This window comes from Pseudomonas sp. CCC3.1 (assembly GCF_034347405.1).
GTDB lineage: Bacteria > Pseudomonadota > Gammaproteobacteria > Pseudomonadales > Pseudomonadaceae > Aquipseudomonas.
The window spans coordinates 5,239,826-5,297,156 of record NZ_CP133778.1 but is presented as its reverse complement, the minus strand read 5'-3'; the positions used below and the strand labels follow the sequence as shown (position 1 = coordinate 5,297,156).

Annotated in this window: 54 protein-coding genes and 1 pseudogene (2 of these 55 cut by a window edge); 42 read left to right on the top strand and 13 right to left on the bottom strand. The window is 57.3% G+C overall.

The window, feature by feature from the left end; translation table 11 throughout:
• The 4 genes in view from gyrB to dnaA are tightly spaced (at most 38 nt apart) and all read right to left on the bottom strand, a layout consistent with a single transcriptional unit that may run on beyond the window.
• Positions 1 to 1,416, bottom strand: partial view of a DNA topoisomerase (ATP-hydrolyzing) subunit B gene (gene gyrB, locus RHM56_RS23155; protein ID WP_322236410.1) — the 5' portion only. It extends 1,002 nt beyond the left edge of the window; the window shows 1,416 of its 2,418 coding nt (coding positions 1-1,416); it begins with the start codon at positions 1,414 to 1,416; its stop codon lies off the left edge, out of view.
• 5 nt (positions 1,417 to 1,421) lie between these two features.
• Positions 1,422 to 2,525, bottom strand: a complete 1,104-nt coding sequence (gene recF, locus RHM56_RS23150; protein WP_322236408.1) for a DNA replication/repair protein RecF — start codon at positions 2,523 to 2,525, stop codon at positions 1,422 to 1,424.
• 21 nt (positions 2,526 to 2,546) lie between these two features.
• Positions 2,547 to 3,650 carry a DNA polymerase III subunit beta gene (dnaN, locus tag RHM56_RS23145; RefSeq protein WP_322236406.1) on the bottom strand — a complete coding sequence of 368 codons (1,104 nt, stop codon included), beginning with the start codon at positions 3,648 to 3,650 and terminating at the stop codon, positions 2,547 to 2,549.
• Positions 3,651 to 3,688: 38 nt separating this feature from the next.
• Positions 3,689 to 5,206, bottom strand: coding sequence for a chromosomal replication initiator protein DnaA (gene dnaA, locus RHM56_RS23140; RefSeq protein WP_322236404.1), 1,518 nt, complete (start codon positions 5,204 to 5,206; stop codon positions 3,689 to 3,691).
• 563 nt (positions 5,207 to 5,769) lie between these two features.
• Here dnaA and rpmH point away from each other — a divergent pair.
• The 22 genes from rpmH (at position 5,770) to RHM56_RS23030 (ending at position 26,825) form a co-directional block, all read left to right on the top strand.
• Positions 5,770 to 5,904, top strand: coding sequence for a 50S ribosomal protein L34 (gene rpmH, locus RHM56_RS23135; protein ID WP_003213577.1), 135 nt, complete (start codon positions 5,770 to 5,772; stop codon positions 5,902 to 5,904).
• Positions 5,905 to 5,920: 16 nt separating this feature from the next.
• Entirely contained in the window at positions 5,921 to 6,322 is a 402-nt protein-coding gene (rnpA, locus tag RHM56_RS23130) for a ribonuclease P protein component (RefSeq protein ID WP_026014053.1), read from the top strand.
• Positions 6,315 to 6,548 (top strand): membrane protein insertion efficiency factor YidD, encoded by a 234-nt coding sequence (gene yidD / locus RHM56_RS23125; protein WP_081498269.1) that lies wholly within the window; start codon positions 6,315 to 6,317, stop codon positions 6,546 to 6,548. The genes rnpA and yidD overlap by 8 nt, the downstream gene beginning before the upstream one ends.
• Before the next feature lie 13 nt (positions 6,549 to 6,561).
• Complete coding sequence (gene yidC, locus RHM56_RS23120) at positions 6,562 to 8,247, top strand: membrane protein insertase YidC (RefSeq protein ID WP_322236401.1); 1,686 nt, start codon at positions 6,562 to 6,564, stop codon at positions 8,245 to 8,247.
• 82 nt (positions 8,248 to 8,329) lie between these two features.
• Entirely contained in the window at positions 8,330 to 9,697 is a 1,368-nt protein-coding gene (gene mnmE / locus RHM56_RS23115) for a tRNA uridine-5-carboxymethylaminomethyl(34) synthesis GTPase MnmE (protein ID WP_322236399.1), read from the top strand.
• A 770-nt stretch (positions 9,698 to 10,467) separates the two neighbouring features.
• Positions 10,468 to 12,360: a tRNA uridine-5-carboxymethylaminomethyl(34) synthesis enzyme MnmG gene (mnmG, locus tag RHM56_RS23110; protein WP_322236398.1), complete on the top strand. Its 1,893-nt coding sequence runs from the start codon at positions 10,468 to 10,470 to the stop codon at positions 12,358 to 12,360.
• Entirely contained in the window at positions 12,357 to 13,001 is a 645-nt protein-coding gene (gene rsmG / locus RHM56_RS23105) for a 16S rRNA (guanine(527)-N(7))-methyltransferase RsmG (protein ID WP_322236396.1), read from the top strand. The genes mnmG and rsmG overlap by 4 nt, the downstream gene beginning before the upstream one ends.
• 18 nt (positions 13,002 to 13,019) lie before the next feature.
• Complete coding sequence (locus RHM56_RS23100) at positions 13,020 to 13,811, top strand: ParA family protein (protein WP_153334523.1); 792 nt, start codon at positions 13,020 to 13,022, stop codon at positions 13,809 to 13,811.
• 9 nt (positions 13,812 to 13,820) lie between these two features.
• Complete coding sequence (locus RHM56_RS23095) at positions 13,821 to 14,693, top strand: ParB/RepB/Spo0J family partition protein (RefSeq protein ID WP_019409123.1); 873 nt, start codon at positions 13,821 to 13,823, stop codon at positions 14,691 to 14,693.
• 147 nt (positions 14,694 to 14,840) lie between these two features.
• Positions 14,841 to 15,248, top strand: a complete 408-nt coding sequence (locus tag RHM56_RS23090; protein ID WP_003437994.1) for a F0F1 ATP synthase subunit I — start codon at positions 14,841 to 14,843, stop codon at positions 15,246 to 15,248.
• 16 nt (positions 15,249 to 15,264) lie between these two features.
• On the top strand, positions 15,265 to 16,134 hold the full coding sequence (atpB, locus tag RHM56_RS23085; RefSeq protein WP_322236391.1) for a F0F1 ATP synthase subunit A: 870 nt from the start codon (positions 15,265 to 15,267) through the stop codon (positions 16,132 to 16,134).
• Positions 16,135 to 16,254: 120 nt separating this feature from the next.
• Positions 16,255 to 16,512 (top strand): F0F1 ATP synthase subunit C, encoded by a 258-nt coding sequence (atpE, locus tag RHM56_RS23080; RefSeq protein ID WP_002555987.1) that lies wholly within the window; start codon positions 16,255 to 16,257, stop codon positions 16,510 to 16,512.
• A 57-nt stretch (positions 16,513 to 16,569) separates the two neighbouring features.
• Positions 16,570 to 17,040, top strand: coding sequence for a F0F1 ATP synthase subunit B (locus RHM56_RS23075; protein WP_019409120.1), 471 nt, complete (start codon positions 16,570 to 16,572; stop codon positions 17,038 to 17,040).
• Between the two features lie 12 nt (positions 17,041 to 17,052).
• Entirely contained in the window at positions 17,053 to 17,589 is a 537-nt protein-coding gene (locus tag RHM56_RS23070) for a F0F1 ATP synthase subunit delta (RefSeq protein WP_322236388.1), read from the top strand.
• Between the two features lie 21 nt (positions 17,590 to 17,610).
• Entirely contained in the window at positions 17,611 to 19,155 is a 1,545-nt protein-coding gene (gene atpA, locus RHM56_RS23065; protein ID WP_322236385.1) for a F0F1 ATP synthase subunit alpha, read from the top strand.
• 50 nt (positions 19,156 to 19,205) lie between these two features.
• Positions 19,206 to 20,066 carry a F0F1 ATP synthase subunit gamma gene (gene atpG / locus RHM56_RS23060; RefSeq protein WP_019409117.1) on the top strand — a complete coding sequence of 287 codons (861 nt, stop codon included), beginning with the start codon at positions 19,206 to 19,208 and terminating at the stop codon, positions 20,064 to 20,066.
• Between the two features lie 27 nt (positions 20,067 to 20,093).
• A complete protein-coding gene (gene atpD / locus RHM56_RS23055; protein WP_019409116.1) occupies positions 20,094 to 21,473 on the top strand; it encodes a F0F1 ATP synthase subunit beta in 1,380 nt (459 codons plus the stop codon).
• Between the two features lie 53 nt (positions 21,474 to 21,526).
• A complete protein-coding gene (locus RHM56_RS23050; protein ID WP_416194928.1) occupies positions 21,527 to 21,946 on the top strand; it encodes a F0F1 ATP synthase subunit epsilon in 420 nt (139 codons plus the stop codon).
• A 115-nt stretch (positions 21,947 to 22,061) separates the two neighbouring features.
• A complete protein-coding gene (glmU, locus tag RHM56_RS23045; protein ID WP_322236381.1) occupies positions 22,062 to 23,429 on the top strand; it encodes a bifunctional UDP-N-acetylglucosamine diphosphorylase/glucosamine-1-phosphate N-acetyltransferase GlmU in 1,368 nt (455 codons plus the stop codon).
• 342 nt (positions 23,430 to 23,771) lie between these two features.
• Positions 23,772 to 24,539: a DeoR/GlpR family DNA-binding transcription regulator gene (locus tag RHM56_RS23040; RefSeq protein ID WP_322236379.1), complete on the top strand. Its 768-nt coding sequence runs from the start codon at positions 23,772 to 23,774 to the stop codon at positions 24,537 to 24,539.
• Between the two features lie 9 nt (positions 24,540 to 24,548).
• Positions 24,549 to 26,384 (top strand): glutamine--fructose-6-phosphate transaminase (isomerizing), encoded by a 1,836-nt coding sequence (gene glmS / locus RHM56_RS23035; RefSeq protein ID WP_322236377.1) that lies wholly within the window; start codon positions 24,549 to 24,551, stop codon positions 26,382 to 26,384.
• 75 nt (positions 26,385 to 26,459) lie between these two features.
• Positions 26,460 to 26,825: a hypothetical protein gene (locus RHM56_RS23030; RefSeq protein WP_322236375.1), complete on the top strand. Its 366-nt coding sequence runs from the start codon at positions 26,460 to 26,462 to the stop codon at positions 26,823 to 26,825.
• 129 nt (positions 26,826 to 26,954) lie between these two features.
• Here the strand turns inward: RHM56_RS23030 and RHM56_RS23025 are convergent, their stop codons facing one another.
• The 4 genes from RHM56_RS23025 to RHM56_RS23010 all read right to left on the bottom strand — a co-directional run bounded on the left by RHM56_RS23025 (position 26,955) and on the right by RHM56_RS23010 (position 30,595).
• Positions 26,955 to 27,341: a RidA family protein gene (locus RHM56_RS23025; protein ID WP_322236374.1), complete on the bottom strand. Its 387-nt coding sequence runs from the start codon at positions 27,339 to 27,341 to the stop codon at positions 26,955 to 26,957.
• 1 nt (position 27,342) lies between these two features.
• A complete protein-coding gene (locus tag RHM56_RS23020; RefSeq protein ID WP_322236372.1) occupies positions 27,343 to 28,662 on the bottom strand; it encodes an MFS transporter in 1,320 nt (439 codons plus the stop codon).
• 132 nt (positions 28,663 to 28,794) lie between these two features.
• A complete protein-coding gene (locus RHM56_RS23015) occupies positions 28,795 to 29,580 on the bottom strand; it encodes a putative hydro-lyase (protein WP_322236370.1) in 786 nt (261 codons plus the stop codon).
• A gap of 157 nt (positions 29,581 to 29,737) precedes the next feature.
• On the bottom strand, positions 29,738 to 30,595 hold the full coding sequence (locus RHM56_RS23010) for a LysR family transcriptional regulator (protein WP_322236368.1): 858 nt from the start codon (positions 30,593 to 30,595) through the stop codon (positions 29,738 to 29,740).
• Between the two features lie 113 nt (positions 30,596 to 30,708).
• Between RHM56_RS23010 and RHM56_RS23005 the strand changes: the two genes are divergently transcribed.
• Together RHM56_RS23005 and RHM56_RS23000 are read left to right on the top strand one after the other, a co-directional pair.
• Positions 30,709 to 31,134, top strand: a complete 426-nt coding sequence (locus RHM56_RS23005; RefSeq protein WP_322236366.1) for a VOC family protein — start codon at positions 30,709 to 30,711, stop codon at positions 31,132 to 31,134.
• 212 nt (positions 31,135 to 31,346) lie between these two features.
• Positions 31,347 to 32,684 carry an MFS transporter gene (locus tag RHM56_RS23000; RefSeq protein ID WP_322236365.1) on the top strand — a complete coding sequence of 446 codons (1,338 nt, stop codon included), beginning with the start codon at positions 31,347 to 31,349 and terminating at the stop codon, positions 32,682 to 32,684.
• Between the two features lie 74 nt (positions 32,685 to 32,758).
• Here the strand turns inward: RHM56_RS23000 and RHM56_RS22995 are convergent, their stop codons facing one another.
• Positions 32,759 to 33,703 (bottom strand): LysR family transcriptional regulator, encoded by a 945-nt coding sequence (locus tag RHM56_RS22995; RefSeq protein ID WP_322236363.1) that lies wholly within the window; start codon positions 33,701 to 33,703, stop codon positions 32,759 to 32,761.
• A 222-nt stretch (positions 33,704 to 33,925) separates the two neighbouring features.
• Here RHM56_RS22995 and RHM56_RS22990 point away from each other — a divergent pair, with 222 nt between their 5' ends.
• The 8 genes from RHM56_RS22990 to RHM56_RS22955 all read left to right on the top strand — a co-directional run bounded on the left by RHM56_RS22990 (position 33,926) and on the right by RHM56_RS22955 (position 42,062).
• The gene (locus RHM56_RS22990; RefSeq protein ID WP_322236361.1) at positions 33,926 to 34,906 is read left to right on the top strand and encodes a threonine/serine dehydratase; all 981 of its coding nucleotides are present in this window, start codon (positions 33,926 to 33,928) and stop codon (positions 34,904 to 34,906) included.
• A 30-nt stretch (positions 34,907 to 34,936) separates the two neighbouring features.
• Positions 34,937 to 35,683: a 5-oxoprolinase subunit PxpB gene (gene pxpB, locus RHM56_RS22985; protein ID WP_322236359.1), complete on the top strand. Its 747-nt coding sequence runs from the start codon at positions 34,937 to 34,939 to the stop codon at positions 35,681 to 35,683.
• Positions 35,680 to 36,624, top strand: coding sequence for a biotin-dependent carboxyltransferase family protein (locus tag RHM56_RS22980; RefSeq protein ID WP_322236357.1), 945 nt, complete (start codon positions 35,680 to 35,682; stop codon positions 36,622 to 36,624). The genes pxpB and RHM56_RS22980 overlap by 4 nt, the downstream gene beginning before the upstream one ends.
• Positions 36,617 to 37,378, top strand: coding sequence for a 5-oxoprolinase subunit PxpA (locus tag RHM56_RS22975; protein ID WP_322236355.1), 762 nt, complete (start codon positions 36,617 to 36,619; stop codon positions 37,376 to 37,378). The genes RHM56_RS22980 and RHM56_RS22975 overlap by 8 nt, the downstream gene beginning before the upstream one ends.
• 38 nt (positions 37,379 to 37,416) lie before the next feature.
• Positions 37,417 to 37,857, top strand: coding sequence for an acetyl-CoA carboxylase biotin carboxyl carrier protein (gene accB / locus RHM56_RS22970; RefSeq protein ID WP_322236353.1), 441 nt, complete (start codon positions 37,417 to 37,419; stop codon positions 37,855 to 37,857).
• Positions 37,858 to 37,874: 17 nt separating this feature from the next.
• A complete protein-coding gene (gene accC / locus RHM56_RS22965) occupies positions 37,875 to 39,221 on the top strand; it encodes an acetyl-CoA carboxylase biotin carboxylase subunit (protein ID WP_322236351.1) in 1,347 nt (448 codons plus the stop codon).
• A 113-nt stretch (positions 39,222 to 39,334) separates the two neighbouring features.
• A complete protein-coding gene (locus tag RHM56_RS22960; protein WP_322236349.1) occupies positions 39,335 to 40,567 on the top strand; it encodes an OprD family porin in 1,233 nt (410 codons plus the stop codon).
• 160 nt (positions 40,568 to 40,727) lie between these two features.
• Entirely contained in the window at positions 40,728 to 42,062 is a 1,335-nt protein-coding gene (locus RHM56_RS22955) for a serine hydrolase (RefSeq protein ID WP_322236347.1), read from the top strand.
• Positions 42,063 to 42,071: 9 nt separating this feature from the next.
• Here the strand turns inward: RHM56_RS22955 and RHM56_RS22950 are convergent, their stop codons facing one another.
• On the bottom strand, positions 42,072 to 42,698 hold the full coding sequence (locus RHM56_RS22950; RefSeq protein WP_322236345.1) for a LysE family translocator: 627 nt from the start codon (positions 42,696 to 42,698) through the stop codon (positions 42,072 to 42,074).
• 140 nt (positions 42,699 to 42,838) lie between these two features.
• On the opposite strand from RHM56_RS22950, the gene RHM56_RS22945 reads away from it, so the two are divergent.
• The 6 genes and pseudogenes from RHM56_RS22945 (at position 42,839) to cfaB (ending at position 50,681) form a co-directional block, all read left to right on the top strand.
• Positions 42,839 to 43,318: an Lrp/AsnC family transcriptional regulator gene (locus RHM56_RS22945; RefSeq protein WP_322241851.1), complete on the top strand. Its 480-nt coding sequence runs from the start codon at positions 42,839 to 42,841 to the stop codon at positions 43,316 to 43,318.
• A gap of 128 nt (positions 43,319 to 43,446) precedes the next feature.
• A pseudogene (hflK, locus tag RHM56_RS22940) lies at positions 43,447 to 45,383 on the top strand (protease modulator HflK).
• A gap of 11 nt (positions 45,384 to 45,394) precedes the next feature.
• Positions 45,395 to 46,414 carry a protease modulator HflC gene (locus RHM56_RS22935; RefSeq protein WP_322236343.1) on the top strand — a complete coding sequence of 340 codons (1,020 nt, stop codon included), beginning with the start codon at positions 45,395 to 45,397 and terminating at the stop codon, positions 46,412 to 46,414.
• Positions 46,411 to 47,469 (top strand): protease modulator HflK, encoded by a 1,059-nt coding sequence (locus RHM56_RS22930; protein WP_322236341.1) that lies wholly within the window; start codon positions 46,411 to 46,413, stop codon positions 47,467 to 47,469. The genes RHM56_RS22935 and RHM56_RS22930 overlap by 4 nt, the downstream gene beginning before the upstream one ends.
• Positions 47,466 to 49,397, top strand: coding sequence for a cation-translocating P-type ATPase (locus RHM56_RS22925; RefSeq protein ID WP_322236339.1), 1,932 nt, complete (start codon positions 47,466 to 47,468; stop codon positions 49,395 to 49,397). Before RHM56_RS22930 ends, RHM56_RS22925 begins: the two co-directional genes overlap by 4 nt.
• A gap of 102 nt (positions 49,398 to 49,499) precedes the next feature.
• Positions 49,500 to 50,681: a C17 cyclopropane fatty acid synthase CfaB gene (cfaB, locus tag RHM56_RS22920; RefSeq protein ID WP_322236337.1), complete on the top strand. Its 1,182-nt coding sequence runs from the start codon at positions 49,500 to 49,502 to the stop codon at positions 50,679 to 50,681.
• A gap of 62 nt (positions 50,682 to 50,743) precedes the next feature.
• Here the strand turns inward: cfaB and cls are convergent, their stop codons facing one another.
• Positions 50,744 to 52,183, bottom strand: a complete 1,440-nt coding sequence (gene cls / locus RHM56_RS22915; protein ID WP_322236335.1) for a cardiolipin synthase — start codon at positions 52,181 to 52,183, stop codon at positions 50,744 to 50,746.
• 136 nt (positions 52,184 to 52,319) lie between these two features.
• On the opposite strand from cls, the gene RHM56_RS22910 reads away from it, so the two are divergent.
• Positions 52,320 to 52,838 carry a DUF3617 domain-containing protein gene (locus RHM56_RS22910; protein WP_322236333.1) on the top strand — a complete coding sequence of 173 codons (519 nt, stop codon included), beginning with the start codon at positions 52,320 to 52,322 and terminating at the stop codon, positions 52,836 to 52,838.
• 49 nt (positions 52,839 to 52,887) lie between these two features.
• Here the strand turns inward: RHM56_RS22910 and folE2 are convergent, their stop codons facing one another.
• Positions 52,888 to 53,784, bottom strand: a complete 897-nt coding sequence (folE2, locus tag RHM56_RS22905; protein ID WP_322236331.1) for a GTP cyclohydrolase FolE2 — start codon at positions 53,782 to 53,784, stop codon at positions 52,888 to 52,890.
• Between the two features lie 152 nt (positions 53,785 to 53,936).
• On the opposite strand from folE2, the gene zigA reads away from it, so the two are divergent.
• The 3 genes from zigA to RHM56_RS22890 are packed head-to-tail and all read left to right on the top strand — an operon-like array spanning position 53,937 to position 56,807.
• The gene (gene zigA, locus RHM56_RS22900; protein ID WP_322236329.1) at positions 53,937 to 55,145 is read left to right on the top strand and encodes a zinc metallochaperone GTPase ZigA; all 1,209 of its coding nucleotides are present in this window, start codon (positions 53,937 to 53,939) and stop codon (positions 55,143 to 55,145) included.
• Positions 55,142 to 55,792 carry a DUF1826 domain-containing protein gene (locus RHM56_RS22895; protein ID WP_322236327.1) on the top strand — a complete coding sequence of 217 codons (651 nt, stop codon included), beginning with the start codon at positions 55,142 to 55,144 and terminating at the stop codon, positions 55,790 to 55,792. Before zigA ends, RHM56_RS22895 begins: the two co-directional genes overlap by 4 nt.
• A gap of 40 nt (positions 55,793 to 55,832) precedes the next feature.
• Complete coding sequence (locus RHM56_RS22890) at positions 55,833 to 56,807, top strand: CobW family GTP-binding protein (protein WP_322241850.1); 975 nt, start codon at positions 55,833 to 55,835, stop codon at positions 56,805 to 56,807.
• 268 nt (positions 56,808 to 57,075) lie between these two features.
• Here RHM56_RS22890 and RHM56_RS22885 read toward each other — a convergent pair whose 3' ends face one another.
• Positions 57,076 to 57,331: the 3' portion of a DUF3301 domain-containing protein gene (locus RHM56_RS22885; RefSeq protein ID WP_322236325.1), read on the bottom strand. The gene runs 152 nt beyond the window's last position; only the last 256 of its 408 coding nucleotides appear in the window; the start codon falls outside the window, past its right edge; the stop codon is at positions 57,076 to 57,078.

Genomic DNA, 57,331 nt, shown 5'->3' with positions numbered 1-57,331 from the left:
GATCAAGGTGCCGACTTCTTGCGAAGAGATCATCTTGTCGAAACGGGCTTTCTCAACGTTGAGAATTTTACCTTTCAACGGCAGGATCGCTTGGGTACGGCGGTTACGTCCCTGCTTGGCGGAGCCGCCAGCAGAGTCACCTTCCACGAGGTACAGTTCGGACAGCGCCGGGTCTTTTTCCTGGCAGTCGGCCAGTTTGCCGGGCAAGCCTGCAATGTCCAGCGCGCCTTTGCGGCGGGTCATCTCGCGGGCTTTACGTGCTGCTTCACGCGCACGGGCTGCATCGATCATCTTGCCGACAATCAGCTTGGCTTCGTTCGGATTTTCCAGCAGGAAGTCGGAGAAGAACTTGCCCATTTCCTGTTCAACAGCGGTCTTCACTTCAGAAGAAACCAGCTTGTCTTTGGTCTGGGAGCTGAACTTCGGATCCGGTACTTTCACCGAGATAATGGCCGTCAGGCCTTCACGGGCGTCATCACCGGTGGTGGCGACTTTGTGCTTCTTGGCCAGGCCTTCAGCTTCGATGTAGGTGTTGAGGTTACGCGTCAGGGCAGAGCGGAAGCCCACCAAGTGCGTGCCGCCATCGCGCTGCGGAATGTTGTTGGTGAAGCACAACAGGTTCTCGTTGAAGCTGTCGTTCCACTGTAAGGCGATTTCTACGCCTATGCCGTCTTCGCGCTGAACATTGAAGTGAAACACCTGGTTGACCGGAGTCTTGTTGGTGTTCAGGTAGTCAACGAACGCACGCAGGCCACCTTCGTACTTGAACAGTTCTTCCTTGCCGCTGCGCTCGTCCTTGAGAACGATGCCCACACCGGAGTTGAGGAAGGACAGTTCACGAATCCGCTTAGCCAGGATGTCCCAGCTGAAATGGATGTTCTTGAAGGTGTCAGCAGACGGTTTGAAGTGAATCTGAGTTCCGGTGGTGTCGCTTTCGCCAACAATCGCCATCGGCGCCTGAGGAACACCGTGGACGTAAGTCTGTTCCCAGATTTTGCCGCTGCGGCGAACCGTCAGTACCAGCAATTCGGACAGGGCGTTTACAACCGAAACACCTACACCGTGCAGGCCGCCGGATACTTTGTAGGAGTTGTCATCGAATTTACCGCCGGCGTGCAGCACGGTCATGATGACCTCGGCTGCCGAAACGCCTTCTTCTTTGTGCACATCAACCGGGATGCCGCGGCCGTTGTCGCGCACGGTGATGGATTCATCCGGGTGGATGGTAATGGTGATGTCGTCGCAATGACCAGCCAGCGCTTCGTCGATGGAGTTGTCGACTACTTCGAACACCATGTGGTGCAGACCGCTGCCATCGTCGGTGTCACCAATGTACATACCGGGACGTTTGCGTACGGCATCCAGGCCTTTCAGCACTTTAATGCTCGTTGAGTCGTACGTATTTTCTTCGCTCAATGCCTTCACTCCCGATGGTCGTGGGTCTGGGTGATACAGCCCTGTTCCACGTGGAACAGGGCAACTGGCGTTTCCGTCTGCCAGCCTTCCCTCAATAATTCGTGATCTACACAGGTAATGAAAACCTGGCAGCGTAAGTCTTCCAACAAGCGACACAGTGCGTTGCGATGCTGCTCATCCAATTCGGACGGCAAGTCATCCACCAGATAAATACATTGGCCACGCCGGGCCTGGCTGACCAAGTGCCCTTGAGCAATGCGCAAGGCACAGACCACTAACTTTTGCTGCCCACGCGACAAGATGTCTGCCGCATTATTGGCACCTATCTTCAGGCGCAAATCAGCACGTTGTGGTCCGGCTTGGGTATGCCCCATTTGCTGGTCCCGGTGGACAGACGCGGCGAGTACAGCACTCAGCTCTCGGTCTTTGTCCCAGCCACGGTAATAACTCAGCGTTAAGCCTTCGAGTTCAAGCAACTCACTTAAGGTCTGCTCAAACACAGGTTTTAAGGCTTTGATGTAAGCGCGGCGGTATTCATCAATGTCAGCACTGGCCAGGCACAGTTCCCGGTCCCAGGCCGCTTGTGAAACGGCGTCGAGTGTACCATGCCGCAGCCATGAGTTCCGCTGCCGCAGGGCCTTCTGTAGCCGCTGCCAGGTCGACATAAAGCGCGGTTCGACGTGGAACACCCCCCAATCGAGAAACTGCCTACGAATCTTGGGAGCACCTTCCAGTAGACGGAAGCTGTCAGGGTTGATCAATTGCAAGGGCAAGATCTCGGCCAGTTGCGCCGCACTGCGCGCATTTTGACCGTCGATCCGAATGTGGAACTCCCCTTGCCGGTCCCGCGAGACACCGAGCGCGCTGTGTCCGCCTTCAGCCAGTTCTACCTGGCCAAAAACTGTACAGCTTGGCTGATCATGCTGGATGACAGGTGTAAGCCGCACACTGCGAAACGAACGTGCCAGCCCCAGCAAGTGAACAGCTTCGAGCACGCTGGTTTTTCCGCTGCCATTGGCGCCGTACAAGATATTGATGCGGGGGGAGGGGGAGAAAGTCACCGGGTGCAGGTTACGCACACCGGTGACAGAGACACGACTAAGGGACATCTAGCTTGGGCTGTGCATAAGTTACAGGCGCATCGGCATAACAACGTAGGCCGAGTCGTCGTTATCCGACTCTTGCACCAGGGCGCTGCTGTTGGAGTCAGACAGGATGAGGCGCACTTGCTCAGTGGTCATCACGCCCAGCACATCCAGCAGGTAGCTCACGTTGAATCCGATTTCAAGCGAGTCGCCGTTGTAGTCAACGCCTACTTCTTCTTCCGCTTCTTCCTGCTCCGGGTTGTTGGCCTGAATTTTCAATTGACCATTAGCCAATTGCAGACGAATACCACGGTACTTCTCGTTGGACAGGATCGCTGTACGGCTGAACGCTTCACGCAGAACCTGACGGTCACCGATCACCACCTTGTCACCACCTTTAGGCAGCACACGCTCGTAATCCGGGAACTTGCCGTCTACCAGCTTGGAGGTGAAGGTGAATTCGCCAGTGGTGGCACGGATGTGGTGTGCGCCCAACACGATGCTCACTTCGCCGTCTGGCTCAGTCAGCAAACGCGCCATTTCGAGAATACCTTTGCGCGGTACGATCACTTGATGACGGTCTGGCTGACCAATGTCGGCCTTCATAGAGCACATGGCCAGGCGGTGACCGTCGGTGGCGACTGCGCGGATGATACCGGCAGACACTTCCAGCAGCATGCCGTTGAGGTAGTAACGAACGTCCTGCTGAGCCATGGCGAAGCTGGTGCGTTCGATCAGGCGACGCAGTTTGCTTTGCTGCAGGCTGCAGGTCAGAGAACCCGGCCCTTCTTCAACCGTCGGGAAATCATTGGCTGGCAAGGTCGACAGGGTAAAGCGGCTACGGCCTGCCTTGACCACCAGTTTCTGGTCATCGAGCTTGATGTCGATCAGTGCATCGTTGGGCAAGCTTTTGCAAATATCCATCAGCTTGCGCGCAGGTACGGTGATCTCGCCGGGCTCAGCCGGTTCTTCGAGCTGGACGCGACCGACCAGTTCGACTTCAAGGTCGGTACCGGTCAGCGACAGTTGCTGGCCTTCGACTACCAACAGCACGTTGGACAATACCGGCAAGGTCTGGCGGCGTTCAACGACGCCTGCGACCAGTTGCAGGGGTTTCAACAGGGCTTCGCGTTGAATGGTGAAATGCATGGTCTAGTCCCTTGCCTTAATAAGCTGCGTTGGTGTCATCAGGTTGTCAGGGTTCGCAGCAGGTTCTTGTAGTCCTCGCGGATGTCCGCGTCGGATTCCTTGAGTTCGTTGATCTTGCGGCATGCGTGCAAGACCGTGGTGTGATCGCGGCCACCAAACACGTCGCCAATTTCCGGCAGGCTGTGGTTGGTCAGCTCTTTGGACAGCGCCATGGCCACCTGGCGTGGTCGTGCTACCGAGCGTGAACGGCGCTTGGAGAGCAGGTCCGAAATTTTAATCTTGTAGTACTCGGCCACTGTGCGCTGGATGTTATCCACAGAGACGAGCTTATCTTGCAACGCCAACAAGTCTTTTAGGGATTCGCGAATCAACTCGATGGTGATGTCGCGGCCCATGAAGTGCGAGTGCGCGATGACCCGCTTGAGTGCACCTTCGAGCTCACGCACGTTGGAGCGAATGCGTTGGGCAATAAAGAAGGCGGCATCGTGGGGCAGGTCAACCTTGGCCTGGTCTGCCTTCTTCATCAAGATCGCGACTCGGGTTTCGAGCTCTGGCGGCTCAACGGCCACCGTCAAGCCCCAGCCGAAGCGGGATTTGAGACGCTCTTCGAGACCTTCGATCTCTTTGGGGTAACGGTCACTGGTCAGAATCACTTGCTGACCGCCTTCAAGCAGGGCGTTGAAGGTGTGGAAGAACTCTTCCTGAGACCGCTCTTTGCGCGCAAAGAATTGAATGTCATCAATGAGCAGGGCGTCGACCGAACGGTAGAAGCGCTTGAACTCGTTGATAGCGTTGAGTTGCAGGGCCTTGACCATGTCGGCTACAAAACGCTCGGAATGCAGGTACACAACCTTGGCATTCGGATTCTTCTTCAATAGGTGGTTACCCACCGCGTGCATCAAGTGCGTTTTACCCAAGCCAACGCCGCCATACAGGAAGAGCGGGTTGTAACCGTGCTTGGGATTGTCCGCTACCTGCCACGCCGCAGCGCGGGCCAGTTGGTTGGACTTGCCCTCTACGAAGTTTTCGAAGGTGAAGGTGCGGTTCAGGTAGCTGGTGTGCTTGAGCGCACCTTCAACCTGGACAGTCCGTTGCTCGGCACGTACAGGCGCTTGCTGCGAGCTGGCACCTGCCATCGGATCAAAGCTGTCACGCGAAGGCTCTTCGCTCGCTTCGGCCGCCTGTTTAGGGGCCGGAGCAGGCGCGGGCGCTGCGCTTGGCTGAGTGCTTGGCGAAGGTGCTGGCGCCGAGGCCTGTTGAGAAGCTGCCGCAGCTAAGGGCGCGTTGGGCGCAGCACGAGGTGCCGAGCTGCGTTTGCTGCCTATTAATAAGGACAGCGCTGGCGCCATGCCATTGCTGTGCTCATTCAGCAGTTCAAGCAAACGGCTCAGATACTTCTCGTTAACCCAGTCGAGAACAAACCGATTGGGTGCATACACGCGCAACTCGTCGCCTTCGGCTTCGACCTGTAGTGGACGGATCCAGGTGTTGAATTGCTGGGCAGGCAGCTCATCGCGCAAAAGCTCTACGCACTGCTGCCAAAGTTCCACTGACACGGATATCCCCTAAGTTGAAAGCCGGTGAGGCAAAAACAGGCGCCATTGTAGCGACCACTCGCCTACTTATCCACACGTAGGTTGCCTGCCTATAAGGAGAGATCAGGCTTTTCGCTGTGAACAAAGCGACAAATGGTATGTGCATAAGGTCTGTGGATAAGCGGGTCTAAGCTCATTGCACAAGTGGGGTCGAAAGTCTGTGCATAACTGGCCTGTGGATAAAGAGGCCTTTCATGCACAGCTTATCCGAGGGTGCAGCACAGGCAGAGCACGGCTTCTCGACAGTGTTGTCATTCTCTGTACACCTTGATTTATAAGGCCTGCTTTGACTTATCCACAGATGATCGCGTCTCTAAGTTTAATAAGCTTTATAAAAGAGCTTTAAATACTTCGTTTCTTTATTTTTATAGTTGGCTGACAAAACGCTTGTGCAAAACCCCTGACATCTATTTAGCGGTTAACGTTGGTTGGAAATTGACCTATTGGCTTGCATTCTCTAGAATCGCCGGTCTCTTAAAACGGGGTCCATTCCGGCCCGTTGTGGACGAACCAGGTAGCACGACATGAAACGTACTTTCCAACCAAGCACTATCAAACGCGCCCGCACTCACGGTTTCCGTGCACGCATGGCTACTAAAAACGGCCGTGCAGTCCTGTCGCGTCGCCGCGCCAAAGGCCGTGCGCGTCTGGCAGTTTGATAATCAGACAATGGTGGTGAGTCAGGACTTCAGTCGGGAAAAGCGGTTACTCACTCCCCGACATTTCAAGGCAGTCTTTGACTCCCCCACCGGCAAGGTTCCGGGGAAAAATCTCCTGCTCCTTGCGCGCAGCAACGATCTTGATCACCCCCGCCTGGGGTTAGTGATCGGGAAAAAGAGCGTGAAGCTCTCCGTTCAGCGCAATCGCCTCAAGCGTTTGATGCGTGAATCGTTTCGTCTCCACCAGGATCAACTGGTCGGTTGGGATATCGTTATCGTCGCGCGCAAAGGTTTGGGTGACGTAGAGAACCCCGAATTGATTCAGCATTTCGGCAAACTCTGGAAACGCCTGGCCCGTAACACGCCAGTTCCAGCGGTTAAAACCGAAACTGTAGGGGTAGGCAGTCCTGATGCGTAAACTGGCGATCCTTCCGATCCAGTTTTATCGTTATGCCATTAGTCCTTTGATGGCCAGCCACTGCCGTTTCTACCCCAGTTGTTCCTGCTACGCGATGGAAGCCATCGAAAATCATGGCGTTCTTCGCGGCGGCTGGCTGACCTTTCGTCGTTTAGGTCGCTGTCACCCGTGGAATCCCGGTGGTTACGACCCGGTTCCACCTATCCCTACCTCCCGTTCTTCTTGATGGCCGAGTAATCATGGATATTAAACGCACGATCCTGATCGTCGCTCTAGCAGTCGTGTCCTACGTTATGGTTCTGAAATGGAACCAGGATTACGGCCAAGCTGCCCTGCCGACTCAGAATGTTGCCGCCAGCAGCACCACTCCACAGGCTTTGCCTGATACGGTGCCAGGTAACAACGCTTCGAACAGTGCCGATGTACCCAGCGCCAATACTGATAGCAGCACGCCAACTGAAGCACCGGTTGCTGCCAGCAAAGACCTCATCCACGTAAAAACGGATGTTCTGGACATCGCGATTGATCCACAGGGTGGTGATATTGCCCAGCTGCGTCTGCCGCTTTATCCACGTCGCCAAGACCACCCGGACGTACCTTTCCAGCTGTTCGATAACGGCGGCGAGCGTACTTATCTGGCTCAAAGTGGCCTGACTGGCGTTGACGGACCGGATGCTCGCACCGCGGGTCGCCCGGTTTTCAGTGCAGACAAAAAGACGTTTGAACTGGCTCCGGGCCAGGATCAGTTGGTCGTTGACCTCAAATTCAGCGAAAACGGCGTTAACTACATCAAGCGTTTCACGCTCAAGCGTGGTCTGTACGATGTTCAAGTCAGCTATTTGATTGATAACGAGAGCGGCAAGCCGTGGACTGGCAACCTGTTCGCGCAATTGAAACGCGACGCCAGCTCTGATCCTTCTTCCAGCACCGCCACCGGCACTGCGACTTACCTGGGCGCTGCCCTGTGGACAAGTGCAGAACCGTACAAAAAAGTGTCGATGAAAGATATCGACAAGGGCCAGCTGAAAGAAACCGTTCAAGGTGGCTGGGTTGCTTGGCTGCAACACTACTTTGTAACGGCGTGGATTCCTCAGAAAGGCGATAACAACGTCGTTCAGACCCGCAAAGACAGCCAAGGCAACTACATCATCGGTTTTACTGGCCCAACCTTGACCGTTGAGCCGGGTAAAACTGCTGAAACCAGCGCTACGCTGTACGCCGGTCCAAAAAGCCAGGGTGTACTCAAAGAGTTATCCCCAGGTCTGGAACTGACCGTCGACTACGGCATTCTGTGGTTCATTGCTCAACCTATTTTCTGGTTGCTGCAACATATCCACAGCTTGGTGGGTAACTGGGGTTGGTCGATTATCTTCCTGACCATGCTGATTAAAGGGATCTTCTTCCCGCTGTCGGCCGCCAGCTACAAATCGATGGCTCGCATGCGCGCTGTGGCACCAAAACTGGCCGCTCTCAAAGAGCAGTTCGGTGATGATCGCCAGAAAATGTCGCAAGCGATGATGGAGCTGTACAAGAAAGAGAAGATCAATCCACTGGGCGGCTGCTTGCCGATTCTGGTGCAGATGCCGGTGTTCCTGTCCTTGTACTGGGTACTTCTGGAAAGTGTTGAAATGCGCCAGGCGCCGTTCATGCTCTGGATTACCGACTTGTCGATCAAAGACCCGTTCTTCATTCTGCCGATCATCATGGGCGCAACCATGTTCATCCAGCAGCGTCTGAACCCGACGCCTCCGGACCCGATGCAGGCCAAGGTGATGAAGCTGATGCCAATCATCTTCACCTTCTTCTTCCTGTGGTTCCCGGCTGGTCTGGTGCTGTACTGGGTTGTGAACAACTGCCTGTCCATCGCTCAACAGTGGTACATCACGCGTAAGATCGAAGCCGCTACCAAAAAAGCAGCTGCTTAACTTACTCTGTTGATCACCACTCAAAACGCCCCCTAGTGGGGCGTTTTGCTATCTGTCACTTTTGTTTTTGAGGCCTGTTTTTATGAGTGTTCCGGCACAAACTATTGCTGCTGTGGCGACTGCCCAAGGCCGAGGCGGTGTGGGGATCGTGCGTATTTCCGGGCCACTCGCCAGTGTCGCCGCGCAAGCCTTCACTGAGCGCGAACTGAAACCGCGCTATGCCCATTACGGGCCGTTTTATGGCGAAAACAGTGAAGTGCTGGACGAAGGCATCGCGCTGTATTTCCCGGGCCCTAACTCATTTACCGGCGAAGACGTGCTGGAACTGCAAGGTCACGGCGGCCCGATCGTTCTCGATATGCTGCTGCAACGCTGCATTGAACTGGGTTGCCGCTTGGCCCGCCCGGGCGAATTCAGTGAACGTGCGTTTTTGAACGACAAACTCGACCTGGCCCAGGCCGAGGCAATTGCCGACCTTATCGAAGCCAGTTCTGCACAAGCTGCACGCAACGCATTGCGCTCCTTGCAGGGCGCTTTCTCACACCGTGTACATAACTTGACCGAGCAACTGATCGGTTTGCGTATCTATGTCGAAGCGGCGATTGACTTCCCCGAGGAAGAAATCGACTTTCTGGCGGATGGCCACGTACTCGGCATGCTCGACAAAGTCCGCGAAGAGTTATCCACCGTTAAACGTGAAGCAGGTCAGGGCGCCTTGCTGCGCGACGGCATGACCGTGGTGATTGCCGGCCGGCCCAACGCCGGTAAATCCAGCCTGCTCAACGCGCTGGCCGGGCGCGAAGCGGCCATCGTCACCGAGATCGCTGGCACAACCCGCGACGTGTTGCGTGAACATATCCATATCGATGGCATGCCGCTGCACGTGGTCGACACGGCTGGCTTGCGCGATACCGACGACCAGGTCGAGAAGATCGGTGTGCAACGGGCACTCAAGGCCATTGGTGAGGCAGATCGGGTGTTACTGGTGGTGGATGCAACCGCTCCCGAAGCAGACGACCCGTTTGCGCTGTGGCCAGAATTTCTGGAGCAGCGCCCGGATCCGGCCAAAGTCACGTTGATCCGCAATAAGGCAGACCTCACCGAGGAAGCCATCGCCCTTGAGGTCAGTGAGGATGGCCATGTGACGATCAGCCTGAGCGCAAGATCAACCGAGGGGCTCGACTTGCTGCGCGAACATCTCAAGGCGTGCATGGGCTACGAGCAAACCTCTGAGAGCAGCTTCAGCGCGCGTCGTCGTCACCTGGAAGCATTAGGGCACGCCAGTGATGCACTTGAGCATGGTCGGGCACAGCTGACCCTGGCGGGGGCTGGCGAGTTGCTGGCGGAAGATTTGCGCATGGCGCAGCAATCGTTGGGCGAGATTACCGGGGCATTCAGCTCGGATGATCTGCTGGGGCGGATCTTCTCCAGCTTCTGTATCGGTAAATAACAATGCACTGTAGCCGCTGAGGAGCGGGCTGCAAAAGGACCGAAGGACCTTCAGATTGCCGGGGCTGCTACGCAACCCATCGCAGCCTCGTACCTCGACAGCGGCTACATAGATAAATCATCCAGCGACAGTTACCCACATCTCTTCCAATACCGGACCCCGGCACCCTGGTCGTGACCTCACACGACGAACGGTCTCTAGACGCGATTGGAATTACCCACAGGCTCTTGGCAACTCCCCACGGGTGGTTGAACGAGCCTGTTTAAGCCTCGCTCGGCATGCCGTTCATCACATTAATCCCTTCCCGATCGGCTGACCGCCTGATGAATGACTCATTCAGGCGGCTTTCGGCTGCCTGTTTATTGATCCGAAAACACTCAAACACAGGAATAAGCCCTGTGCATAACCGTCCTTCAGCTCAGTGGGTAAGTAGGCCTGAAAACTGAAGATAACCAGCCCTGTGGATAAGCCCCTGTTTTACCCACAGGCTTAACCCACTTATTCACGCCCCTTATTGGTACATGACCACAGACTTTTGAATCTCTGTACAGTAGGTAAAATAAGGCTATTAGCAATCTATCCACAGAAAGGTGCCTGCATAGAAATAAACATAAAAACAAAGCTTTATAAATTTCTTCTCTATTTATTTATCTATCTTGCCTTATCCACAAGCTGGTTAAATTTTGTGCAAAGGGTTCTTTAAGAAAGGCGAAGTCCCTATACTTCGCGGTCTATCCAAAAAACCCCTAGTAACAGGCACGAGGTGCGTGGTGAATTTCCCTTCCCGTTTTGCAGTGATCGTCATCGGTGGCGGTCACGCCGGAACCGAGGCTGCACTTGCTTCAGCACGCATGGGCGTAAAAACCCTGCTGTTGACCCACAACGTGGAAACCCTCGGGCAAATGAGCTGCAATCCTGCGATTGGCGGGATTGGTAAAAGCCATCTGGTTAAAGAAATCGACGCCCTCGGCGGCGCGATGGCAATTGCTACCGACAAAGGCGGAATCCAGTTCCGCGTACTCAATGGGCGTAAAGGCCCGGCCGTGCGAGCAACCCGCGCACAGGCTGACCGCATCCTCTACAAGGCGGCCGTACGCGAAATTCTGGAAAACCAGCCCAACCTGTGGATATTTCAACAAGCGGCTGATGACCTGATCGTTGAGCAGGATCAAGTTCGCGGTGTTGTCACCCAAATGGGTCTGCGTTTCCTGGCCGATGCCGTGGTTTTAACCACTGGGACGTTCCTGGGTGGACTTATCCACATTGGTTTGCAGAATTACTCGGGCGGACGGGCCGGCGATCCACCTTCGATTGCCCTGGCACACCGTCTGCGTGAACTGCCTTTACGTGTGGGTCGCCTGAAAACCGGCACTCCACCGCGTATTGATGGCCGTTCGGTTGATTTTTCAGTCATGACTGAACAACCCGGCGACACGCCTATTCCGGTCATGTCGTTCATGGGCAACAAAGAACAGCACCCACAACAAGTGAGCTGCTGGATCACCCATACCAATGCCCGAACTCACGAAATCATTGCTTCAAACCTTGATCGCTCACCGATGTATTCAGGTGTAATTGAAGGGATTGGCCCACGTTACTGCCCATCGATTGAAGACAAGATTCATCGTTTTGCTGACAAGGAAAGCCATCAGGTGTTTATCGAACCGGAAGGTTTGACTACCCATGAGCTGTATCCGAACGGCATTTCGACGTCGTTGCCTTTCGACGTACAAATCCAGATCGTGCAATCGATTCGCGGTATGGAAAACGCCCACATCGTTCGTCCTGGCTATGCCATCGAATACGATTATTTCGACCCGCGAGACCTGAAATACAGCCTCGAAACCAAGGTAATTGGTGGTTTGTTCTTTGCAGGACAAATCAACGGCACCACCGGTTACGAAGAAGCGGGCGCGCAAGGTTTGCTCGCTGGCGCCAACGCGGCCTTGCTCGCACAGGGCAAAGACAGCTGGTGCCCGCGTCGCGATGAGGCGTACATCGGCGTGTTGGTGGATGACCTGATTACGTTGGGGACTCAAGAACCGTACCGGATGTTTACCTCCCGCGCCGAATACCGCTTGATCCTGCGCGAAGACAACGCGGACATGCGCCTGACCGAAAAAGGTCGCGAGCTTGGTTTGGTCGATGACGCCCGTTGGTCAGCGTTCTGCACTAAGCGCGAAAGCATTGCCCTGGAAGAACAGCGCCTGAAAAGCACGTGGGTTCGCCCAGGCACTGAGCAGGGTGAAGCGATTGCGGCCAAATTTGGCACGCCGTTGACCCATGAATACAATTTGCTGAGTTTGTTGACCCGTCCGGAAATTGATTACGCCGGTCTGGTTGAAGTCACCGGGCAGGGCGCAAGCGATCCGCTGGTCGCTGAACAGGTCGAAATCAAGACCAAGTACGCGGGCTACATTGACCGTCAACAGGATGAGATCGCTCGTCTTCGGGCCAGTGAAAATACCAAACTGCCTGTGGATATCGATTACACGAACATTTCCGGGTTGTCGAAAGAGATCCAGAGCAAGCTCGGCGCCACCCGTCCAGAGACACTTGGACAGGCTTCGCGCATCCCCGGCGTTACTCCGGCTGCGATTTCCCTGTTGATGATTCACCTGAAAAAACGCGGCGCTGGCCGCAAGTTGGAGCAAAACGCTTGAGTTCGCTGGTCACTGCACAACACGCCGAAGAGTTATCCACAGGTGCTCGCCAACTGGGCGTCAACTTGACTGAAACCCAGCACCAGCAACTGCTGGGTTATCTGGCGCTGTTGATCAAATGGAACAAGGCCTACAACCTCACGGCTGTGCGTAACCCCGACGAGATGGTGTCGCGTCATCTGCTCGACAGTCTGAGTGTGATGCCCTTCATCGAAAACGGTCGCTGGCTGGATGTGGGCAGTGGCGGCGGGATGCCGGGCATTCCTTTGGCCATCCTGTTTCCTGAGTCACAGGTGACGTGCCTGGACAGCAACGGCAAGAAGACCCGCTTCCTGACTCAGGTCAAACTCGAGCTCAAACTGGACAACTTGCAAGTTATCCACAGTCGCGTCGAAGAGTTTCAGCCAGCGCTGGCGTTTAACGGGATTGTTTCCAGGGCTTTCAGCAGCATGGAAAACTTCAGCAACTGGACGCGCCACCTGGGCAACAACGAAACACGCTGGTTGGCAATGAAGGGCGTCCATCCGGCCGATGAGCTGGTAGCATTGCCGTCTGATTTTCGTCTAGATAGCGAACACGCCTTGACTGTTCCAGGTTGCCAAGGCCAACGCCATCTGCTGATACTGCGCCGAACGGCATGATTGGGAACGCAAGCAAGAATGGCTAAGGTATTCGCAATAGCGAACCAAAAGGGTGGTGTGGGTAAAACCACCACCTGTATCAACCTCGCAGCATCGCTGGTCGCGACCAAGCGCCGCGTACTGCTGATCGACCTTGATCCACAGGGCAACGCCACCATGGGTAGCGGTGTGGATAAACATGGTCTTGAAAATTCGGTTTACGACCTGTTGATCGGTGAATGCGATTTGGCTCAGGCCATGCACGTCTCCGAGCACGGTGGTTACCAGCTGTTGCCCGCTAACCGCGATCTGACGGCAGCTGAAGTTGTGCTGCTCGAAATGCAGATGAAAGAAAGCCGTCTGCGTACGGCGCTGGCGCCGGTTCGTGAAAGCTACGATTACATCCTGATCGATTGCCCGCCGTCTCTGTCGATGCTGACTTTGAACGCACTGGTTGCCGCCGATGGGGTCATTATCCCCATGCAGTGTGAGTACTTTGCACTCGAAGGCTTGAGCGACCTTGTGGATAACATCAAGCGCATCGCCGAGTTGCTGAACCCGAACCTGAAAATCGAAGGCCTGCTGCGGACCATGTACGACCCGCGCCTGAGCCTGATGAACGATGTTTCGGCCCAGCTCAAGGAACACTTCGGCGAGCAGCTTTACGACACAGTGATACCGCGCAACATTCGTCTGGCCGAGGCGCCGAGTTACGGCATGCCTGCACTGGCCTATGATAAAAATTCCCGTGGCGCGATTGCTTACCTTGCCTTGGCCGGCGAGCTGGTTCGTCGTCAGCGTCGTACCTCCCGCACTGCTCAGCCAACTTAAGGATATTCCATGGCCGTCAAGAAACGAGGTCTAGGACGCGGACTGGATGCACTCCTGAGTGGTCCTACAGTCAGCTCGCTGGAAGAGCAGGCAGTCAAGGTCGATCAAAGCGAACTGCAGCATTTGCCACTGGACCTGATTCAGCGCGGCAAATATCAGCCTCGCCGTGACATGGACCCACAAGCGCTCGAAGAACTGGCGAACTCGATCAAGGCCCAGGGCGTAATGCAGCCGATCGTGGTGCGTCCGATCGCGGGTGACCGTTTTGAGATCATCGCCGGTGAGCGCCGTTGGCGCGCCAGCCAACAGGCCGGCAAAGACACCATCCCGGCGATGGTCAAAGATGTACCCGATGAAACCGCCATCGCGATGGCGCTGATCGAAAACATCCAGCGTGAAGACCTCAATCCGATTGAAGAAGCCATTGCCTTGCAGCGCTTGCAGCAAGAGTTTCAGCTGACTCAACAACAAGTGGCCGATGCTGTGGGTAAGTCCCGCGTGTCTGTGGCTAACCTGTTGCGACTTATTTCTTTGCCGGAAGTGATCAAGACCATGCTGTCGCACGGTGACCTGGAAATGGGTCATGCGCGGGCATTGCTCGGTTTACCCGAAAATCAGCAGGTTGAGGGGGCGCGACATGTTGTCGCACGAGGACTGACAGTCCGTCAGACCGAAGCCTTGGTTCGTCAGTGGTTGAGCGGTAAACAAGAGCCTGCTGAACCGGTTAAAGCAGACCCGGATATTACCCGCCTTGAGCAGCGTCTGGCCGAGCGCCTAGGCTCTGCGGTGCAGATCCGCCACGGAAAGAAGGGAAAAGGCCAATTAGTCATTGGTTATAACTCCCTGGATGAGCTCCAAGGAGTGCTTGCTCACATCCGCTGAAACATTTCCTTATGTAGCGCGCAGTCGGAAATCACTACCTGACAGTTGAATAGGGGCTTAAGCGCCCCTATACTCTGCGCGCATTTTGTCGGCACAAATTATGCCAAGTTTTATTTTTTGGCAGCCGACCTTTGAGGAGCAATTGTGATGGAAACACGCACGCCAAACCGCTTGCCGTTCCATCGCTTGGCGGTTTTTCCGGTTTTGCTGGCTCAATTTGTCGTTTTACTGCTGGCTGCTTTGGGGCTCTGGCAATGGCATGGAGTTGTAGCCGGATATTCAGGACTCTGCGGAGGCCTGATTGCTTTGCTACCCAATGTGTATTTTGCTCACAGAGCTTTCCGGTTTTCCGGCGCTCGAGCAGCGCAAGCCATCGTCCGGTCGTTTTACGCCGGTGAGGCAGGCAAATTAATTTTGACGGCAGTGCTGTTCGCGCTGACGTTTGCAGGTGTGAAGCCATTGGCGCCGCTAGCTGTATTCGGCGTCTTCGTGCTGACCCAACTGGTCAGCTGGTTCGCTCCCCTGCTAATGAGAACAACACTTTCGAGACCTTAGGGCGTTTGAGGCAACCATGGCAGAAACAACCGCTTCGGGCTATATCCAGCACCACTTACAGAACCTGACCTTCGGGCAGCTACCTGATGGCGGCTGGGGCTTTGCTCACACCGTTGCAGAAGCTAAAGCAATGGGCTTTTGGGCATTCCACGTCGATACCCTCGGCTGGTCGCTGTTTGTAGGCCTGATCTTTATCCTCATTTTCCGCATGGCGGCCAAGAAGGCGACTTCCGGTCAACCAGGTGCACTGCAGAACTTCGTTGAAGTGCTGGTGGAATTCGTTGATGGCAGCGTAAAAGACAGCTTCCATGGCCGCAGCGCCGTGATTGCTCCTTTGGCACTGACCATTTTCGTCTGGGTGTTCCTGATGAACGCCATCGACTTGGTCCCGGTTGACTGGATTCCTCAGTTGGCCATCCTGATCACAGGCGATGAGCACTTCCCATTCCGTGCCGTACCGACGACCGATCCTAACGCTACCCTGGGCATGGCCCTGTCGGTATTTGCGTTGATCATCTTCTACAGCATCAAAATCAAGGGTATCGGCGGCTTCATCGGCGAACTGACCCTGCACCCGTTCGGCAGCAAGAACATTTTTGTTCAAGCGCTGCTGATTCCGGTGAACTTCTTGCTCGAATTCGTGACGCTGATTGCCAAGCCAATCTCGCTGGCACTGCGTCTGTTCGGCAACATGTACGCTGGCGAACTGGTATTTATCCTGATCGCCGTAATGTTCGGCAGCGGCCTGCTTTGGCTTAGCGGTCTGGGCGTGGTGCTGCAATGGGCGTGGGCTGTATTCCACATCCTGATCATCACCTTGCAAGCGTTCATCTTCATGATGTTGACCATCGTTTACTTGTCGATGGCGCACGAAGAGAACCACTAAGACCCGTCTCGGCGAGTCTGGTGCCCCTCTTGCTTCGGTGAGAGGGTGTCGCAAAATGATTTTGTTTTACCGCTTTAATCTAAAAACCTAAACCATACGACGTAAAAGTCGGGAGGAAAGATGGAAACTGTAGTTGGTCTAACCGCTATCGCTGTTGCACTGTTGATCGGCCTGGGCGCACTGGGTACCGCAATTGGTTTCGGCCTGTTGGGCGGCAAGTTCCTGGAAGGCGCAGCGCGTCAACCAGAAATGGTTCCAATGCTGCAAGTTAAAATGTTCATCGTTGCCGGTCTGCTCGACGCCGTAACCATGATCGGTGTTGGTATCGCACTGTTCTTCACCTTCGCTAATCCCTTCGTTGGTCAACTCGCTGGCTAATCACTCGAATTTTCGAGTTGATTAGAGTGATGGACAACGAACGAGCGAGGTGTTGGCGTGAACATTAATGCAACCCTGATTGGCCAGTCCGTTGCGTTCTTCATTTTTGTACTGTTTTGCATGAAGTTCGTGTGGCCTCCGGTCATCGCGGCATTGCAAGAACGTCAGAAGAAGATTGCGGCTGGATTGGACGCTGCTAACCGAGCAGCTCGTGACCTGGAGTTGGCCCAAGATAAAGCGGGTCAGCAACTGCGCGAAGCTAAGGCTCAAGCAGCTGAAATCATTGAGCAAGCCAAGAAACGCGGTAATCAGATCGTAGACGAGGCCCGTGAACTGGCTCGCGTTGAAGCTGACCGTGTGAAGGCTCAGGCTCAGGCCGAGATCGAACAGGAACTGAACAGCGTCAAAGACGCCCTGCGTGCCCAATTGGGTGGCTTGGCTGTTGAAGGCGCAGAGAAGATCCTGGGTGCCACAATCGATCAAAACGCGCACGCGGAGCTGGTTAATAAACTGGCTGCTGAAATTTAAGCGAGGGCGATCATGGCAGAATTGACCACGTTGGCCCGACCTTACGCTAAGGCAGCCTTCGAGCACGCCCAGGCCCACCAGCAACTGGCCTCTTGGTCAGCCATGCTCGGCCTGGCTGCAGCAGTGTCGCAAGACGACACTATGCAGCGCGTGCTCAAGGCCCCGCGACTGACGAGCGCAGAAAAGGCCGCCACGTTTATTGACGTGTGCGGCGACAAGTTCGATGTAAAAGTACAGAACTTCATTCATGTTGTAGCCGAAAACGACCGTCTCCCGCTGTTGCCGGAGATCGCCGCTCTGTTTGACCTGTACAAGGCCGAACAAGAGAAATCGGTAGACGTTGAAGTGACCAGTGCTTTTGCATTGAACCAAGAACAGCAAGACAAACTCGCCAAGGTTCTCAGTGCACGACTCGACCGGGAAGTGCGCCTGCAAGTTGCGGAGGATGCCAGCCTTATAGGTGGTGTCATCATCCGCGCCGGCGACCTGGTTATCGATGGCTCGGTTCGCGGGAAACTCGCAAACCTTGCCGAAGCATTGAAATCTTGAGTTTGAAGGGGCAGCAGAGCAATGCAGCAACTCAATCCTTCCGAAATAAGTGAAATTATCAAGGGCCGCATCGAAAAGCTCGATGTGACCTCTCAAGCCCGCAACGAAGGCACTGTCGTCAGCGTATCTGACGGCATTGTGCGGATTCACGGTCTGGCCGACGTAATGTACGGCGAAATGATCGAGTTTCCGGGCAGCGTCTTCGGCATGGCTCTCAACCTGGAGCAAGACTCTGTAGGTGCCGTAGTACTGGGCGCATACACGACTCTGGCTGAAGGCATGAGCGCCAAGTGCACTGGCCGCATCCTGGAAGTTCCGGTTGGTAAGGAACTGCTGGGTCGCGTTGTCGACGCACTGGGTAACCCAGTTGATGGCAAAGGTCCACTGGGCAACACCGAGACTGATGCAGTCGAGAAAGTTGCTCCAGGCGTGATCTGGCGTAAGTCGGTAGACCAGCCTGTACAGACTGGCTACAAGGCTGTCGATGCCATGATCCCTGTCGGCCGTGGCCAGCGTGAGCTGATCATCGGTGACCGTCAGATCGGTAAAACCGCTCTGGCGATCGACGCGATCATCAACCAGAAGAACAGCGGCATTTTCTGTGTATACGTAGCGATCGGTCAGAAGCAATCGACTATCGCCAACGTGGTTCGCAAGCTGGAAGAAAACGGCGCGTTGGCTAACACCATCGTCGTTGCTGCCAGTGCTTCCGAATCCGCAGCGCTGCAGTTCCTGGCACCGTACTCCGGTTGCACCATGGGCGAATACTTCCGCGACCGCGGTGAAGACGCGCTGATCGTTTATGACGATCTGTCCAAGCAAGCAGTGGCTTACCGCCAGATTTCCCTGCTGCTGCGCCGTCCACCAGGCCGTGAAGCTTACCCAGGCGACGTGTTCTATCTCCACTCCCGTCTTCTGGAGCGCGCATCCCGTGTATCCGAAGAGTACGTAGAGAAGTTCACCAACGGCGCAGTGACCGGCAAAACCGGTTCCCTGACCGCACTGCCGATCATCGAAACTCAAGCTGGCGACGTTTCCGCGTTCGTTCCGACCAACGTGATTTCCATCACTGACGGTCAGATCTTCCTGGAATCGGCCATGTTCAACTCCGGGATCCGTCCTGCTGTGAACGCCGGTGTTTCGGTATCCCGTGTGGGTGGTGCCGCTCAGACCAAGATCATCAAGAAGCTGTCCGGTGGTATCCGTACCGCTCTGGCTCAGTACCGTGAACTGGCGGCATTCGCCCAGTTCGCTTCTGACCTGGACGAAGCGACCCGTAAGCAACTTGAGCATGGTCAGCGCGTTACTGAGCTGATGAAGCAGAAGCAATACGCACCAATGTCGATCGCTGACATGGCGCTGTCGCTGTATGCCGCTGAGCGTGGGTTCCTGACTGACGTCGAAATCACCAAGATTGGCAGCTTTGAACAAGCGCTGATTGCTTACTTCAACCGCGATCACGCCGAATTGATGGCGAAGATCAACGTTAAAGGTGACTTCAATGACGACATCGATTCTGGCATCAAAGCCGGTATCGAGAAGTTCAAGGCCACCCAAACCTGGTAAGCCGCAGCGGGAGCCGCAAGGCTCCCGCTTGCTAACCTGATAGGTGTTACATGGCAGGCGCAAAAGAGATTCGCAGTAAGATTGCGAGCATCAAAAGCACGCAAAAAATTACCAGCGCCATGGAAAAAGTGGCGGTCAGCAAAATGCGCAAGGCACAAATGCGCATGGCTGCTAGCCGTCCTTATGCGGAGCGTATCCGCCAGGTTATTGGGCATTTGGCCAACGCCAACCCGGAATACCGCCACCCATTCATGATCGACCGCCCAGTTAAGCGTGTTGGTTATGTGGTTGTGAGCAGTGACCGTGGTTTGTGCGGTGGTTTGAATACCAACCTGTTCAAGGCTTTGGTCAAGGACATGGCGGTAAACCGCGAAAACGGCGCCGAGATTGATCTGTGCGTGGTGGGTAGCAAAGGTGCGGCTTTTTTCCGTAACTTCGGCGGTAACGTCGTCGCTGCCATCAGCCATCTGGGTGAAGAACCGTCGATCAATGATTTGATCGGCAGCGTTAAGGTGATGCTGGATGCATACCTGGAAGGCCGTATTGACCGCCTGTCCGTGGTATCCAACAAGTTCATCAACACCATGACGCAACAGCCGACTGTGGAGCAATTGATTCCACTGGTGGCGACCCCGGATCAAGAACTCAAGCACCACTGGGACTACCTCTACGAACCAGATGCCAAAGAGCTGCTTGACGGCTTGATGGTGCGTTACGTGGAGTCGCAGGTGTACCAGGCGGTGGTCGAGAACAGTGCAGCTGAACAAGCTGCGCGGATGATCGCAATGAAGAACGCCACTGATAACGCCGGTGATTTGATCAGCGATTTGCAGCTGATCTACAACAAGGCGCGTCAGGCTGCGATCACCCAAGAGATCTCGGAAATCGTCGGCGGCGCTGCCGCGGTTTAACGGTTCAAATATTCAGAGGATCCAGCTATGAGTAGCGGACGTATCGTTCAAATCATCGGCGCCGTTATCGACGTGGAATTTCCACGCGACAGCGTACCGAGCATCTACAACGCGCTGAAAGTACAAAGCGCGGCCGGAACCACTCTGGAAGTTCAGCAGCAGCTGGGCGACGGCGTGGTTCGTACCATTGCGATGGGTTCCACCGAGGGCTTGAAGCGCGGTCTGGAAGTCACCGACTCTGGCGCAGCCATCTCCGTACCAGTCGGTAAAGCGACTCTGGGCCGGATCATGGACGTTCTGGGCAACCCGATCGACGAAGCTGGCCCGATTGACACCGAAGAGCGTTGGGGCATTCACCGCCCAGCACCGTCCTTCGCTGAGCAAGCAGGCGGCAACGACCTTCTGGAAACTGGCATCAAGGTTATCGACCTGATCTGCCCGTTTGCAAAAGGCGGTAAGGTTGGTCTGTTCGGTGGTGCCGGTGTAGGCAAAACCGTAAACATGATGGAACTGATCCGTAACATCGCCATGGAACACAGCGGTTATTCCGTGTTCGCTGGTGTGGGTGAGCGTACTCGTGAGGGTAACGACTTCTACCACGAGATGAAGGATTCCAGCGTACTGGACAAAGTGGCACTGGTTTACGGTCAGATGAACGAGCCGCCGGGTAACCGTCTGCGCGTAGCACTGACTGGCCTGACCATGGCCGAGAAGTTCCGTGACGAAGGTAACGACGTACTGTTGTTCGTTGACAACATCTACCGTTACACCTTGGCCGGTACTGAAGTATCTGCACTGCTGGGCCGTATGCCTTCGGCAGTAGGTTATCAGCCGACTCTGGCTGAAGAGATGGGTACTCTGCAAGAGCGCATCACTTCGACCAAAAACGGTTCGATCACGTCGATCCAAGCGGTATACGTACCTGCGGATGACTTGACTGACCCGTCGCCTGCGACCACGTTTGCCCACTTGGACGCTACTGTCGTTCTGTCCCGTGACATCGCTTCCCTGGGTATCTACCCAGCAGTAGATCCACTGGATTCGACTTCGCGCCAGCTGGACCCGAACGTAATCGGCCAGGAACACTACGACACCGCTCGTGGCGTTCAGTACGTGTTGCAGCGTTACAAAGAACTGAAGGACATCATTGCGATCCTGGGTATGGACGAGCTGTCGGAAACCGACAAGCAGTTGGTATCCCGCGCTCGTAAGATCCAGCGTTTCTTGTCTCAGCCGTTCTTCGTGGCTGAAGTCTTCACTGGCGCTTCGGGTAAATACGTTTCCCTGAAAGACACCATTGCTGGCTTCAAAGGCATCCTCAACGGTGACTACGACCACCTGCCAGAACAAGCGTTCTACATGGTCGGCGGCATCGAAGAAGCGATCGAGAAAGCCAAGAAACTGTAATTCGGGCGCCCGGAAACGGGCGCTAATCAGGTTGAGGCAATCAGATGGCTAATATGACAGTCCATTGCGATATCGTCAGCGCGGAAGGAGAAATCTTTTCCGGTCTGGTTGAGATGGTGATTGCGCACGGTGCACTGGGTGATCTTGGTATCGCTCTGGGCCACGCTCCGCTGATCACCAGTCTGAACCCAGGTCCGATCCGCCTGATCAAACAGGGTGGCGAAGCCGAGGTGTTTTACATCTCCGGTGGTTTCCTCGAGGTTCAGCCGAACATGGTCAAGGTACTTGCCGACACCGTGCAACGTGCTGACGACCTGGATGAAGCCTCCGCTCAAGCAGCTGTTAAAGCTGCCGAGAAGGCCCTGAGCGAAAAAGGCGCAGATTTCGATTACGGATCTGCTGCTGCACGTCTGGCCGAGGCCGCAGCTCAGCTGCGCACCGTCCAGCAAATCCGCAAGAAGTTCGGCGGTTAAGCGTCCTGCTTCATTGTGCGATTGATTAAAAAGGGTAGCCTCGGCTACCCTTTTTCTTTTTCCGCGATTTACTTTTTGGTCACAGCCGCTGACCACCCAGGATTGGTAGCCAGTCATGTCTCTCGATATCGTTATTCTCGCCGCAGGTCAGGGCACTCGCATGCGTTCGGCCCTGCCCAAGGTTCTGCACCCCGTGGCTGGCAACTCCATGCTCGGGCATGTTATCCACAGCGCCCGCCAGCTTAAGCCGACCGGTATTCACGTGGTCATCGGCCACGGTGCCGAACAGGTCCGCGAACGTCTGGCCGCTGATGACCTGAACTTTGTGCTTCAAGACAAGCAACTCGGAACCGGTCACGCGGTAGCCCAGGCCTTGCCGTTTCTGTCGGCAGAGAACGTATTGATCCTGTATGGCGATGTGCCGCTGATTGAAGTGGATACGTTGCAGCGCTTGCTCAAACAGGTGGCTCCCGAGCAATTGGGCTTGCTGACCGTTAACCTGGCAGACCCGACGGGTTATGGCCGGATCGTGCGTGATGCTGCCGGTAAAGTCAGCGCCATCGTCGAGCATAAAGATGCAACCGATGAGCAACGTGCCATCACCGAAGGCAACACCGGAATTCTGGCCTTGCCGGCTGCGCGTCTGGCTGACTGGATGAGTCGCCTGTCGAACAACAACGCCCAAGGCGAGTACTACCTGACCGACGTGATCGCGATGGCGGTTGACGATGGTTTGGTCGTGGCCACCGAACACGCCCATGACCCAATGGAAGTGCAGGGCGCCAATGACCGTAAACAGCTCAGCGAACTGGAGCGTCATTACCAACTTCGCGAAGGTCGTCGATTGATGGCCTTGGGCGTGACCTTGCGCGATCCGGCGCGTTTCGATGTACGTGGCGAAGTGACCGTCGGTCGCGATGTGCTGATCGACATCAACGTGATTCTTGAAGGTCGCGTGGTGATCGAAGACGACGTGGTGATTGGCCCTAACTGTGTGATCAAAGACAGCACCTTGCGCAAAGGCGTTGTGGTCAAAGCCAACAGCCACCTTGACGGAGCAGTCATGGGCGAGGGCAGCGATGCCGGTCCTTTCGCTCGCTTGCGTCCGGGCAGCGTGCTCGATGCACGTGCCCATGTGGGTAACTTCGTCGAGTTGAAAAATGCCCACCTCGGCGAAGATGCCAAGTGTGGACACCTGACGTATTTGGGTGATGCCGAAGTAGGGCCGCGCACCAACATCGGAGCGGGCACCATCACCTGCAACTACGATGGCGCCAACAAGTGGAAGACCGTGTTGGGCGCAGACGTGTTCATCGGTTCCAACAACTCGTTGGTCGCGCCTGTGGATATCTCCAATGGAGCGACCACCGCCGCCGGTTCGACCATCAACCAAAACGTGGCACCGGAGCAACTGGCCGTGGGCCGGGCGCGCCAACGCAACATCGATGGCTGGAAACGCCCAGTTAAGCTGCCGAAGCCGTAATATCGCCCCCTCTGTAGGAGCAGCCGGTCGACGCTCGATTGCCTCGCGATCTTTTGATCTTAAAAGATCGCGAGCAACAAGTTATCCACAAGCGCGTATCGTGTTTTGTTACGAATTGCAGTCATCCTATAACTGTTTTAAATCAATATGTTACGAACGTCCTTATCCCCTCCCTGTGGATAATCCCCTCTGTTATCGGTCAAAAACAACCGAGCAAAGCCCCGGCAGACGGGGACCAAAGTGAGTTATTCACAAAAATAATCCGCAACAATTTCTTGACGACTATTTCGAGATAGGGTTTCATTGCTTTCGTTATCTTTCGAAACGAAACTTAGAGTCGTTATGTCTAAACGGAACACGCCCCAGCGCAGACACAACATCCTGGCCTTGCTCGCAGAGCTGGGTGAAGTCAGCGTGGATGAATTGGCCAAGCGCTTCGAAACCTCTGAGGTTACGATTCGCAAGGATCTGGCGGCACTCGAAAGTAATGGCTTGTTACTGCGTCGTTACGGCGGCGCCATCACCATGCCGCAAGAACTGGTCAGCGATGTACCTCAGCCGGTTTCTCTCTATAAACAAGCCATTGCCCGTGCGGCAGTCGGTCTGATTAAAGAACATGCGCGCATCATTATCGACAGCGGCAGCACCACCGCTTCGATGATTCCACAACTGGGCCTGCAACCGGGCCTCGTAGTGATGACCAACTCCTTGCACGTCGCCAACGCGCTCAGTGAACTTGAGCATGAGCCTGTGCTGTTGATGACCGGCGGCACGTGGGACCCTCATTCCGAGTCCTTTCAGGGACAGGTTGCCGAACAGGTGCTGCGCTCTTACGACTTCGATCAATTGTTTATCGGCGCTGATGGGATCGACCTGCAGCGGGGCACAACAACGTTTAATGAGTTGTTGGGTCTGAGCCGGGTCATGGCCGAAGTCGCGCGTGAAGTGATTGTGATGGTCGAGTCCGACAAGATCGGACGCAAAATACCCAACCTGGAACTGCCCTGGAGCAGCGTCCATACCCTTATTACAGATGATCGCTTGCCGCTTGAGGCACGCGAACAGATTCAGGCCCGGGGCATAACACTGTTATGCGCCGCCCTTGGTTAGGAGAATTTTATGTGTGGCATCGTTGGCGCAGTCGCTGAACGCAATATCACGGCCATTCTGCTCGAAGGCCTGAAACGTCTTGAATACCGCGGCTATGACAGCGCCGGTGTGGCTGTATTTACCAATAACGGCACACTGGAGCGCGTACGTCGCAACGGCAAAGTCGCTGAGCTGGAACAAGCACTGGCCGGTGAACCATTGGTGGGGCGCCTGGGCATTGCGCATACCCGTTGGGCGACCCACGGCGCGCCGTGCGAGCGTAATGCTCACCCGCATTTTTCGGGTTCTGATCTGGCTGTTGTGCACAACGGCATCATCGAAAACCACGAAGCCTTGCGCGAACAGCTCAAAGGCCTGGGTTATGTGTTTGCCTCGGACACCGACACCGAAGTCATCGCCCATCTGCTGCACCACAAACTCAAAGAGCAAAGCGACCTCACCGAAGCCTTGAAGGCCACGGTTAAAGAACTCCACGGTGCTTACGGTCTGGCTGTTATCAATGCCAAGCAACCGGATCGCCTGATCGCCGCTCGCAGTGGCAGCCCGCTGGTGATTGGTTTGGGCCTGGGCGAAAACTTCCTGGCGTCCGATCAATTGGCATTGCGCCAAGTGACTGACCGCTTCATGTACCTGGAAGAAGGCGACATCGCTGAAATCCGCCGTGACAGCGTGCAAATCTGGGACGTAAACGGCCAAAGCGTTCAGCGTGAAGCCGTGCAATACCGCGATGGTGCCGAAGCGGCCGACAAAGGCGAGTTCCGTCACTACATGCTCAAAGAAATTCACGAGCAACCAAGCGTGGTGCAGCGCACCCTGGAAAACCGTTTGGGGCAGGACCACGTTCTGGTTCAGGCGTTTGGTCCACAGGCGGCTGAACTGTTCGCCAACGTGCGCAATGTTCAGATCGTCGCCTGCGGTACCAGCTATCACGCCGGGATGGTTGCCCGTTACTGGCTTGAAGCGCTGGCCGGTATTCCATGCCAGGTCGAAGTGGCCAGCGAGTTCCGCTATCGAAAAGTAGTAGTCCAGCCAGACACCTTGTTCGTGTCGATTTCACAGTCGGGCGAAACAGCTGACACCTTGGCTGCTCTGCGTAACGCCAAAGAGCTGGGTTTCCTCGCCAGCCTGGCGATTTGTAACGTCGGTATCAGTTCCCTGGTGCGTGAGTCTGACCTGACCCTGCTGACCCAGGCCGGTCGTGAAATTGGCGTGGCATCGACCAAAGCCTTTACCACTCAATTGGTGGGCTTGTTGTTGCTGACCCTGTCCTTGGGCCAGGTTCGCGGCACGCTGGAAGCCGGTGTTGAAGCGCAACTGGTTGAAGAACTGCGTCGTCTGCCAGCACGTCTGGGTGAAGCGCTGGCGATGGACGCCACTGTAGAAAAAGTCGCCGAGCTGTTTGCCGACAAACACCACACTTTGTTCCTGGGCCGTGGTGCTCAGTTCCCGGTGGCGATGGAAGGTGCGCTCAAGCTCAAAGAAATTTCGTACATCCACGCCGAAGCGTACCCCGCCGGTGAGCTGAAACACGGCCCGCTGGCGCTTGTGGATAACGACATGCCGGTAGTGACTGTTGCGCCGAACAATGAACTGTTGGAAAAACTGAAATCCAACCTGCAAGAAGTTCGCGCCCGTGGCGGTGAGTTGATCGTGTTTGCTGACGAGCAAGCCGGCATGAGCAATGGCGAAGGCACCCACGTGATCAACATGCCGCACATCCACGATGTGCTGGCGCCGATCCTCTACACCATCCCGCTGCAACTGCTGTCGTACTACGTGGCTGTGCTTAAAGGCACCGACGTGGACCAGCCGCGTAACCTGGCTAAATCGGTCACCGTGGAATAATTTCTGTCGCGACTCAATGCAGTACCCCATTCGACCCGCGCTGCGGGTCGAATGCTATCGGGAGGTCAATCATTGATGGACAGTACCTTTTCTCAAATCCGCGAGCGCATGAACAATCGGCGCTTTGTGGTCGCGCAAAACGCTCACGGGCTATCCGATGCCAGCACCGTGTTTCACTACCATGTTGAGGGTCATGCGATTTCAGGCACTTACCAAGGTGGTCATATTCACCAGGGGCATATGGTCGGACGCGCGACAGGGCCCGACACCATCGAGCTTCTTTATCAGTGCATCACCACTGAGGGTGAACTGCTCGCGGGCTGGTCCCGTGGCACGGTAGACGTGGATCACGCAGGGCGTACCACGCTGGCGTTCGTCTGGGGCTGGCTGTCTGGCGCGACCGGAGGCGGGGAGTCGAGTTATGTTGAGTTGGCCCATTGACGCGTGCTGTCAGGGTTTCCAACCTTAACGTTGTGCATGATCAGGAGCCGTGAGCGAATTTGCCCACGGCGCCTTGCATGAGCGGGAAGCGCTGATCGAAAAAATAAATTTCAGCGGCGTCATACACGCTCAGGCCAGCGGTCCTCTCACCGGTTCCGAGCCTGTATACGCGACGGCATCAATCTCCACTTTGACCCCGTTGAGCTGGCAACCGAGGGTCGTCCTCACCGGCTTCAGGTCGCCCATCTGCTTCGCGTACTCGGCATTGAAACGTCCCATTTCCTCAAGGTCTGCCAGGTAAACCTGGATTTTGACCACATCCTGCAAGGCGGCCCCCGACTCGGCGAGGATTGCCCTGAGCCGGTCAAACACGGCGGCGGTCTGCTCTTCGATGGTCGTGCCGAGCAGGTTGCGAGCGGCATCGCGCGGCACAATTCCAGCAGTCAGTCGCCAGTCACCGATCTGGCGCCAGGTGGCGTAATGGCCACCCTGGGGTAAGTGGTTGGTTGTCGTCATTTCAGCGGTTCACCCATTTTTTGGGGAGTGTCAGGGCCACCAGTGCGCCGATCACGGCAATGGCGGAAATTGCATAAATACCGTTGTCGGTACTGCCGGTGGCGTCCTTGACCAGCCCAACGATGTAGGGGCTGAGGAATCCGCCCAGGCCGCCAAGGCAATTGATCAGCGCAATCCCCGCCGCCATTCCCACACCCGACAGGAACAATCCCGGGATGGCGAACGACATCGCGGTGGTGGTGTAGGCGCCAGCGGCGGCAATCGACAGGCAAAACAGCGCGATGCCCAGCGAGCTGTTGAAGAAGGTACTGGCCACCAGGCCCAGCGCGACACACAGAAAGGGCACAGCCAAATGCCAGCGGCGTTCGCGGCTGTGGTCGGAGCTGCGCGCCACCAGGTTCATGATCACCAGCGCTACGGTGAACGGGATTGCAGTCAGATAACCGACGCTGCGCATGTCTCCCACATGCAGTTGTTGCACGAGTGTCGGCAGCCAGAACGAAATGCCATACGAGCACACCGCCTGGCAAAAACAGATCAGCACCATGACCCACACGCGCTTGTCCTTGAATGTCGCGAGCACAGAATGGGTCGCTGCGTCGTTCGCCGTGCGTTGGCGTTCGGCGGCCAGCTCATCCACGACCAGCGCACGCTCTGAATCGCTCAACCAGGTGGCATGCTCGGGTTTGTCCACCAGGCACTTGAGGCACAACAGGCCCAGTAGAAGGGAAGGGATGGCTTCGAGAATAAACAGCCACTGCCAGCCGGCCATGCTGCTCATGCCGTGGGTGGACTCCAGGATGGCACCGGACAGCGGTGCGCCGATCATGCCCGACAGCGGCACCGCGCTGACAAATAACGCGATGATTTTGGCGCGATGAGAGGCCGGGAACCAAAGGGTCAGGTACAACATGACGCCGGGGTAGAAACCGGCCTCGGCCGCGCCCAGTAGAAAGCGCATGACATAGAACTGAGTCGGGGTTTCGACAAAGGCAAAACTGGCGGAAATAAGGCTCCACAGAATCATGATGCGACAAATGGTTTTTTTCGCGCCCACCTTCATCATGTACAGGTTGCTGGGTACCTCGAAAATCAGATAACCGATAAAAAAAAGTCCGGCGCCCAGGCCGTAGATCGCGTTGCTGAAACCCAGGTCGTCGAGCATTTGCAGCTTGGCGAAACCGATATTGATGCGGTCCAGATACGCGGCCACATAACACAGCATCAAGAACGGTATGACGCGGATCGCGACCTTGCGGTAAATGGCGTTGCGGTTGGCAGGTGCGTGGACCTGATGCGCGACGATGCTCGGATTGTTCATAACGTGCTCCCCTCGAACGGATGGTGAAACGCTATGGCAGTCGAAAAGGAAAAGCAGATCATGTGCCAGCTGACATGAGCGCGCATGAGATCCCACCCGTTGTTATTTTTATAGGCCGAAATTCGGCGGGTATCAGAGTGCTGCGAGGAAACTGTTGCGGATGTCGGTGACGACCATGTGGCCGGGTTTATGGGTGATGGCGAACGAAGGGCGCGCCGAGCGGATGGCTTGCTGCGGTGTAACGCCGCAGGCCCAGAACACCGGGATTTCACCGGGCTTGATGATCGAGCGGTCGCCGAAGTCTGGCAGGTCCACGTCGCGGATACCAATCAGCGAAGGGTCACCCAGGTGCACCGGGGCGCCGTGAACACTGGGGAAGCGCGAGGTCACCTGCACGGCGCGAATGGCCTGGGCTGGCGTCATCGGGCGCATGCTCACCACCATGTTGCCGCCGAAACGCCCGGCCGGGCGGTTGGCAATATTGGTGACGTACATGGGAACGTTGGTCTGTTGCTCGATATGCCGGATCGGCACGCCTGCATCCACCAGCGGGCCTTCGAAGGAGTAGGAGCAACCAATCACAAAGCCCACCAGATCATCCCGCCAGATGTCGCGCAAGTTGTGCACCTCATCCACTTGCTCGCCATCGCGGAATACACAATAAGCAGGAAAGTCCGCCATCAGGTCCACGCCGCCCAGTTCCGGCACGCGGGTATCGCCCGGCTCGGTCATGCCGATCACAGGGCACGACTTGGGGTTCAGGCGGGCAAAACGCAGAAATTCGTCAGCGTATTCCCGGGGCAGAATCGCCAGGTTGCCTTGGGTAAAGTCCGGGCAAACTCCCGCGGTCGGGGTGGTATAGCGGTCGGCGCGAACAATCTCGCGAAACTCGGCAGGGGTGTTCCAGGTGGCACTCATGGCATCGCTCCAACGGTGTGGACAGGTGATGGAGCCATGGTTGGATAGTGTGCCGTTGGTGTCTATCCAACAATAATCGTCCTGGCTGTTCACCTAATCTGAACACTGTTTGCACGCTGTTTGTGCGCTGGCGGCGCGGGCGCACCAGCGGTGCGCATCAGATGGCCAGGCAGCGGCGGAACAACTGTTGCAGCGGACGGTGGCGCTGGGAGTAGCGTTCGATCAAGACCAGCTCGCGGTAGAACACCCGTTCGTGCAGTTCGATCACCCGTACATTGTCGCGATGTTCCAGCCACAGTCCGGCCAGTGGCACCAGCGAAACCCCCAGACCGTTCTGCACCATCTTGACGATGGCATCCAGCTCATCGAGTTCAAGCACCTGGCGGTTATGGATACGGTGCTCACGCAAGAACTGCGTCACCAGGCGCCCGCCGAAGGAGCCGCGGTCATAACGCACGAAGGGCTGCTGTTCCAGCAAGTGCAGAGGGTCATCGCCTTCCATGCCCAGCGGGGTGATCAGCACGAATGGCTCCCGTGCAATGACTTCGCAATGCAACTCCTTGGGCAAGGCAAACGGCGGGCGAATCAGCACGGCAACGTCCAGTTCGCCCGCGTCCAGCTGGCTGAGCAGGTTGATCGATACGCCCGGCACCAGCTTGGCGTCAATATTCGGAGCCTCCTGGCGCAGTTTTAGCAACGTGGCTGGCAGGATTCCGGTTTGCACCGTGCCGATGGCACCGATGCGCAACTCACCGCGATAGCCGTCGAGGCTGTCCGGGCTGCCCATGGATTGGAACAGTTCCAGAATCTGCTCGGCGATGGGAATGGCCCGGTTGCCAGCGGCGTTCAGGGTGGCCGAGCGGGCGGTGCGGTCGAACAACGCCATGCCCAGAGCATCTTCTAGATTTTTTATTTGCGAGCTGACGGCCGACTGTGTCAGCCCGACTTTTTGACCAGCGGCGGCGAAGGTACCGCGTTTGGCGACGGCGAGGAACGTGCGGATTTCTCGGATCATGGCTTTCTCAGCATCGAAAAAAGTGGTGCTCAGAGCCGAGATTATCCGCTATGCATCGAAAATAAAATGCTCAAGAATAAATCCGCCCCACTTTCCGAACCAAGGAATTCACCGTGAGCCTCTCGCCTTTCCATCTCGCAATCCCCGTTTATGACCTGCCGGCCGCCCGTTTTTTTTATGGTGACGTGTTCGGTCTGGCCGAAGGTCGTTCCAGCGATCACTGGGTCGACTTCGATTTCTACGGTCACCAACTGGTGATCCACGAACACCCTAAAACCGCCTCGCAAGAGTCCGCCCACACCAACGCCGTCGATGGTCACAACGTCCCAGTGCCGCACTTCGGCATCATCCTGGGCTGGGAAGAATGGGAAGCGCTGGCTGACCGCTTGCGGGCTCGGGAAACCCAATTTGTGATCGAACCCTATGTCCGTTTCAAGGGCCAGGTCGGCGAACAGGCCACGATGTTTCTGTTCGACCCGTGCGGCAACGCCCTTGAGTTCAAGGCGTTCAAGGACATGAGTCTGCTCTTCGCCAAGTGATCGCACCCTCGGTGCGCGATCAGCCCGAGCGGCCGCGCACCCCGATAGTTTTGCCAACATAACTAATAAGAAAAAGCCTGATTTCGCCCTGCACCCTGTGTGCACCCCTCTTTGCAACTGCCCATCACAACCGTGTTCGCCTTGGGCGAACGACCGCCAGAGCAGGCTAAACCTGCTGCTGATAATGATTTATGGTCCGTGAATGGTGATTTATGTCTCGCGTGCTCGCTGAACCCCTCCATGCGCCGTCAACGGCCACTGTTGAACCCACCGCAAATGATGCCTCGGCCATTGCCCGTCGCGCGGCGTTTGCCTCTGCAACCGGTACGGCTGTCGAGTATTACGAGTTCGGTGTCTATGGCTATATGGCGACTGTGATCGCCCCGTTGTTTTTCCCCGGTGATAACCCCACCGCGGCGTTGCTGTCGGTACTGGCCGTGTTTGGCAGTGCCTTTCTGATTCGCCCGCTGGGCGGTGTGGTGCTGGGTCGTCTGGGCGACCGCATCGGCCGTCGCACCGTGTTGCTGACCACCGTTATCGGCATGGGCGTGGCCACCGCGTTGATCGGAGCGCTGCCCACGGCGGCCCAGGCGGGCATTCTGGCGCCTATCCTGCTGGTGCTGATTCGTCTGGTGCAGGGCTTTTTCGCCGGTGCCGAAATCATTGGCGCCGCCGCCTTTGTGGCCGAGTCCTCACCCAATGGCCGACGGGGCTTCTTCGGTGCCTTTACTCCCGTGGGCGTGGCCCTGGGCGGCGCGACGGCCGCCACGGTATGTGGCATCACCACCGGGCTGTTGAGTGCTGAACAATTGCAGGACTGGGGCTGGAGAATTCCGTTTTTCCTGGCCATCCCACTGGTGATTTTCTCCTGCCTGATACGCCATAACGTTGAGGAAACTCCGGAGTTCAAGGCGTTTGCCAGCAAGGAAAAACCACCGGCTGCGCCTGTGCGCGAAGTGCTCTCCAACCATTTGCCAGCCGTGTTGCGGGTGGTGGTGCTGACCTTCGGCCAGAATGCCGGTTACTGGATCGGGCTGGTGTTCATGAACATCTACCTGACCACCTACCTGGGGTTCGAGAAGTCCAAGGTGTATTGGGTCATCGCCTGCATCAGCGTGGCCATGGCGGCGATGATGCCCCTGTGGGGTGGTTTGTCTGACCGCATCGGGCGGCGCAAGGCGCTGGCCATCGGGTTTGTCGGCTACACGGTGCTGGTGATTCCGATGATGATGCTGATGAACAACGGCAGCCTGTGGATCGCGGCGCTGGCGATGTTTGTCGCGACCCTGCCGATGCCGATCATTCAGTCGGTGGGCTATCCGACCTACGCCGAGCAATTCCCCACGCGCATCCGCTACACGGCGATGGCCATCAGCATCAATCTGGGCGCCATCCTGGGGGGCGGGATCACGCCGTACATCGTGACGGCGATCATCGGCAAGACCGGCAACCTGCTCGTACCGGGCTTCTTTATGGCCGGGGCAGCCCTGTGCAGCCTGATTTCACTGATGATGCTCAAGGAGACCGCCAAGGGCAGCCTCAAGCGTTGAGTGTTCAGTAAAGATGAACAGCCTCCCTTTTTGCCCCCGCGACGGGAGCCTGAAGGGAGGCGTTGCCACGTGGGTCATGCACTCGGTTGACCCGGGCTGGTGATCCAGTGCTCGCCCTGGCGCTTGCAATAAGCGCGGCACACCTTGTGGGCAATATCGGCCGCCTCCGAGACCACCGATGAGGCGTTCTTCATATGCGACGTGGCGATCTGGAACGAGGGCGGGGCCGGTAGCGGCAGCTCCTGCAATTCGCCCCGCTCCAGGCTGTCCCTGACCAGCACCCCCGGCATGATTGCCACCCCCACGCCTTCACGTACCAGCGACACCAACGCCGCCAGCGAAGGCGAGCCGGAGATGCGCAACTCACTCGCCAACACCCCGTGTTCGGCCGCCAATTGGTGGGCGATGGCCACTGCCGCCTCGTAAGGCGCCGAGCCTCGCATCTGGGTCAGCAACTGTTTGCCCAGCACCTTGCGCACCATGTCCCGGGCCGGTACCGCACGGGGCCTGGCGACCCAATGAATGGGCAGGTCGGCGAGGGTGCGGGTCACCGCAAACGGGTTGTCGCCTTCATCGCCGATCACGCGGATTAGCAGGTCCACTTCCCGACGCATCAACTGCTCCTTGAGGTTGGAACTGAGTTCCACCGTCAGGTCGATGATGACGCCCGGCATCGCCCGGTTCATGGCCTTCATGAATTCCGGCAGGAAGGTATGCACCACCGTTTCGATTACCCCGATGCGGATCCGACCCTGCTCAGTGCCGGGCACGCTGGCCGTGCGCTCGAAGGCTTGGGTGGCTTCGATCAGGCGCTCGGCGTAAGGCAGCAAGCGGGTGCCTTCTTCGGTGATTTGCAGGGTTCTGTGGTCCCAATTGAACAGCACCGTGCCCAGTTCAGCCTCCAGTTTGCGCACCCGCATGGAGATGGCTCCCGGTGTGGAGTGCATCTGTTTGGCGACTTGACGCACACTGCCGACACGGGCCAGCAGGACGAAAGTCTCAACGAATCGAGTGTTCATAATTGCCTCAGTCTGGTGCAGGAAGCCCTGCAATTGCACGGTGTTGCACACCCGGTGGGCATGAGGTGTTCAGTTTAATTGAACAGATGCCGCGATCATTCTTAGATAGACACCCGGCACAGACTATTCAACTATTGAAGCCTGTTTGCAATCGAGCAATCGCGAGTGGCAATGGGGAACGCATGCCCGGCCCCGACGCTCGCCTTATTCAGGAGCTGCACGATGACCCTGCCGTTACCGATTTCGCTCAGTGATATTCAACAGGCCGCCGAACGTCTTGAAGGCCACGCTGTGCGCACGCCATTGCTGGAGTGCGACGCGCTCAACGCGCTGTGCGGCGGACGTGTGCTGATCAAGGCCGAGGTGTTGCAACGCACCGGCTCGTTCAAGTTTCGTGGGGCTTTCAACAAGCTGCTGAGCCTCGACAGCCAGGAGCGCCAGCGCGGCGTTCTGGCCTTCTCATCCGGCAACCATGCCCAGGGCGTGGCCTGCGCCGCCCGGATGCTCGGGGTGCAAGCCACTATCGTTATGCCCGCTGACGCACCGCAGATCAAAATCCTGCGCACACGGGAATATGGCGCCCGCGTGGTGCTGTATGACCGTTATAAAGACGACCGCGAGGCCATCGCCGCGCAATTGGCGAGTGAATCCGGGGCCATTACGGTAAAGCCGTTCGATGACCCGTTGATCATGGCCGGGCAGGGCACCGCCGGTCTGGAAATCACCCAGCAAACTGACGCATCCCTCGACCTGCTGCTGACCCCGTGCGGCGGCGGTGGCCTGATTGCTGGCGTGGGTACGGCGGTCAAAGCGTACCACCCGAGCGTTGAAATTTACGCAGTCGAGCCTTTGGAGTTTGATGACACAGCACGCTCTCTGGCCCTGGGCGAGCGGGTCGAAAACTCGCCGCACGCCCGCTCGATCTGTGATGCACTGCTGAGCCCGACCCCGGGCGAGTTGACCTTCGCGGTCAACCGCCAGCTACTTGCAGGCGCGCTGAGCGTGTCTGACGCCGATGCGCGGCAGGCCATGGCCTTTGCCTTCGAGCATCTCAAACTGGTGGTCGAGCCTGGCGGCGCCGTGGCCCTCGCCGCCCTGTTGGCGGGTAAGGTCAGGCTTGAGGGGCGAACCGCTGCGCTGGTGTTGTCGGGCGGTAATGTCGACCCGCTGGATTTTGCCCGCTACTTGCAACAGCAGCACTGACCTTTTTTGTCCTGGATGCGAACGGAAGCCATGAGTGATCACACCTCAACGTTGCGCTGGCACGCGGCGCCCTCGGGCGACAGTTGCCTGGTGCTGGAATTTGCCTCGGTCCTGAGCCGCGATGCCAATCGGCAAGCGGCATCGGCAGCGGCTCTCTTGAATCTGGCCTGGCAACGCGGGGCGCTGACGGGCATCACCGATATCGTGCCGGGGATGGTCACTGTGGGTGTGCACTACCGTCCTGAATGGATCGATGTGCCCGCAGGGCAGACGTCACCCTTCGAGGCTTTGCTGGCGCGAGTCACTGCGCTGTTGGCGGGTCAGTCGGTGGGCAGCGCGGGCGAGCCCCGGCGCATCGAAATTCCGGTGTGCTACGGCGGCGAACATGGCCCGGACCTGCACGAAGTTGCCGCTACCTGCGGCATGTCCGCCGAGGCCCTGATAGCGCGCCACAGCGGTGACTGGCTGGATGTACTGATGGTCGGTTTCGCCCCGGGCCACCCCTACATAGGCATCCTCGACGCGGACTTGAGCCCGCCCCGGCGCAGCTCGCCGCGCACCCTGGTACCGCGCGGCAGTATCGGCCTGGCCAACCGCCAGACGGTGATTTACCCGGTGGATTCTCCCGGTGGCTGGAGCCTGATCGGACGTACGCCCTGGCGCATGTTCAACAGCGAAAACCCGTCGCCCTGCGTGCTGCAAAGTGGCGACAAGGTGCGCTTCGTTTCAATCGATGCAGCGACATTCGATGCCATGAGCGCGGAGGCTTACCCATGAGCATTCAAGTGATCAGGCCCGGTCTGTGCACCACGATGCAGGACGCGGGCCGCTTGGGGTATCAACACCTGGGCGTGCCGGTCAACGGCCCTATGGATGCCCTGGCCCATGGGGTGGCAAACCTGCTGGTGGGCAATCCGACCGCCACCGCCACCCTTGAAGTCACCCTGCAGGGCCCGACCCTGCGGATCGACAGCGGTTGCCTACTGGCCATCGGCGGTGCCGACCTGGGGGCCGAGATCAATGGCGTGTCGTTAGCGCCCGGCCAGGCAGTCAAGGTCGCGGCGGGTTCGCTGCTGACCTTCGGCAAGCGTATTCACGGCGCCCGCGCTTACATCGCGGTGCATGGTGGTTACCTGCTGGCGGACGTGCTGGGCAGCACCAGCACGTTTCGTCGTGGCGGGTTTGGCGGCGTCGAGGGCCGCGAGCTGAAGGCCGGTGACACCCTGGCCATTCGCTCCAGTTTTCGCAATGTGCCCCGCGTGCTGCTGCCGACGGAGTTGCAGGCAGACCCTGCCAGCGCCAGCGAACGGCGCATCCGGGTGATCCCCGGGCGCGAGTGGCGCTTCTTCAGCGCCGAGGCACAGCAGGCGCTGGTCGAGCAGCCGTACCGCATCAGCAATGATTCCGAACGCATGGGCTACCGCCTCACGGGGGCCGAACTGAAACTCGATGCGGCGCTAGAATTACTGTCTGAAACCGTCACCTTCGGCACCTTGCAGGTTCCGCCCAACGGCCAGCCCATCGTGCTGATGGCTGATCGGCAAACCACCGGCGGCTATCCGAAAATCGCCCACGTGGCGAGCGTCGACCTGCCGTTGCTGGCGCAGCGCCTGCCCGGCGAAGAGGTGCGTTTCGAACTCATCGAACTGGCCGCTGCCCAGGCCCTGGCCGTGCGCCGCGCCCGTCTCATTCAACAGTTGGAGGCCCTGCATGCCTGAACTCGACTTTAACAGCGACCTGGGTGAAAGCTTCGGCCTGTATCACCTGGGCAACGATGAGGCGGTGCTGCCGTTCATCACCTCGGCCAATGTGGCCTGCGGCTTTCACGCAGGGGATGCCCACACCATGCGCAAGACCGTGGCCCTGGCCGCCGAGTTGGGCGTGGCCGTCGGCGCGCATCCCGGCCTGCCGGACCTGCAAGGCTTTGGCCGGCGTGTCATGGCGATTACACCGGACGAGGCCTACGAATTCGTGTTGTATCAGGTCGGCGCCCTCAAGGGCTTTACCGCTGCTGCGGGGGTTGCCCTGCATCACGTTAAGGCCCATGGCGCGTTGTACAACATGGCCGCCACGAACAAACGGCTGGCCGACGCGATTTGTCAGGCGGTCAAGGACATCGACCCGGCCCTTGTGCTGTTCGGCCTGGCCAACAGTGCCCTGACCGATGCCGCGCAAGGGCTTGGTCTGGCGGTGGCCCACGAAGTGTTCGCCGATCGCACCTACCAGCAGGACGGCACGCTCACCCCGCGCAGCCAGCCCGGCGCCATGATCACCGACATCGGCCCGGCCATTGAGCAAGTGCTGAGCATGGTGTGCGAGGGCTATGCCGTGTCGATGCAGGGCACCCGTGTGCCGGTCACCCCCGGCACCTTGTGCATACACGGTGACCAGCCCGGCGCAGCCGGTTTCGCCCGCGCCATTCGCGAGGCCCTGGAACGCGAAGGTGTGACTATTCGTCGCCCCCGGCCCTGACAGAATTTTTTCGCTATTTACCGAGTGAACTCATTGCAATGGAAATCCGCAAAGTCAAAAGCCTGATCGAACTGCTGGAAGCCTCTGGCGTCGACGAACTGGAAATCAAGGAAGGCGAGTCGTCCATCCGCATCAGCCGTCACAGCAAGGCGCCAACTGCACCCGTGTACATGGCGGCGCCAGCACCCGCTGCCGAACCGTCAGCACCAGCGGTCAATGAAGCGCCGGGCGCTCCGCGACTGAACGGCACCGTTGTGCGCTCGCCCATGGTCGGCACGTTTTACCGCCAGGCTTCACCCAGCTCGCCTGCATTCGCCGAGATCGGCCAGCACGTGAAGAAGGGCGACATCCTGTGCATCGTCGAAGCCATGAAAATGATGAACCACATCGAAGCCGAAACCAGCGGCACGATCGAATCCATCCTGGTGGAAGACGGCCAGCCAGTTGAGTTCGATCAACCGCTGTTTACCCTCGTTTGAAGCACGGAGCCTTTGCGATGCTGGAAAAAGTCCTGATCGCCAACCGTGGCGAAATTGCGTTGCGCATCCTGCGGGCGTGCAAGGAGCTGGGCATCAAGACCGTCGCGGTGTACTCCACCGCCGACCGCGATTTGATGCATGTGGGCCTGGCCGATGAGTCGGTGTGTATTGGCCCGCCGCCTGCCGCAAAATCCTATTTACACGTTCCGGCCCTTATCGCCGCCGCTGAAGCAACCGGCGCCACGGCGATCCACCCGGGGTACGGTTTTTTGGCCGAGAACGCCGATTTCGCCGAGCAGGTCGAAAAATCCGGCTTTGCTTTTATCGGGCCGAAGGCCGAGACCATTCGCCTGGTGGGCGACAAGGTCTCGGCCAAGCACGCCATGATCGTGGCGGGCGTGCCGACCGTTCCAGGCTCTGACGGCCCGTTGCCGGAAGACCCCGAGACCGCCCTGCGCATCGGCCGCGAAGTCGGTTACCCGGTGATCATCAAAGCCGCTGGCGGGGGAGGCGGTCGCGGCATGCGCGTGGTCAACCGCGAACAAGATTTGATCGAAGCCGCCAGGCAAACTCGCGAAGAAGCTGGCGCCTGGTTCAGCAACCCAATGGTCTACCTGGAAAAATACCTGACTAACCCGCGTCACGTGGAAGTGCAGGTGCTGTCCGACGGCCAAGGCAATGCGATCCACCTGGGCGACCGCGATTGCTCATTGCAGCGTCGCCATCAAAAAGTCCTTGAAGAAGCCCCGGCCCCAGGCATCGACGAAAACGCCCGCCAGCAGGTGTTTCAGCGTTGCGTGCAGGCGTGCGTCGATATCGGTTATCGCGGTGCGGGCACGTTCGAATTTCTCTACGAGGACGGTCGTTTCTACTTCATCGAGATGAACACCCGCGTGCAGGTCGAGCACCCGGTATCCGAAATGGTCACCGGCATCGACATCGTCAAAGAGATGCTCAGCATTGCGGCGGGCAACCCGCTGTCGTTCAGCCAAGAGGATGTGGTGATTCGGGGGCATGCGCTGGAATGCCGGATCAACGCCGAAGACCCGAAGACCTTCGTCCCAAGCCCGGGCACGGTGAAGCATTTTCATATCCCGGGGGGGAATGGCGTTCGCGTGGATTCGCACCTGTACAGCGGCTACACGGTTCCGTCCAACTACGACTCCCTGATCGGCAAGTTGATTACCTGGGGGGCGACCCGCGACGAGGCCATGGCGCGCATGCGCAATGCGCTGGATGAAATCGTGGTCGACGGGATCAAGACCAATATCTTGCTGCACCGCGAACTGACCCGCGACGAAGGGTTCTGCAGCGGTGGCGTGAATATTCACTACCTTGAAAAAAAGCTCGGCGCGGTGCGCTGATCCCGCTGTTAACGGGCGTCTTCGAGGCGCCCGTCAAATAACAATAAGTGCCAACTTCCACCTTTTTGCTCCTGCCCTCTCATCCTTCCTAGAACGATATGGAGCATCGCTGCATGCGTAATTCAACAACTCTGGACGCTAATAAACTGGCGTTGATCGGTGCGGGCTTACTGTTGTCGCCTTTGGCCCAGGCCGACTTTATTGCCGACAGTAATGCCAGCCTGGAAATGCGAAATTATTATTTCAACCGCGACTTTCGCCAGAGCGATTCCCGGGACAAGGCTGAAGAATGGGCCCAGGGTTTTTTATTACGCCTTGAATCCGGCTACACCGAAGGCACCGTGGGGTTTGGCCTGGATGCCGTGGGCATGCTGGGGTTGAAACTTGATTCCGGGGGCGGCACGGGCGGCACTAACTTGCTGTTGCCTCACAGTGACGGAGGCTCCCACGACAGCTACAGCAAGTTGGCCGTGGCGGCGAAAGTTAAAATATCCAACAGCGTATTGAAAGTGGGCGACTTCACCGTTAAAGACCCGGTGGTTAATACCGGAGATGCGCGATTACTGCTCAGTACGTTTCGCGGTGCGTTATTAACGGTCAAAGAAATACCCGACTGGAACTTCAACTACGGCGAACTCAGCAAACTTAATTACAACGAATCCACGGATTATCAAGACCTGAGCGCCAGTCGTATTGGCGGCACCAGCGACCGATTCCGTTTCGGCGGTTTTGATTACACCGTGTTGCCGACGTTGACTGCCAGCTACCGTCGCGGCCAGTTGGACGGGATTTATCAACAGGATTATTTCGGTGGCCTCTATGTGTTGCCGCTGGGAGAGGGGCAGCGGCTCAAGACCGATCTGCGCTACGCGGTCAGCCGTGAAGACGGCAACTTTCAGTCCCTGGACAACAAGTCCCTGGGCCTTATGACTACCTACACGGTGGGGGGCCACTCGTTTGGAGCGGGCTATCAGAAAATGACGGGCAGTGATCCGTTCCCCTACATCAACCGCGCCGACCCTTACCTGGTCAACTTCGTGATGGTGAATGACTTCGGCAACATCAATGAAAAGTCCTGGCAGGCCCGTTACGATTTCGACTTTGCTGCCGTGGGCGTGCCGGGGTTGAGCTTTATGACGCGTTACGTACACGGTGATGAGGTGCACACAACCGCCACGAGCAATGGTAAGGAATGGGAGCGAAACACTGACATTGCCTACGTGATTCAGAGCGGACCGCTGAAAAACTTCGGCATGAAATGGCGCAACGCTACCATTCGTTCGACGTTCGGCAACGACCTTGACGAGAACCGCATCGTCCTGACCTACAACTTGCCACTCTGGTAACCGGGACACTGTGCAGGAGCGCGGGCAAACCGTGCTCCTGCGGGGTGAAACACCCACGTGAACACAGGCTATAAAACCAATCTTTCACACAAGAGCGGTGGTGTAGCTATTGTTTATCCCGCAAGGTAGGACACGGCCATGAACTGAAAAGGAATTTTCGATGATCAAGCAATTTCTCAAACCCGCCCGCACCGGCGCGTTTTTTTTACTGACTTGCCTGGCGGCTTCCATCGCATGTGCTGCCGATAAAACCACGTACCCCGATGCCGCTGCCAGTGATCCCAAGACGATGGGCTGGATGGTCGGCGCGCCACCGCCACCGGATCGAATCGTACGTTTTGCCGATGGCAGTTATTTTCAATTTCCGGCCATGCGCTGGAGTGTTTCGAACTTCCGCCAATTGATGCCCACCACCAATGTGTCCCGCGGGCTCGGTGCTCCGGTACCGCTGGCGCGCGCCTTGCGCTCAGATATTGACGCCCTGACCTTTATACCGCTGGGCGCCAGCCAACCGATGACGTGGGAACACTCTCTGGCGGCCAACTACACCGACGGCATTGTCGTGCTGCACCGCGGGAAAATTATTTATGAGCGCTATTTTGGCGTGTTGACCCCCGAAGGCCAGCACGCCGCCATGTCGATGACCAAATCGGTGGTGGGCACCCTGGGCGCGATGCTGGTGGCGGATGGCACCTTGGATGCCACTCGAAAAGTGGCCGATTATGTGCCTGAACTAGCCAAGTCTGCGTTTGGCAGTGCAACCCTGCGCCAAGTGCTGGACATGACCACCGGGCTCAAATACAGCGAAGATTATGCCGACCCCAACGCGGAAGTCTGGAAGCATGCGCAGGCGGGTAATCCACTGCCGAAACCCAAGGACTACACCGGGCCGCAAAGTTACATGGAATATTTACAGACCGTTCAGCCCGAGGGTGAGCATGGTCAGGCTTTCGCTTATAAAACGGTGAACACCGATGTGCTGGGCTGGGTGATTGCGCGGGTAACCGGCAAGAATGTGGCGCAGCTGTTGTCGGAAAGAATCTGGCAGCGCCTCGGCACTGAGCAGGATGCGTACTTCAGCGTCGACTCCATCGGCACGCCGTTCGCAGGCGGCGGGTTGAACACCGGGCTGCGGGACATGGCGCGGTTTGGCGAGATGATCCGCAACAACGGTCAGTACCTTGGCGAGCAAATTGTGCCCAAAGCGGTGGTCGATGATATTCGTGCTGGCGGCGATAAAGCTGCGTTTGCCAAGGCCGGTTACGACCTGCTCAAAGGCGGCAGTTATCGCGATATGTGGTGGGTGATGCACAACGCGGATGGCGCATTCATGGCGCGGGGTGTTTACGGCCAGCGTACCTACATCGACCCTAAAGCCGAGATGGTCATCGTGCGCTATGCATCCAATCCGATTGCCAGCAACTCGGCGAACGACCCGGTCACCATCCCGGCATTTGAGGCCTTGGCCAAACAGTTGATCGCGCACCCCGAATAACGCCAACGGTCAGGCCTGTTGAACGAACGCCAGACGCAAGGCGAAACCAATCAGCAGGCTGCCAAATAACCATTGCTGTACACGTTGTGCACGGGGGCTGCTGTTAAGCCACTGGCCCAGCCAGGCCCCGGTCACTGCGTAAAGGCTGTCGAACATCAGGCCCACGGCCACCAACACCACCCCCAACCCCAAAAACTGCGCACCCACGGCGCCTGCCTGGCTGTTGATAAATTGCGGCAGCAATACCGAGCAAAACAACAACGCTTTGGGGTTAAGCAAATTGGTTAACACGCCGCGACGCAGCGCGCTGGTCCAGGTGAGTGCGGGTTCAAGCGTCGGGCCTGTGGATAACTGCAACGTGGTCAGCATTCCGGGTTTAAGCATACGCACGCCCAGCCACAACAAATAAGCGGCGCCGAGCAAACGCACACCATCAAAGGTCCAAGGGGCTGTTTTGAACAATGTCGCCAATCCCACGGCCGCCAAAAGCACATGACATGCCCGGGCAATGCCCAGACCCAAGGCAGTGCTGAGGGCTAAAGCGCGTCCATGTCGGGCTCCGGTTTGCAGCAGCAAAATCATGTCCGGTCCGGGCAGTAAATAAATAACAGCCAGCGCAATCAGAAACATCAACATGGCGATTCATCTCGTTAGCACGTGAGCCACGATTTTAGGGGGGAAGGCTCAAGCAGGTGGTTGCGTAATCTGCTTCAAGAACGGCTAGTCTTGGCAGAAACCACGTTTTGATTAATCAAAAGAATTCAAATATGCCAAAAATAAAATTAGACGCTTTTGATCGCCGCATTCTCGACGCTTTGCAGCGTGATGGACGCTTGAGCAATGTCGAGTTGGCCAACGAAATTGGGCTCTCGGCATCGCCGTGTTTGCGCCGGGTTCGGTTGCTGGAAGAGGCGGGTGTGATTCGCGGGTATCAAGCCAATCTGGATCGCGATGAAGTCGGGTTGGGCCTGACCGTTTTTATCGGGATCAAGGTTGAGCGCCATCACGAAGCTGAGGCCGAAGCGTTCCGGTTAGCCGTGACGGCGCTGCCAGAAGTGATCTCAGCGTTTTTGGTGTCCGGCGAATCTGATTTCTTGCTGCAGGTTGTGGTTCCGGATTTGCGCGGGTATGAACGCTTTTTGACGGGGGTGCTGCTCAAGTTGCCTGGCGTCAGTGACATTCGCAGCAATTTTGCGATCCAGACCGTGAAGGCGCCAACGGTGCTTCCGCTCAACCATTTACCGACCTCGATCTAATGGCCCGATGGCTAGGCGTTACGGTGTCTGGCGCTCTTCACGCGCCAAGATGAAGATCGCGGGCGGCTCGCAGAAGTTTCACATTATTTGTTATATCGTAACTATATATTTCAAACAGTGGAGCTTCCATGCGTGTCGATTTAGATGCCGAGGAGGGTGGCCTTGAGTCTTTGTCTCGCTTTCAAAGCGCCTCCGTTCAGGCCCGGCAACTTTTCCAGTTAGGCGTTGTACTCGCCGCCCTCGCCATCATGGCGTGGACCGTGGCGTTTTTTATCGGTTTGTTTGCCTCCGATTCGCTGTGGCCCGCGTTGCTTGATAACACTGCGGCGGCGTTGTTGGTGCTGGCGGCGGGCGCGCAATCGGCTTTCTGGGTGGCCAGTTGGCGCAAGGCGGCGTTAAACCCGCAAGCCGCTGTGATCATCGAGGCGCAACCCACTGCGCCTTTAAGTGCGTACGAACGCTTGTGCCGAAAGCTGAGCACCGAGTCGTATCGGTTGCTGAGCAATATCGGCGCTCCAGCCTTGTGGCTTGCGGGTGTCGGCGGCCTGGCCGTGTGGTGCGTGCAGCACAATTGGAACCTGTCTTTACCCGGCGCGGCCTTGGGTACATGGGGCCGCATTGCGGCTGGGGTCGCCGTGTTACTGGCGTTCGCGCTGTTGGTGTTTGAGCGTTATCTGGCGCAACAACCCGACGCTAGATGGCCAGAAGCCCGGTTGCTGGCGCCGCTGGTGCGGGTGCCGATCGTCACGTTTCTGCTGAGCGCGCTATGCCTGCTGTTTAGCAGCGACGATTCTGTATGGCCTGCCCGTCTTGCAGTGCTGACGGGCGTGTTGCCAGCAGCCGTGGCGATTGAGTTAATCCTGCGGGCAGTGGCAGCGGTGTTCAGCCCTCGGCGCGACAGGCTTGAACCGCGCATGATTGCGCAGAGTTTTGTCGCGGGGATGTTGCGCTGGCCGCCGCAACCGTTGCTGGCGCTGCAACACGAATTGCACAACCGATTTGGCATCGACCTGCGACAAATCTGGGCGTTCAGTTACATGCGCAAAGCGTTCCTCCCGGTGCTGGCAGTGATCGCGGCTGTGGGTTGGATATTGAGCGGCGTGAATGAAGTCCCGCTGCAAGGCCGTGGTATTTACGAGCGTTTTGGCAAGCCGGTTGACGTCCTCGGCCCGGGTTTGCACGCAGGCTTGCCGTGGCCATTGGGCCGGGTGCTGCCTGTCGAAAACGGCGTGGTGCACGAGCTGGCCACCAGCACGGAATCGGCTGCTGACCCGGTGCTGGCATCTGCTGATGGCCTGCCGCCGCTGACCGCCAACCGGTTGTGGGACGCCACTCATGTGAATGACAAATCCCAGGTCATTGCCAGCGGCATTGGCGACAAGCAGGGCTTTCAGATCGTCAACATGGACGTGCGCTTTGTGTACCGCATAGGCCTGAGCGACCAAGCCGCGATTGCTGCGACCTATCACAGTGCCGATGTGCCGACGCTGATCCGCAGTACCGCAAGTGCATTCTGGTGCATGACTTTGCGTCTCGTACGTTGGATGGCCTGTTGGGCGAACAGCGTACGGCGCTGGCCGATGACATCGGGCAGGCCGTGCAGGCAGATCTGGACGGTCTGGACAGCGGGGTCGAAATTCTCGCCACCGTGGTCGAGGCCATCCATCCGCCAGCCGGTGCGGCGAACGCTTATCACGCAGTGCAAGCCGCGCAAATCAGCGCGCAGGCATTGATCGCACGTGAGCGCGGCGCGGCCAGCGAACAGGCGAACGTTGCTCAATTGCAAGCCAGCATTGCCTTGGACCAGGCCAGCGCGGTGGCGCGTGAAGTGAACGCGACAGCGCAGACCTCCGACCTGCGTTTTGGCGCCGAACAAAAAGCCTATGCCCAGGCCGGTCACGCCTTTGTGCTGGAGCAGTATTTAACTCAGCTCAGCCAAGGCATGAACAACGCCAAACTGTTGATCCTCGACCACCGCCTTGGGGGCAGCAACGCGCCGACCCTCGATCTGCGTTCTTTCACGCTGCCGGCCGATCCTGTCGCGCCGCGTAAAGCTGTTCAGTAAGGAGTCTTGTTTTGAGCAACTCACACGATCATCACGCGCACGGCGGCCATCACCACGGCCACGCGCATCACGGTCACCATCATGGTGATGAGCATGAGCCGAGCCCATTTCCGTGGCGGCGCATGGGCTGGGCCGCCTTGTTGGTACTGTTCGCGGTGGCCGCGGCCAGTCTGGTGCAGGTCCGCTCGGGCGAAGCTACCGTCATCACTCGTTTTGGCAACCCGGCCCGCGTGCTGCTGGAGCCCGGTCTGGGCTGGCGCTGGCCTGCGCCATTTGAAGTCAGCGTGCCGGTGGACTTGCGCCTGCGCACCACCTCAAGCGGTCTGCAAGATGTAGGCACACGCGACGGGCTGCGCATTATTGTGCAGGCCTACGTGGCTTGGCAGGTGCAGGGCGATGCCGAAAACGTGCAACGTTTTATGCGCGCCGTGCAGAACCAGCCTGATGAAGCCGCGCGACAGATCCGCACCTTTGTCGGCTCAGCGCTGGAAACCACAGCGGCCAGTTTTGACCTGTCGAGCCTGGTGAACACCGATGCCAGCCAAGTCAAAATTGCCGATTTTGAAGCGCAACTGCGTCAACAACTCGAACAGCAATTGCTCAGTACCTATGGCGTGCGCGTGCTGCAAGTGGGCATTGAGCGCCTCACACTGCCGTCGGTCACGCTCACCGCCACGGTCGATCGCATGCGCGCCGAGCGTGAAACCATCGCCACGGAACGCACGGCTGTGGGCAAGCGTGAAGCGGCGCAGATTCGTTCGGCGGCCGAGCGCGATGCGCGCATTCTGCAAGCTGATGCCAGCGTTAAAGCGGCCGACATCGAGGCTCAGTCGCGGGTCGAAGCGGCGCAGATTTATGGGCAGGCATACGCCAGTTCGCCAGAGCTGTACAACCTGCTGCGCTCGCTCGATACATTGGGGACGATGGTTAATCCGGGCACCAAAATTATTTTGCGCACGGATGCAGCACCGTTCCGGGTTCTGGTCGACGGACCGCCGTCATTGGACAGCAAGGCTGGAGCGCGTCCATGAACCTCGACTCTGAAGACACCCCAGGTGTCAGCAGCCCGTGGCAACAAGCGGGGCGCTTAGCGTTTTTGGGGCTATATGCGGTGACGGTTTTTGCCGCTGTGGCGTGGGGTGTTTCCAATGTGCGGCAGATCGACCCGCAAAACCGTGCCGTGGTGTTGCGCTTTGGCGCCCTGGATCGCATCCACAATGCCGGTTTGCTATGGGCCTGGCCGCAGCCTTTTGAACAAGTGGTGATCGTGCCTGCCGCCGACCGTGTGAGCGAGCGGCGGATTGAAAACCTGCTGCGTTCGGACAGCGCCTTGCAGGCTGATCGGGTGGCAACCTTTGCCACGCCGATCAACGATGCGCTGGCGGGCTCCGGGTATTTGCTGACCGGCGATGCGGGCGTTGTGCAATTGGATGTGCGGGTGTTTTACAACGTCACCGACCCTTATGCCTTCGTGCTGCAAGGCGAACATGTGTTGCCCGCGCTGGATCGGGTGGTCACGCGCAGCGCAGTGGCGCTGACCGCGGCCCGGGATTTGGACACCATTCTGGTGGCGCGTCCTGAGTTGATTGGCAGCGACAAACAGGCGGCCGAACGCCGCGAGCGGTTGCGCGGTGATTTGGTGCAAGGCATCAATCAGCAATTGGCGGCATTGAGCGCCACGGGGCAGGGCTTGGGTTTGGAAGTGGTGCGGGTTGACGTGCAATCGAGTTTGCCGGGCCCGGCAGTGAATGCGTTCAACGCCGTGCTCACCGCCAGCCAGCAAGCCGAAAAAGCGGTGGCCAATGCACGCAACGACGCGGCCAAAGTGACTCAGGCGGCGACCCAGGAAGCCGACCGCAGTGTGGAACAAGCGCACGCTCAAGCCAGTGAACGTTTGGCCCAAGCTCAGTCGGACACAGCAGGCATCGTCAACCTGGCCAAGGTGCAACAGGCAGGCAATGACCCCGGTTTGTTGCTGCGTTTGTATCGGGAACGCCTGCCGAAAATTTTGGGGCAGGCCGGTTCTGTCACCACCGTTGACCCTAAAGATGATTCCCGCCTGATTATTCAGGGAGCCGAACAATGAGTACGTCTGCAACGCAACCCGCCGTCAGCATGCTGAGCAGCGCCGAGCAACGCAGCGCCGCCCGCCAACTGACCCTGGCGATGCTGGCGCTGGGTTTATTGGCACTTGGTCTGGTATGGCGCTGGTGGATGCCCTTGCAAGTGGGCACCAGTCAGTTACTGCTGGGGTTTGCCTCGCTGTTGGTGGCGGTGCCGGTCATGCGGTCGGCGTGGTACAGCCTGCGTTATCCAAGCCTGCACGGCATCACCGACCAACTGATAGCCCTGGCGATGTTGGGCGCATGGGCCACCGGCGATTTACTGACCGCAGCACTGTTGCCGATCATCATGATTTTTGGCCACGTGCTCGAAGAGCGCAGCGTGATCGGCTCGCAAGAAGCCATTCATGCACTGGGCAAACTGACCCGCAGCCAAGCGCGTTTGTTTCAGGCCGACGGCAGCTTGCGCGAAGTCGACAACAGCACGCTCAACCCTGGCGACCAGGTTGAAGTGCGCGCTGGCGATCGGGTCCCTGCTGATGGCGTGGTGTTATCGGGGCAAGCGAGCCTCGACACGGCGTCGATTACCGGGGAGTCGGTGCCGCTGGAAGTCAGTGTCGGGATGCCCATTTTTGGTGACGCAATCAACCTCGACGGCTTGTTGCGGGTTGAGGTGACGCGCACAGGTGAGGAGTCGACACTGGGCAAAGTCATCGCTCTGATGCAAAACGCCGAGCGCGCCAAACCGCCGATTACCCGTTTGCTGGAGCGTTACGCGGGCGGTTACATGGTGCTGGTGTTGATGATCGCGGCCGTGACCTGGTTTATCACCAACGATGCCCAAGCCATGCTCGCGGTGTTGGTGGCTGCATGCCCCTGCGCGTTAGTGTTATCGGCACCGGCCACGGCCATTGCCGGAATCGCGGTGGCTGCGCGCCACGGGATTTTGATCCGCAGTTCGGCGTTTCTTGAAGAACTGGCTGACCTGACGTCATTGGTTGTGGATAAAACCGGAACCCTGACTTACGGCACCTTGCGTCTGCAAGCGATTGAAACCGAGCACGCCGATCACCCGCCGCTGTTGCAACTGGCCGCCAGTCTGGGCGCCGCCAGCAGTCACCCGGTGAGCCGTGCCTTGGCGGGTTTGGTCAGCCATGCGCACATGCTTGAGCTGAGCGATGTTCGCGAGCGTCAGGGACTGGGGGTGGTGGCCAGCACCGAGCAAGGCGAAGCGGCATTGGGTCGGCCTGAGTTATTCGACCAATTGACTATTACCACCACGCCAGTGCCGGAACATGATGGTCCGATTGCGGGGCTTTCGCTTGATGGGCAATTCCTCGGTTGGTTGCTACTGGCAGACAGCGTCAAGCCAGAAGCCCAACAGGCGTTGAGTGAGTTGCGTGAGTTGGGGCTTGGGCGTCAGGTCTTGTTGACGGGTGACCGTCAGAGCGTGGCCGAGCATATGGCGCAAGTGGTGGGCATCAGCGAAGTGCAGGCCCAGGCATTGCCAGAAGACAAATTGAAGCGTGTACTGAGCGAAATCGACAGCGGCTTCAGGCCGATGGTCGTGGGTGACGGGATCAACGATTCGCTCGCGCTCAAGGCCGGAGTGGTTGGCGTTGCGATGGGCGCTGGCGGGGCAGACATTGCATTGGCCTCCTCAGACATCGTGCTGATTGGCAGTGACCTGCGCCGCTTGGGCACCTGCGTGCGACTGAGCCGCGAGTGTCGGCAGACGTTGCAGGTCAATGTGTTCATCGGGCTTGGCTGGACCTTGGCCATTGTTGCCGCCGCCGCGTTTGGTTGGCTGGGTGCTGCTGGCGCGATGATTGCCGCGTTGTTGCACAACCTCAGCACGCTGTTGGTGCTGGGCAATGCCGGACGCTTGCTGCGTTTTCATGAACCACTGGAGGCACCTGCCAGCGTGACTCACGCTCAGCCCGAAAGCTGACCACATTGGCTCTAGACTCCGCCTTTCGGCTCCTGGCGCTGAAAGTTTCCGCTAATCGTCTAACCTATAGTTTCGTTGTTCTGAATGAAGGGGGACTCACTGATGCTTGCGCAACTGCCACCAGCTTTACAGAAACTTCAGCTTCCATTACGGCTAAAACTTTGGGACGGGCACGAGTTCAATTTGGGGCCGGAGCCCAGTGTCACGATTGTGGTCAAGGACCCGCAGCTCGTGGCGGAGTTTACGCACCCCAGTCTTGATCTATTGGGCAGCGCGTTTGTCGAGGGCAAGCTTGAGCTTGAGGGCTCTATCAGCGAAGTGATTCGGGTCTGTGATGAGTTAAGCCAAGCGCTGGTGTCGGAAGATGTCACCCGGCCTTCGCGCGTGCACCACGATAAAGAAACTGATGCGGCTTCCATTTCTTATCACTACGACCTGTCCAACGACTTTTATCAGTTGTGGCTTGATCGCGATATGGCCTATTCCTGCGGCTATTTTGAAACCGGTGAAGAGACGCTTGATGAAGCCCAGCAAGCCAAGTTTCGCCTGCTGTGTCGCAAGTTGCGGCTAAAGCCGGGCGAGTATTTATTGGACGTGGGATGCGGTTGGGGTGGGCTGGCGCGCTTCGCGGCTCGCGAATACGGGGTCAAAGTATTTGGCATTACCCTGAGTAAAGAACAGCTGGCGTTGGGGCTTGAACGCGTCAAGGCCGAAGGCCTGCAAGATAAAGTTGACCTGCAACTGCTGGACTACCGGGATCTGCCGCAAGACGGCCGTTTCGACAAAATCGTCAGCGTGGGCATGTTTGAGCATGTGGGGCACGCCAACTTGCGTGAGTACTGCGAAATCCTCTCGAACGCTGTCCGCGAAGGCGGCCTGGTGATGAACCATGGCATTACCGCCAAGCACACTGACGGGCGCCCGGTGGGTCGTGGGGCAGGGGATTTTATCGACCGTTATGTCTTCCCGAATGGCGAGCTGCCGCATCTATCGATGATCACCGCCGAGATCAGTGAGGCCGGTTTGGAAGTGGTCGATGTCGAAAGTCTGCGTCTGCATTACGCGCGCACTTTGGAGCATTGGAGTCAGCGTCTGGAAAAAAATCTAGAGGCCGCTTCCAAGATGGTGCCTGAGAAAGCCTTGCGTATCTGGCGGCTGTACCTGGCGGGCTGTGCCTATGCGTTTACCCATGGCTGGATCAACATCGATCAAATATTGGCGACCAAACCCCATGCCGATGGCTCAATCGAATTGCCACCGACACGTGCGGATATTTATCGCTGAGCGTCGTGTTTGAACATTCCCAAGCCGTGCCGCTGCCTGCGACACGGCTTTTTTTTGTGGCTTTACAAGATAGGCGACACCAGTCGGGCGATGCGCATTCCCAGTTGTTGTAAGCGATGCGTGGCCTTGATGTCGTCATGGGTCACTTCGCGCGCCAAGGCGAAGTCATCCAGCAACATGTGTTCAACCTCAGTGGCGAACGCTTGGTCGACGGTCAGCAACATCACTTCGAAGTTGAGGCGGAACGAACGGTTGTCCATGTTGGCGCTGCCAATGGCGCTTATTTCGTTGTCGACCAACACCACTTTCTGATGCACGAAACCGGGTTGATAACGGAAGATCCGCACGCCTGCTCGCACTGCTTCGAAGGCATACAGGCTGGATGCCGCGAAGACAATTTTATGGTCGGGGCGAGACGGGATCAGGATGCGCACATCCACCCCTCGCAGAACGGCGAGGCGCAATGCCGAGAACACCGCTTCATCTGGCACAAAGTAGGGCGTGGTTATCCACACCCGTTGATTGGCGGCGTGAATGGCCTCGACGAAAAACAGTGAACAGGTTTCGTATGGATCCGCCGGGCCGCTGGCCATGAATTGGCAGAGCATGCCGTTTTCGGGATAGCTCTGCGGCAGGATCAGCGGCGGCAATTGCCGTGATGCCCAGAACCAGTCCTCGGCAAAAGATTCTTGCAGGCAAGCCACCACCGGGCCACTGACTTCGACATGGGTATCGCGCCAAGGCGAGAGTGGAGGCTTGGCCCCCAGGTATTCATCGCCCACGTTATGGCCGCCGACAAACCCTTTCACGCCATCCACCACGACCACTTTTCGGTGATTGCGGAAGTTCACCTGGAAGCGACTGATCCAGCCCCCGCGCGTGGCAAATGCGTAGGTTTGAACACCGCCAGCGCGCAGGCTTTCACTGTAGCTTTTCGGCAAGGAGTGGCTGCCAATGCTGTCGTACAGCACATGCACCGCCACCCCTTCAGCGGCTTTTTGCAATAGCAGGGCGTGTAGCTGCATCCCGAGTTTGTCGTTGTGGATGATAAAGAACTGAACCAGTACCACCTTCTTGGCTGAGCGAATGGCGCTAAAAATCGCCTCGAAGGTGGCCGTGCCATTGATCAGCAAACGCACGTTGTTGTTCGCCAGGCACGGCATGCGCCCCAGTTTTGGCATGGCACGCAATGATGCGTAGGCTTTGGAGTTTCGAGCCGCGAGCGCTTCTTCAACCCACGGACGCCAGTTCAGATCGGTGATGGCTTCGCGCATTTCCTGATTGGCATCGCGTCGGGCGCGAATGTAATCGTCGAAGGTGCTGCGACCAAATATCAGGTACGGGATGAGTGTGAAGTAGGGAATAAAGAACAGTGACATGGCCCATGCAATCGAGCCCTGAGCTGTTCGTACGGTTAATACCGCATGCACCGCTGCAATCAAGCCTAAGCTGTGGATCAGTAAAATCAGATAACCAATTACGTGTGGGCCTAAATAATCCATGCGTATCCTTGCTCCTGAATGTCCAACGCCTCAGTACAACAGACCGTGTTTTAGGGCGAATGTGCTATTTGGTTTGCAGTGCAACACCCGCTTGTTTTTGACGTCTAACGCGGACAATTCCGTAGGAGTGACATTGATGAATGTTCGTCTGCTCGGGCTGCTTGTAGCCTGTGGTTTATCCATCCCCGTGGCTCAAGCCCAAATGCTGCAACCGGGTCTTTGGGAAGTGACCTCCAGCAATATGCAGGTGGACGGTCAACAGCTTCCAGACCTGCAGGTAATGTTAGGTCAGTTTCAGAACATGATGACCCCAGAGATGAAGAGGCAGTTGGAAAGCCAGGGGTTAAGCATGGGCGGGAAAGGGATCCGCGTGTGCCTCACACCTGAGCAAGTGAAGACGAATGACATTCCGCTGACCGACCCCAAGTCCGGTTGTAATCAGCAGATTACTGAGCGTAGTGGAAATCAGTGGAAGTTCCGGTTTAGTTGTCCAAAAGCCCAGGGTGCCGGGGTAGCAACGTTCGCCAGCGATCGTGAGTTTACGACTCAGGTGATGGGCACTTTCAATGCCACGGGTGTTCAGCAAAAGGGCAGCATGGACACGCGTGCTCTTTGGCTAGGGCAAGACTGTGGAACGGTTAAACCGCGTACCTGATGAATCAACGCCGCGCACGTGTTCAGGCCGTGCGCGGATTGATTGCTGATTACTGAGCCCTCCAGTTCCAGCGACTCTCAGCCACAGCATCATGGCTGTGCAAACTTTCTGCGTGGACCACCTTCACGTTGAAGCCATTCACACCCGGCACGGCCTTTAACGCGACATTCAACCGGCGCGCTGCATCCTCGCAAAACATCAAGTTCTGACCATTGGCCAACGCGAAGGCTTGCTCGTCGGCGCGTTTTACTGCGGTTTGCACGGCGGTCCCCAACGCTCTTTCTGCCTCATCAATGACTACCTCGATGGGTAATTGCTGCACTTCGGTACTGAGCAGTGTCTGCAAAAAAGCAGTGCTTCTTTGGCTGTGAGGTGTTGCAACAATGCCCTGCGAACTGCCAAGCCACGTTAAAACCTCAGCGTGCTGCAATGGCTTATTAGCAAAGTCATCCACGAACTGCTGCTGAATGAGTTGCCGTGCCAAGGCCGCTGAGCATGGGCAAGTCGATGAATAGTTCACCTCTACTTTTAGTTCCACGTGGAACATTCCGTTTTTCAGAGAGGCATCGATGCTCACCGGGTAACTCTTCCAGCCACTCAATGGGCTGACTAGCGCCGGGCGTTTTAGCAGCATCTGTGTGTGAATTCTCAGGTAGGCGCAGATCGATAAATCATCGTGACTGTCGAGAAATTGCTGCAAAATTTTTTTCAAAAGTAGCGGGTTCAGGTCCTGCGACTCTAATACTTCGAGCGCTAGATAAAGTCGCGACATGTGGATTCCACGGGCTTCACCATCATCCAGGCTCACACCTGCATCGGCCGTGGCGGTGAGTCGTTGACCCTCAATCACAATCGGCAGGGCAATGCCGCACATCCCCACCCATTCCAGAGGAACAATTTGTCGAGCGTTTTGCGAGGCAATATCAGGAAGGGTTAGCGCGTTCATAAAAAGAGCTTCCGTCGGGAAAATAGAGTTGGTGTTACAAGATAACAATTACACTGAGCTGTATTGTTATAATGTATCATTATCTGCAGACCTGAAAGGGTCAAGCCAACAAGCGGGCGCTTTGACCTGCCAACCCCTGATGAGGAACTTCCATGCGTAAACGCCTACCAGTGACCGTGTTGTCTGGCTTTCTCGGTGCAGGAAAAAGCACCCTCTTGAATTACATTTTGCGTAACCGCGAAAACTTGCGCGTGGCCGTGATCGTCAACGACATGAGTGAAATCAATATTGATGGCGGTGAAGTACAGCGTGACGTCAGCCTCAATCGCGCCGAAGAAAAATTGGTCGAAATGAGCAACGGCTGTATCTGCTGCACCCTGCGTGAAGATTTGTTGGAAGAGGTCAGCAAGTTGGCCAAAGACGGTCGATTTGATTATTTATTGATCGAATCGACGGGTATTTCAGAGCCGCTGCCCGTGGCAGAAACGTTCACCTTTCGCGACGAATCGGGCCAAAGTCTGGCCGATATTGCCCGGCTGGATACGATGGTCACGGTGGTGGATGGCCTGAATTTCTTGCAGGACTATCAGGCCGCAGAAAGCTTGGCCTCGCGTGGCGAGACCTTGGGTGAAGATGATGAGCGCTCGATCACGGACCTGTTGATTGAACAAATCGAGTTCGCTGACGTTATTTTGATCAGCAAAATCGACCTCATCAGCAGCGTCGAACGTCTGGAGTTGATCGCCATTCTTGAGCGTCTGAATGCTCAGGCTGAAATCATCCCGATGGTGATGGGCGAAGTCCCACTGAAAAAAATTCTCGATACCGGTCGTTTTGACTTTGATCGAGCGGCTCAGGCACCGGGCTGGTTACAAGAGTTACGCGGTGAGCATGTGCCAGAAACCGAGGAGTACGGCATTGCGTCCACGGCCTATCGAGCACGGCGGCCATTTCATCCCGAACGGTTTTTTAACTTTATTGATCGCCCCTGGACCAACGGCAAATTGCTGCGCTCCAAAGGTTTTTTCTGGCTGGCCAGCAAGTACCAGGAAGCGGGCAGTTGGTCACAGGCGGGCGGGTTGATGCGTTACGGGTTTGCCGGGCGCTGGTGGCGTTTTGTGCCCCGCGACCAATGGCCGCAAGACCCGGAAAGCACAGCTGAAATTCTTAAAAAATGGCTCCCGGATACTGCTGATTGCCGTCAGGAGTTGGTGTTTATCGGCCAGCACATCGACTTTGCCCTGCTCTCGGCCGAGCTGGATGCGTGCTTGCTCAATGATCAGGAAATGGCCCTCGGCGTAGAGGGCTGGAAGCAGCTGAATGATCCCTTTGGCGAGTGGCACGAAGAGGTGGCTGCATGATGAATCTAGCTCGTACTGCGCAGCCATTGGTCGGTCACGTGCGTGGGACAACGCCTGATGTCATGGCCCGAGTCTTGGACGACGACATCAATCTAGCGATTTGGCAGCGCCAGTTACCGCTGCATATCAGCGATTTTGCGGCTTTATTGCTCTCGCTCGACGAGCCGCTGGCCGACGCACTGGTGCTTGAAATGGCCGATGAAAAAGCCCAGCCCAACCTGAAAGGGCTGGCCAGCAGGTTCAATGATTTAGAAGGCTATGAGGGCTTCATTGCGGATATTTCCTGGCTCGTCAGTGCCTACGCCTGCTTGTTGGGCGCCAAACGCGTTGGACTGCGTCTCAGGGCCCTGGATAAGGCGATGTGCCCACGATTTCACGTGGACCACGTGCCTGTAAGGCTAATTACCACGTACGCGGGTATTGGCAGTCAGTGGTTGCAGGAAGGCGTGATGGAGCGCCGTCATTTGGGCCAAGTGCATGCAGAGCTAAGCGACCCTTCACACATTGAACACATACAGACCGGCGAAGTGGCCTTGCTCAAGGGCGAGAAATGGCAGGGCAATGAGGGCGCGGGTTTGATCCACCGCTCTCCAGCCTTGGCAGACGGTGAGCGACGGTTAATTTTGACCCTGGATTGGTTGGCCTGAGGCATATTGCTTCTTTCGATCAAAACAGAAGCTGGCGATGATGTTGCAGAACATTCCTACCCACGTGATTGCCGGGCCGTTAGGCGCCGGCAAAACCAGCGTGATTCAGCACCTGATGACGCAAAAGCCTGAGCACGAACGCTGGGCGGTACTGGTCAATGAGTTCGGTCAAATCGGGCTGGATGCGGCGCTGATGAGCGCTGGAGGCGATGACATCGCCATTGCTGAAGTCGCTGGCGGCTGCGTGTGTTGCGTCAACGGGGCGCCTTTTCAGATTGGTTTGAGCCGTCTTTTGCGCAAGGCCCGACCTGATCGGTTGTTTATCGAACCTTCGGGTTTGGGGCATCCCGCGCAAATCCTGAAACAGCTCAGCGAGGCTCCCTGGCTGGGTGTTTTGGCCCTGCAGCCGTGCGTCATGGTGCTCGATGCACAGGCCGTGGCCCAAGGAAAACCACTGCCTGAAACCCAGCAAACGGCCCTGGAAACGGCCGGTTTAGTGGTCATGAATAAATCTAATAGTGTGCAAAATGAGCAACGTGAGCAAATTGCATATGGCCTGCCAAAGTGCCCTGTTTTATGGGTCGAGCAGGGCCGAATCCCTTTAAATACGCTGCCTGCAGCCCACGTGAATGATATTCATCCTGTGGATAACTCATTGATTTATAAGGATTTTACTCGAATTGGCAGCGTTTTTACCGACCCCGAAACCCCGATTCAGCTGACCCAGATTCAACCTGAAGGATGGAGTGTTGGTTGGCGTTGGCATGCTTCTCGGCAATTTGATTTGAGTGGGCTGGAGCACTGGCTAAAAAGCTTGAATTGGCGCCGTGCCAAGCTGGTTATCCGCGCTTCAGAGGGCTGGTTTTCAAGTAACTCTGTGGATAACTCGCTTGAGCAGTGGAAATCCAGCGAATGGCGTCAGGATTCACGCATCGAATTGATATTTGAGGGTCAGCAAGACCTGGAATGGCTCCGTTCCGGTCTGGAAAACTGCCTGATAAAGGAAGAGAGGTGAGCTGTACGGGTAAGAAACCCAGTGTTTACGGCGATTCTGTGCTGGTAAAATTGTCCTACAATTTAAAGTGTGTGCAGCCGTTTTTCTGCCGAAAAAGCTGCTGGAAGTGTCTAGATCAAGGGTTATAGCGGAGTTATCCACAGGGGGCTTGTAGCCGCTATCGCAGGCTGCGATGGGTTGCGTCGCGACTCTCTGACACATTGAAAGCGAAAGTCCTTCGGCCCTTATCGCAGCCTTCGGCAGCGGCTACAGAGGTTATGACGGCAGGTCAGTGGCGTGTTTTGCTGTGTTCTTGGCGCCATTGGCTGAGTTCAATCACCTGGGCGCTGGGAACGACGCTTGGCTCAGGTTCGTCCTCGGCCTTGACCGGGTAGGGCGGCAGGTCGATTTTGGCGCTGTGGGCACCGAACTGAGTGATGGTCCCGGTATGGCGCTGATCGCCGGTTACCGTGAACTCGAAGTTATACACGCGGGCCAGGCGCTTCTGGCCGTTGGCATCGGCAATAAAACCGATTTTCTTGAGC

Coding starts and splice junctions, on each gene's coding strand:
- recF (WP_322236408.1), bottom strand. CDS start 2,525: ATGTCCCTTAGTCGTGTCTCTGTCACCGGTGTGCGTAACCTGCACCCG.
- dnaN (WP_322236406.1), bottom strand. CDS start 3,650: ATGCATTTCACCATTCAACGCGAAGCCCTGTTGAAACCCCTGCAACTG.
- rpmH (WP_003213577.1), top strand. CDS start 5,770: ATGAAACGTACTTTCCAACCAAGCACTATCAAACGCGCCCGCACTCAC.
- yidD (WP_081498269.1), top strand. CDS start 6,315: ATGCGTAAACTGGCGATCCTTCCGATCCAGTTTTATCGTTATGCCATT.
- yidC (WP_322236401.1), top strand. CDS start 6,562: ATGGATATTAAACGCACGATCCTGATCGTCGCTCTAGCAGTCGTGTCC.
- mnmE (WP_322236399.1), top strand. CDS start 8,330: ATGAGTGTTCCGGCACAAACTATTGCTGCTGTGGCGACTGCCCAAGGC.
- RHM56_RS23100 (WP_153334523.1), top strand. CDS start 13,020: ATGGCTAAGGTATTCGCAATAGCGAACCAAAAGGGTGGTGTGGGTAAA.
- RHM56_RS23095 (WP_019409123.1), top strand. CDS start 13,821: ATGGCCGTCAAGAAACGAGGTCTAGGACGCGGACTGGATGCACTCCTG.
- RHM56_RS23090 (WP_003437994.1), top strand. CDS start 14,841: ATGGAAACACGCACGCCAAACCGCTTGCCGTTCCATCGCTTGGCGGTT.
- atpB (WP_322236391.1), top strand. CDS start 15,265: ATGGCAGAAACAACCGCTTCGGGCTATATCCAGCACCACTTACAGAAC.
- atpE (WP_002555987.1), top strand. CDS start 16,255: ATGGAAACTGTAGTTGGTCTAACCGCTATCGCTGTTGCACTGTTGATC.
- RHM56_RS23070 (WP_322236388.1), top strand. CDS start 17,053: ATGGCAGAATTGACCACGTTGGCCCGACCTTACGCTAAGGCAGCCTTC.
- atpA (WP_322236385.1), top strand. CDS start 17,611: ATGCAGCAACTCAATCCTTCCGAAATAAGTGAAATTATCAAGGGCCGC.
- atpG (WP_019409117.1), top strand. CDS start 19,206: ATGGCAGGCGCAAAAGAGATTCGCAGTAAGATTGCGAGCATCAAAAGC.
- atpD (WP_019409116.1), top strand. CDS start 20,094: ATGAGTAGCGGACGTATCGTTCAAATCATCGGCGCCGTTATCGACGTG.
- RHM56_RS23050 (WP_416194928.1), top strand. CDS start 21,527: ATGACAGTCCATTGCGATATCGTCAGCGCGGAAGGAGAAATCTTTTCC.
- glmU (WP_322236381.1), top strand. CDS start 22,062: ATGTCTCTCGATATCGTTATTCTCGCCGCAGGTCAGGGCACTCGCATG.
- RHM56_RS23040 (WP_322236379.1), top strand. CDS start 23,772: ATGTCTAAACGGAACACGCCCCAGCGCAGACACAACATCCTGGCCTTG.
- glmS (WP_322236377.1), top strand. CDS start 24,549: ATGTGTGGCATCGTTGGCGCAGTCGCTGAACGCAATATCACGGCCATT.
- RHM56_RS23030 (WP_322236375.1), top strand. CDS start 26,460: ATGGACAGTACCTTTTCTCAAATCCGCGAGCGCATGAACAATCGGCGC.
- RHM56_RS23025 (WP_322236374.1), bottom strand. CDS start 27,341: ATGACGACAACCAACCACTTACCCCAGGGTGGCCATTACGCCACCTGG.
- RHM56_RS23020 (WP_322236372.1), bottom strand. CDS start 28,662: ATGAACAATCCGAGCATCGTCGCGCATCAGGTCCACGCACCTGCCAAC.
- RHM56_RS23015 (WP_322236370.1), bottom strand. CDS start 29,580: ATGAGTGCCACCTGGAACACCCCTGCCGAGTTTCGCGAGATTGTTCGC.
- RHM56_RS23010 (WP_322236368.1), bottom strand. CDS start 30,595: ATGATCCGAGAAATCCGCACGTTCCTCGCCGTCGCCAAACGCGGTACC.
- RHM56_RS23000 (WP_322236365.1), top strand. CDS start 31,347: ATGTCTCGCGTGCTCGCTGAACCCCTCCATGCGCCGTCAACGGCCACT.
- RHM56_RS22995 (WP_322236363.1), bottom strand. CDS start 33,703: ATGAACACTCGATTCGTTGAGACTTTCGTCCTGCTGGCCCGTGTCGGC.
- RHM56_RS22990 (WP_322236361.1), top strand. CDS start 33,926: ATGACCCTGCCGTTACCGATTTCGCTCAGTGATATTCAACAGGCCGCC.
- pxpB (WP_322236359.1), top strand. CDS start 34,937: ATGAGTGATCACACCTCAACGTTGCGCTGGCACGCGGCGCCCTCGGGC.
- RHM56_RS22980 (WP_322236357.1), top strand. CDS start 35,680: ATGAGCATTCAAGTGATCAGGCCCGGTCTGTGCACCACGATGCAGGAC.
- RHM56_RS22975 (WP_322236355.1), top strand. CDS start 36,617: ATGCCTGAACTCGACTTTAACAGCGACCTGGGTGAAAGCTTCGGCCTG.
- accB (WP_322236353.1), top strand. CDS start 37,417: ATGGAAATCCGCAAAGTCAAAAGCCTGATCGAACTGCTGGAAGCCTCT.
- accC (WP_322236351.1), top strand. CDS start 37,875: ATGCTGGAAAAAGTCCTGATCGCCAACCGTGGCGAAATTGCGTTGCGC.
- RHM56_RS22960 (WP_322236349.1), top strand. CDS start 39,335: ATGCGTAATTCAACAACTCTGGACGCTAATAAACTGGCGTTGATCGGT.
- RHM56_RS22955 (WP_322236347.1), top strand. CDS start 40,728: ATGATCAAGCAATTTCTCAAACCCGCCCGCACCGGCGCGTTTTTTTTA.
- RHM56_RS22950 (WP_322236345.1), bottom strand. CDS start 42,698: ATGTTGATGTTTCTGATTGCGCTGGCTGTTATTTATTTACTGCCCGGA.
- RHM56_RS22930 (WP_322236341.1), top strand. CDS start 46,411: ATGAACCTCGACTCTGAAGACACCCCAGGTGTCAGCAGCCCGTGGCAA.
- RHM56_RS22925 (WP_322236339.1), top strand. CDS start 47,466: ATGAGTACGTCTGCAACGCAACCCGCCGTCAGCATGCTGAGCAGCGCC.
- cfaB (WP_322236337.1), top strand. CDS start 49,500: ATGCTTGCGCAACTGCCACCAGCTTTACAGAAACTTCAGCTTCCATTA.
- cls (WP_322236335.1), bottom strand. CDS start 52,183: ATGGATTATTTAGGCCCACACGTAATTGGTTATCTGATTTTACTGATC.
- RHM56_RS22910 (WP_322236333.1), top strand. CDS start 52,320: ATGAATGTTCGTCTGCTCGGGCTGCTTGTAGCCTGTGGTTTATCCATC.
- folE2 (WP_322236331.1), bottom strand. CDS start 53,784: ATGAACGCGCTAACCCTTCCTGATATTGCCTCGCAAAACGCTCGACAA.
- zigA (WP_322236329.1), top strand. CDS start 53,937: ATGCGTAAACGCCTACCAGTGACCGTGTTGTCTGGCTTTCTCGGTGCA.
- RHM56_RS22895 (WP_322236327.1), top strand. CDS start 55,142: ATGATGAATCTAGCTCGTACTGCGCAGCCATTGGTCGGTCACGTGCGT.
- RHM56_RS22890 (WP_322241850.1), top strand. CDS start 55,833: ATGTTGCAGAACATTCCTACCCACGTGATTGCCGGGCCGTTAGGCGCC.